Raw genomic sequence first — 56,516 nt, 5'->3', positions numbered from 1 at the left:
CCGATACCGCGCGTGCGGGGCAATTGCTCGGCAAGCTCTCGAACGGCGACAACCGCGCGGTGCCGGGCAGTGACGACGTCATCGTCAAGGACGAAATCTGGCTTTCGGGCAAGACGATCAAGCTCGCGACGAAATCGACGCTGCCGAAGCTCTTCGACGAGCCGGCGAGCTTCGACGGCACGGTCGATTCGCTGCGCATGTTCGCCGATCGCATGTCGCGCCTCGCGCACCTGCCGGCCAAGGTTGCGCCGGGCACGAGCGAAGCGGCCGCGCGCGCGACGCAGACCGCGGTCGATACGGGGGGCGCCGGCGCCTATCCCGGCGTGCCGCCGCTGCCCCCCGGCCTGCTGCAGGGGCCTGCACCGAGCACGAGCGCCGCGACGGTGGTCGCGCGCGTGCCGAGCGTATCCTCGCCCGTGCGCATCGCGTATTCCGGCGGCACGCTGCGCGGGCTGCTCGACACGGCATCGGCTCGCTTCGGCGTCTACTGGAAGTACGAGGACGGCGCGATCGTCTTCTTCTACACGGCCACGCGCGTCTATCAGGTCGTCGCCATTCCGGGCGACTCGAAGCTGGATACGAACGTCGTGAGCGGGGCGAGCAACAGCGGCGGCGCGTCGAGCAACAGCGCGGGGGCGGGCGGATCGGGCGCCGGCGGCGCGGGCATCGGCGGCGGAGGCGGAGGCGGAGGCGGTGGCGGGACGTCCGGTTCGCCCTCCGTGTCGTCGGACAACACCGCGAATATCACGATGAACGCGCAGCTTTCGGTGTACAACGGCTTGCAGACGGCGATCAAGGCGATGCTCTCTCCGGTAGGCTCGGTCATCACCTCGCCCGCCACGGGCTCGATCTCGGTCACCGATACGCCCGACGTGCTCGAGCGGGTGGGCGAGTTCATGGAGCAGCAAAACCGCGTGCTCGCGCGGCAGGTGCTCGTCAACGTGACGGTGCTCTCGGTCACGCTTTCCGCGCAGGACAGCTACGGCATCAACTGGCACGCGGTCTATCAGGCGCTCGGCACGCAGTTCGGTATCACCACCGCGTTCACGAGCATGATCCAGAACCCGAGCGAGCTCTCGGCCACGGTGATCACACCGTCGAGCCGCGCCTCGAGCACGACGGCCATCATCGATGCGCTTTCGACCCAGGGGACGGTGCACCGCAAGACCTCGGCGTCGATCACGACGCTCAACGATCAGCCCGTTCCGGTGCAGGTGGCCGAGCAGCAAGGCTATCTCGCGCAGATCTCGACGACCAACACCGTCAACGTCGGCAGCCAGACGTCGCTCACGCCGGGCACGATCACGACCGGCTTCAACCTCACGGTGCTGCCGCACATCCTCGACGACGGCACGATCATGATGCAGTTCTACAGCAACATTTCGTCGCTCGTGAACCTTGTGCCGTTCGGCCCGGCGAACCAGCAGATCCAGCTGCCGACCGTCGATACGCGCAACTTCCTGCAGCGCATCGCGGTGAAGTCGGGGCAGACGCTCGTCATCAGCGGCTACGAGGGCATCACCGATCTGGATAACCGGCAAGGCGTCGGCCATCCGTCGAACTACGCGATGGGCGGATTCAACGCGTCCGGCACGCGCGAGGTGATCGTCATCCTGCTGTCGCCGATCGCGATCAACGGCGCTTGACGCGCGCTCGGGCACAGGAACCGTCATGGCGACGCAAGTCATCCAGATCGGCCGCCAGCGTTTCATATGCGGCCTTTTCTGGCAATCGCTCTCGCGCCGGCACGCGCTGCGCGCGGAGGCCGTGGAACTCGCCGCGCGCCTGAATTTCGATGCGATGGTGCTGCGTATCGACCGCACGTTCGCGGGCGCGGGTTTCGCGAGCACGCGCGAGGGCGCGCAACTGGGCTTGCCGTCGCTCGGCGCGCTCGTGTCGAAGACGATCGCAGCCGAAGGCGCGTTCTACGACGGACGCCAGCAGCCGGCGCCGAACTGGCTCGGTGCGTTTCATCTGCCCGACGGGCGCTGGGCCTACTTCGCCGTGCGCGACGGCGCGTTTTTGCCGAACGGCGACTGGATCGGTTCCAGCGAGGAAGTGTTCGAGCGGCTGCACGGCGATTACAGCCTCGGCGGCTGGAACGTCGTCATCGGCGATCCGCAGCTGGAAGTGCAGGGGTTCCACAACTTCTACGCGCGGCGCATCGAGGACATGATCCCGCGCCGGGGCGGCAAGCCGCATTTGCCGCGCTGGCTCAATCTGTCGCGTGTCTCGCGACGCGCACCGCGGCGCGAGGTGCTGCTCGCCGCCGCTGCGATCGTGGTGGCGGCCGCGGTGGCGGCCGGCATCGTCGCGTACCGGCGCCACCGCATGGAACTCGAGCGGCAGCAGGCGTTCGAGCGGATGCGCGCGGAGCTCGCGCTGCATCCGCCCAAGCCCGCGGCACCGCCCGAAGCGCCGCACCCGTGGGCCAGCGAGCCACGGCCCGATGCATTCGTTCGCGCGTGCCTCGATCACTTCACGCACCTCGCGCCGGGCGGCTGGGAACTCGACGACTACGTTTGCCGCGCGTCGAACGTCAGCTACAGCTGGTCGCGGGGCGGATCGAACGTGGCGATGTTGATGGCGGCGGAGCCGCGCGCGACGATCGACGGCAACGGCGAGCATGCGAGCTACGTGGAGCCGCTGGCATTGCCCGTGGGGGGAGACGAAGTGCTCGAGGGCGTGCGCGGCGTGCGCTTGCGCATGCTTTCCGCCTTCCAGTTGCTGGGCATCGGCCTGACGTTCACGCTGCAGCCGGCAAGCGCGCCGCAGCGCAGCCTCGCTTCGCAAACGCTGGACCGCCTGCACCCGGGCGGCGAGCCGCCCCCGGCGCCGCGCTGGCAGACCTGGCGCATGTCGGCGCAACTGGACGACGTGCGGCCCGACAGCCTCATCAGGTACCTCGACGAGCCGGGTGTGCGCGTCGAGACGCTTTCATACAAATCCGGGCAGTGGACGCTCGACGGAGTGCTCTATGAGAAATGACGCTGCATTGACCGTACTGGTGCTCGCCTGCTGCGGGGCGTGGCCGTTGGCCGCGTTCGGCGAGGCCGGCGCCGCAACTGCCACGGCCGCCGCGCCCGCTGAAGCGGCGCCGCGCATGAACGTCGTTCCGACGCCGGCCGCCGTGCAGGCAGCCAACGAACTGATGCGGCTACAAGAGGAAACGATGATCCTCAAGGCCCAGCTGAAAAAGCTCGACGCGCAGGCGCAGGTGGCGGAGCGGCAAGAAGCGCTGCATCGGATGGGCAGTACCGTCTCGTCGTATTCGGACGTGTCGCTCGTGGCGACACAAGGGCTCGGCAAGAGGCTCGGCGCAACGGTGGCGACGAGCGACGGCGCGGAGTTCGACGTCGGGCCCGGCGATACGCTGCCCAACGGCATGCGCGTGGCGGCCGTTCGCCCGGGTGCGATCGTCCTCGCATCGCAAGACGGACGGCGCACGACGCTGACCGTCTCCGCGAGCGCGCGGCAGCAGCCCGCGCGCAACGTGGCGTCGACAGGCTCGCCCGGCGTGCCGCCGGTGCCGACGCTGCCTGCTTTGCCGATGTCTGCGAGGTGACGCGATGAGTTCGTCTCCGACACCGCCGGGCAAGACGCCCAAAAGCGTGACGCCGCTGATTCTCTCGCGCGCCGTGAAGCCGATCGAAACCGATCCGTCCGTGACGCAGGTTCAGCCCGCGGCCCCGGCCGCGCCGGCGCTCGCGCCCGTTGCGCGGTCGCGCGAGCCGGTGCTGAGCGCCGTGGCCGCTGCCGCCGCCGCTTCGGTGCAGCCCGCGCAAACGGCGTCGCAAAGCCAGCCGCCGGGGCAGGCGCTGCCGCTCGCCGCCGTGGCGCGCCCGCTTTCCGACAGCGGCGAGTTCGCCGCGAGCGACGAGGAGCGCAAGTTTCTCTGCCTGCTCGACGACGGCACGCTGCTCGTGGCCGAAGGGCACGAAATGAATCCGTTCGTGCTGTCGTACTGCGCGCGGCTCGAACGGCTCAATTGCCGCTATACGACGCGGCTCGTGGCGCTCGATGCGATCAGGCGCAGCTATCAGGGCCCGCGCCGCGACGGCAGCGCCGAGCGCATCGATCACACGCAGATGCAGGTCGTCGCGAAGAACCTGATCGCGCGGGCGTGCGATGCGCGTGCGTCGGATATCCATATCCGTGTGAACCGCTTCAGCACGGAGATTCTGTTTCGCATCCACAACGAACTCGTGCGCATGTCGGAGCAGACGCGCGAGTACGGCGAGCGGCTGCTCGCCACGCTTTATGCGGCGATGTCGAGCGTATCGGACAACACCTACAAGCCGAACGAGCGCCAGGACGCGGCCATCGGCGATCGGGACAAGCTGCCGGACCGGCTTTTCGGCGTGCGGATCGCGACGGCGCCCACGAGCGTCGGCAGTGTCATGGTGCTGCGGCTGCTCTACAACGATGCAGGCGAGGCGACGGCCCTGACCGAGCTCGGCTTCACGGTGGCGCAGGCGAACGCGTTCGAGCTGCTCGCGCAGCAGCCGCACGGCATGAACATCATCAGCGGCCCGACCGGCTCGGGCAAATCCACGACGTTGCAGCGCGTGCTGACGAAGCAACTGCGCGAGATGGCCGGTTCGATCCACGTCATCACCGTGGAAGATCCGGTGGAGTACCCGATCGAGGGCGCGGTGCAGACGCCCGTCGTCAACGCGCCGACGGAAGAGGCGCGCTCGCTCGCGTTCGCCGCCGCGATCGCGAATGCGATGCGGCTCGATCCCGATACGATCATGATCGGCGAGGTGCGCGACCGCGCATCGGCGCAAAGCGCGTTGCGCGCCGCGATGACGGGCCATCAGGTCTGGACGACGGTGCACGCGAACGGCGCGCTCGCGATCGTGGACCGTCTCGTCGATCTCGGCTTGCCGATCGCGATGGTGACGGACGAATCGCTCGTCACGGGGCTCATCAGCCAGCGGCTCGTCAAGCTGCTGTGTCCGCACTGCTCGCGCCCGCTGGCCGAGTCGATGGCGCAGCTCGACATGGGGCTCGTCGCGCGCGTGAAGCGGGCCGTCGGCGCGCGGTTCGACGCGGTGCGCGTGGCCGGGCCCGGTTGCCCGCATTGCAAGAACGGCACGGTCGGCCGGACCGTGGTGGCCGAGGTCGTGCGCACCGACGCGACGTTTTGCGAATTGCTGCGCGCCGGGCGCAAGCCCGATGCGCACGCGTACTGGCTCGGCGAGCTCGCGGGGCAGACGGTCGCGCAGCACGCGCTCGAAAAAGTGGCGGCGGGCCTCGTCGATCCGCGCATGGCGGAGCGCGTGGTCGGCCCGTTCATGCCGGGCAGCGGGGGGCGGCCGCAGCCGCTCGGAAGCGGCTATGGCACTTGAGCTCAACCGGCGCTGGGCGCGCCTGCAGCTCACGACGCAGGCGCGCCTGCGGCTCTATCGCAAGATCGCGAAAATGCTCGCGAACGGTTTGCCGTTGCTCAAGATTCTCGAGGAACTCGAGTTGCGTGCGTCGCACGAGGGCCGCAAGCCGAACGAGCCGCTGGCATTGACGCTCGCGGACTGGCGCAGCGTCGTGCAAAACGGCGGCATGCTGGCCGAGGCAATGGCGTGGTGGGTGCCGCATACCGAACAGATGATCGTCATGGCCGGCGAGCAGTCGGGGCGCCTCGAGGCCGCGCTGCTGAACGTGTGCAACGTCGTGCAGTACAGCCGCCGGATCCGCACGGCCGTCGTCGGCGGATTGACCTACCCGTGCGTGATCGTGGCGATGACGATCGGGTACGTGTACCTCTTCGGCCAGATCGTGATTCCGCGCTTCGCGTCGATCGTGAACCCGGAGCACTGGCACGGCGTGGCGAAGTCGCTCTACGAGCTGTCCCGGTTCGTGCAGGGCGGCATGATCTACTGCCTCGTGGTGCTCGCGATCCTCGTCGCGGCGCTCTTTTACTCGATGCCGCGCTGGTCCGGCAACGTGCGGGTCTGGCTCGACCGCTACCCGCCTTACTCGATCTATCGGCTCATCACGGGCTGCGGTTTTCTCGTCGCGTTTTCGTCGCTGCAGGCGGCGGGCTTCACGGTCGAACGCTCGCTCGCGCGGCTCGCCACCGATGCGAAGCCGTGGCTCAGGCGGCGAATCGACGACATGCTCTTCGGCGTGAAATCGGGGCTCAACGTCGGCGAGGCGATGAAGAACGCCGGCTACCGGTTTCCTTCGGAGGAGATCGTCGACGATCTGTGCGTGTATGCCGAATACAAGGGCTTCGCCGAGGCGCTGCACGCGATCGCCAACGAATGGATGACCGACGGCGTGGAGACGATCGAGGCGCAGATGCGCGTGGTCAACGGCGCGGCGATCGTCGTGCTCGCGCTCGTGCTGTCGTGGCTGATCAGCGGCTTCTTCGGAATTCAGCAGGAAATTGCGGCTTTGGCCCGGAGTCTGCATTGAGCGTGCCGTGTAATGACGTGTAGGCGCAGTGCGAACGAACGGGTGTCGAAAGGAGAGGCACGTCTTTCTTCAGTGCCGATTGAGGAAACCAAGGAGAGCAACATGAATGTCAAGACCGTCGCATCGATTCGCGCCCGGGTGGGCAGCCGCGGGTCGCGGCGCATGCAGCGTGGCGCCACGCTGCTCGAAGCAATCGCCTATCTCGGGATCGCCGCGATCGTCGTCATCGGCGCCATTGCGCTGCTGCGCGGCGCATTCGGCAGTGCTTCGTCGAATCAGACCGCCGAGCAGGTGACGGCCATCCAGACCGGCGTCAAGAAGCTGTATATGGGGCAGACCAACGGCTACAACGGGCTGACGACGACCGTCGCCATTGCCGCCGGCATCATCCCGACGACGCTCGTCATCGACACAGCGGCAAATACCGTTACCGATGCGTGGGGTGGCGCGGTAACCGTGACGGGCACGGGCAGCGGCACCTTCACGATCGAATTCGCTTCTGTGCCGACGGACGTCTGCATCAACGCGGCATCGGCTGGCGGAACGTGGACGGCCGTGTCTATCGGCGGTGCGACGCAAACTGTGCCGGTAACGCCTGCCGCCGCTCAGGCGGCGTGTACCGGCGGTGCGAAGAACATCATCTGGACCTCGGCCTGATCGCGGCCCGAGTATCGGCCTTCGCTCCGATTGACGCCACGAGCCGCCCGCCATGTTCCTGATCTGGATCGTCGCCGCCTTCGCGATGCTGACCGGTGCCTACGCGCTGCTCGGCGCCGAGGCGGCGCCGGCACCGCTCGCGCCGTCGGCGATGGCGCTCGCGGCGAACATGAGCGCCTACCGGCAGGCCGTGGTGGCGTTCGCGCGCGCCAACCCGTCGTTCGCCGGCAGCGTGCCGGCGGCCAGCCTCGCGCCCTCCCTCGGGGCGACCGTTCCCGATCCGATGTGGCGGAACTACGTCCAACCCAATGCCGGCTATGCGGGCAGCCTGGTCGTGGTCTATGCGGCATCCGCGTCGGCCGCGGCCGCGGTCGACGGCATCGAGCAGATTGCGCAGGGCTCGGCGCTGGCCGGCGTGGCGCTCGGCGCCAACCTCGTGTCTCCGGGCAACCCGGCCGTGCCGCTGCCGGCCGCACTGGCGAACGCGATCCCGAACGGCATGCCGGTATGGATGGCGCAAGCGTATGACTGAGCGCACCCGAACCCTTGCCCGCACCGGCATGCGGCGCCGCGGCCCCCGCGCGCGGCCGGCTCGCCGCATGTCCGGCTTCACGATGGTGGAGATGCTGGCCGTGCTTGCACTCGCCGCATTGATGATGGCGGGCCTCGTCACGCTCACGAACTCGTCGCTCGACGATACGCGCGCGCAGCAGGCCGCGCTTTATCAGTCGCAGCTGACGGCGGCGGCCACGCGGCTCATTCGGCAAAACTACACGGCGCTCGCGGCCCAGGCCACGACCACCTCGCCGGTGATCGCGAAAATGACCGGCTCGACGTATCAGCTGTCGACCTACCTTCCGAATGCGTTGGGCGGCACGAACCCCTATGGTCAGGTGCCGTGCCTGCTCGTCTACGCGGCGCCGGGCGGCGCGAACCCGGTGGCGTTGCAGGCGCTGCTCGTCACGGAGGGCGGCCGGACCATTCCCGATCCCGAACTCGGCTACATCGCGGCGAACGCCGGCCCGGGCGGCGGTTCGATCCAGGCGACGAACAATGCGAACGGCGCGGCCACCGGCGCCTTCGGCACCTGGAAAATCGATACGCCGAACCCGGCGAATACATCCTGCACAAACAAGAAAACGGGCACGGGCCATCTCGCGAGCCTCATTTTCTACGACGGCACGCAGGCGCAGAACGTCGACTATCTGTACCGCGTGGCCGTGCCGGGCAATCCGCAGGCGAACACGATGCAAGTGCCGATCGTGCTCGCGCGGCAGATCGACTATGCCGCCTGCACGCAGCCCGGCGCCATCGCGGCCGACGCGTCGGGCAACGTCCTGAATTGCGATCAAACGCAGAACCTCTGGGTGCCGCAGGCGGCCTATCACTGGCGCGAACCGGTGGCCGACGAAGCGGCGCTCGCGGGCGTTGCCGCGCATCAGGGCGACGTGCGGCTCACCACCGCGACGAATCGGGCCTATGCGTACAACGGCGCCGCATGGCAGGCGCTGGCGGTGGACGAAGCGGGCAATCTCGCGCTTGGCAACGCGCACAACGTCGGCGACCCATGCCCGCCCGCGCCGCAGAATTCGGCCATCGCCCCCGCGTCGGCGAGCACGACGCTCGTCTCCACCGATGCGAACGGACGCGTGCTGTCGTGCCGCGGCGGCAGGTGGCAAACGCAAAGCGAAATCGAGCCGGCGTCGTCGCTCACGGGCTGTCAGCTCGTGATGGCCAACCCGAACGGCGCGGGCGATTACTCGGCCTGCACGGGCCAGCCGGCGACGAACTTCCAGTCGGGCGCCTATTCGTACAACGGCAGCAACGGTACGTACTCGTATACGTTCAGGACGACCGTCAACCTCGCCAAGCCGGGGATCATCGTCGCGTCCACCTGGGCGCACCTGAACGACGGCATGTGCAACGGCCCCACCGGCAACCGGGGGCAGCTCTCGCAGAGCATCGACATCACCGACGGCGGCAACCACAACCTCGGGCATACGGAGAGCCAGACGCCGACGCTTCAGGACGATTCGGGCGGGATCAACAACGCGCTGTCCCAGGCGGGCACGCCCGGCACCTACACGATCGTCGTGACGACGAACTGGGCGACGTACGCCGGTATCACGACGCCGTGGATCAGCAGCTTTTGCGGGGAGTCCGGCCAGACGGTCTGGAACACGCCCGTCGCGGCGGGCTGGACGATCAACTCCTACTACTGAGCGCCCGACCGTGAGCCTATCCATACCGCACACCTTCGCAGCACGGCCACGCACGGCGCGACCGGCGAAAGCGGCGCCATTGCGCCGGCACCGCCTTCGCGCGGGCTCAGTGCGGCGCGAGCGTCTGCAGCATTTCGTGCAGCTCGAGCCGGTTGTAGGTCGCGCGCAGCACGTCGCGCGGCAGGCATTGCTGCTTCGATACGAGGCTGAAGAGGTGATCGTTGAGCATGCGCGACATGTTGTCTTCCTTGCGCTTCATGAACTCGGCAAGGTACGGCAGCTTGCCCGGATCGGTCAGCAGGCCGCTGATCTGCTGATTGTTGTTGAAGAGCAGTTCGCTCGCGAGCACGAAGTTCTCGCCATCCTCGGTCGGCACGAGGCATTGGCAGATCACGCCGATGAGGCAGTTCGCAAGCGCGGCCGCATAGCGCTCGCGCTGCTCGGCCGGAAAGAACGACAGCAGCCGCGTGAGCGTGCCGATCGCGCTGCCCGTGTGCATCGTCGCGAGCACGAGGTGGCCCGATTCGCCGGCCTGCAGCGCCGTCTCCGCGGTCTCGGGGTCGCGCACCTCGCCGACCATGATGACGTCGGGTTTCTGCCGCAGCGCCTCGCGCAGGCCGGCCGAGAAGCTCGGCGTGTCGGTCGGCACTTGCCGCTGCGAGACGATCGACGTGCGGCCCTCGAGTTCGTATTCGATCGGCTCCTCGATCGTGACGATGTGGCTGTTGCGCGTGCGGTTGATGTGCTCGAGCAGCGACGCGATCGTCGTCGTCTTTCCCGAGCCGGTCGGGCCCGTCACGAGGATCAGCCCCTTCGCGCTGTCGATCATCGAGCGCACGTAGGCGGGCAGGCCCAGCTTGTCGAGCGCGAGCGGCTGCAGCGGCAGGCGCCGGATCGAGATGACGAGCTTGCGGCCGCCATTGGTGCGGTAGATGTTGCAGCGAAGGCGGCAGCGCGTGAGCACGAACGGGCGATCGATCGCGCCGTGCTGAAGCTGCGCCTCCCAGTCCGGTTCGATCGACGCCAGCGTGGGCAGCATTTCGTCGTGGAGCACGGGCTCCTCGCCGACGGCGAGCCACCCGCGCGGCGCCTTGATCATGATCGGCCGGTCCTGCTCGATATGGATGTCGGTGAAAGTCTGCCGCAGGTCGATCAATTCGAGAATCTCGCGCGTCAGGTCGCGACGTTCGTGACTCGGAGCGTTCATCGTCAATGCCCTTCCTATGAAAGATAGTCGGAACTTACATGAAAACTTTGTCGATGTGTCGGAGAAGCACCGGGCCGCGCTGCGTACGCTTCATCGCGGGCGGCGCGTCATGAACTGGGCTCGCCGACTGGGCACCGTGGCCCTCGCCGCCGCGCTCGCATTCGGGGCGACCGCCCCCGTCGCCGAGGCGGCGGCCGTGCGCTGGAAGTCGTCGAGCGTCGACTACGAAGCGCAGGGCAAGGACATCAAGGACGTGCTGCGCGACTTCGGCGCGAGTCAGGGCGTCCCCACGCGCATCGCCGCCGATGTGAGCGGCACCGTGAGCGGCAAGTTCCATCTGCCGCCGCGGCGTTTTCTCGATACGCTCGCGGCGTCGTTCGGCTTCGTGTGGTACTACGACGGCGAAGTGCTCGACATCACGACGGCCGCCGAACTGCAGAGCACGCTCGTGAAGCTCGATTCGGCCGATACGGGCGCGCTGCGCGATGCGCTCGACCGTCTGCGCATCGCCGACGAGCGCTTTCCGATCGTCTACGACAGCGCGCAGGGCACGGCGCTCGTGAGCGGGCCGCCTCGCTACGTGCAGATGGTGACGAACGTGGCCTCGCGGCTCGACAACAACGCGGCGCATCGAAGCGGCACGCAGGTACGCGTCTTTCCGCTCTATCACGCGTGGGCGCACGACCGCACGGTGCCCATCGACGGCCAGCAGGTCACGCTGCAGGGCGTGGTGGCCGTGCTCAACGGCATCTACCACCCGGGCGCGGCCAAGGCCGCCGACAAACGCGGCGAGGGCGGCCGCGCGGCGAGCGGCGTGAAGCGCACCACGCCGATCAACGACGTGAACGGCAATGCGTACAACGGCCCGTACGTACCGCCGCCGGTGCCGTCGGGCGCGGCCGGCAAGGGCATGTTCGCCGGGCTCACCGGGCAGCCGTCGCCGGCCGTGGCGGCGGCGGTGGGCGAGCCGCCGCCGCCGCAGAACACGAGCACGGCGCCGGCGAGCGACGATCAACTGCCCGTCATCGTCGCGGACCAGCGCACGAACTCCGTCGTGATTCGCGATACGGCCGACCGGATGGATCAGTACGGCAAACTGATCGATCGCCTCGACGTCAAACCGCAACTGATCGAGATCGAGGCGCACATCATCGAGATCGACGACGACGCGCTGCATCAGCTTGGCGTCGACTGGACCGCGCACAACAGCCACGTCGACGTGCAGACCGGTACCGGCACGCTCGCACAGAGCACCTACAACGGCACGCTCTCCCAGAACTTCGGCCAGACGGCGCTGGCGGGCAACATGCTCGCGGCGGCGACGCCCGTGGGCGCATCGGTGGCCGCCGTGCTCGGCGACGCCGGCCGATATCTGATGGCGCGCATCTCGGCACTGCAGCAGACGAAGGCCGCCAAGATCGACGCAAGCCCGAAGGTCGTCACGCTCAACAACATCGAGGCCGTGATGGACAACCAGACGCAGTTTTTCGTGCCGGTGTCGGGATACACGTCGGGCGATCTCTACAGCGTGTCGACCGGCATCTCGCTGCGTGTGCTGCCGATGGTCGTGGAGGAGGACGGGCGCACGCGCATCAAGCTCGACGTGGCGATTCAGGACGGCCAGCTCACCGATCAGACGGTCAGCAACCTGCCGGTGATCCAGAACAGCACGATCAACACGCAGGCGTTCATCGAGGAGGGGCAGGCGCTGCTCATCGCCGGCTATCGCGCGGACAGCGCGACGATGGGCGTGACCGGGGTGCCCGGGCTCTCGAAGATTCCGTTGATCGGCGCGCTCTTCAGGACCGACAACCGCCAGAAGAGCCACATGGAGCGGCTCTTCCTGCTGTCGCCGCGCGTCATCTCGCCGTGATGCACCGCAACCGCCCGCCCCGGGGAATGCAGGAGGCCATGTGAACGAATCCCGTACCCAGCCGCATTCGCTGCCCGACGTGCAGCCCGGGAAGCAGTCCGAGCCGCGGGCCGCCCAATCGGGCTTGCCCGCCGACGCATGCGGCGAGGGCGCCGCCGATCGCCGCCTGTCCGACGACGACGCGCGCCGCCTGCGCGGCACGCTGCGCGGGCTGCCGTGCGGGGTGATCGTGCTCGATCGCGCGGGCGCGGTCGTCCACGCGAACGCGCGCGCGCTCGAGATGCTGGCGATGACGCTGCCCGCGGGCGTCGATTTCAGCGTGGCGCTGAGCGAGCGCTTCGAGATGACGGATGTGCCGCGGTTGCGCGATCTCGAAGCGGGCCGCGAGGTACGCGTGGACGATTCGACCTTCTGGATTCAGGCGGGCCCCGCCGGTGCGTGCGCCGGTGCGGGGGCGGGCGAATCCGTCATCGCCGTGACGGACGTGACGCCGTTCGCTCGCTCGCTCGACGAGCGAGCGATGTCGCTGCGCTTTTTGCTGCACGATCTGCGCTCGCCGCTCAATTCGATCAGCGCGCTCACGCAGCTCGATGCGAGCGACCCCGACGCGTTCGAGCGTTGCGGCGGCATGCAGCAGATCACCGCGCTCGCGCAGTACGTGCTCTCGCTCGGCGAGCAGTTCATCTTCTCGTCGGTGACCGAGCATTTGCAGGCGCGCGACTTCAAACGGTTCGATCTGCGCGCGACGCTGCGCCAGATCATCTCGCAGCTGGAGGTCACCGCCGTCTATTGCGGCGTCGCGCTACACTTGTGGCTGCCCGACAGCGCGCCGCTCTGGGTGAGCGGCATGCGCAACTTCGTGGCGCGCGCGGTCCAGAACGTCATCGACAATGCCGTTCGCGCGTCGCCGCGCGGCGAGGCGGTGACGGTGTCGATCCGGCAGGCGGACGGTTTCGCCGAGGTGGTCGTCGACGATCGCGCGGGCGGGCTGCCGGGTCTCGTCGCGGGAGATCGGCTGACCGACTTCGAGAAGCTCGGCAAGCGGACGGCAACGGGCTTCGGTCTCGGGCTCAAGCTCGCCGTGCAGATCGTCGGCATGCACGGCGGCGTGCTTTACGCCGAGCTCAACGGACAGGGCGGTACCGTGTTCGTGCTGCGTCTGCCGTGCCTGAATCCCGTCGCCGCGAAGCCGCACGCGACGTCGCTCGTCGATGCCGACCGCGCGTTGCGCGCGGCGCGCGGCGAGTGAGGCGCCAGCGCGCGGCCCGTATTCGTTTGACACGCGTTGCGCGGAGTGGGCGCCGGCTCCCGCGCGGCCGTCGGAACCAAGGGGTCTCATGAAATCGCTTGCAGGCAAACCCGTACGCATTCTGTTCGTCGAGGACGACGTCGCGCACCACGCGCTCATTCATTCCTGGCTCAAGAGCGAGGGCTACCACATCGACGCTTTTCACAGCGGGCTCGACGCGCAGCAATTTCTGTCGGAGCAGTGGGCCGATCTCGCGATTCTCGACTGGGATCTGCCGGGCGTTTCCGGCGACAAGCTGCTGCAAAAGATCCGCAGCCGCTCGCAATCGATCATGCCCGTGATTTTTCAGACCGTGCACTCGGCGGAGTCCGACATCGTGCGCATACTCGATGCGGGCGCCGACGACTATCTCGTGAAGCCCTACGACCGGCAGGTGCTGCTCGCGCGCATGCGCGCGCTGCTGCGGCGCTTCGCGCCGATGAACGTGCAGGGCCGCAAGATGTTCGTCGACGGCGAATGCGCGCTCGATCAGCAGGCGCGCTCGCTCGTGGTGGCGGGCGTGGCGCACAAGCTCGGCACCAAGGAGTTCGACATTCTCTGGCATCTCGCCCGGCACACGGGCGCCGTCGTGCTGAGGCAGGACCTGATGAGCGTGGTCTGGGGCTGGGATGCGGCCGTGCAAAGCCGCTCCGTCGACATGTACGTGAGCCGCCTGCGTGCGAGCCTGAAGGCGGCCGGCGTCGGCTGGACCGTGCAATCGGTCTATGCGACCGGTTACCGCCTGACCCTCAAGCCGGATATGGATCAGTCGGGCGCCGATGCGTCGGGCGCCGATGCGTCGGGCGCCGGTGCGTCGCCGGAAGGCGCCGCATGAGCGCGGCACGCATGCGAGCGCTCGCGCGCGGCGCCGTCGCTGCCTTCGTCTGCGCGGCCACCGTGCATGCGCAGGCGGCGAGCATCGCGTGGGCCGGCGGCCCCGGCGCCCGCTTCGTCTACGTGACGAATGGCGCGGGCCTCGCGGAGGTCCTGAATGCCTTCGCGGCGGGGCAGCACGTTGCGCTGCGCATCGACGGTCAAGTGGAGGGCGTCGTGAGCGGCCGTTTCGCGATGCCGCCGCAGCGCTTTCTCGACGTCATGAGCCGTTCGTACGGATTCGTCTGGTACTACGACGGTGCGGTCCTGCATGTGTCGCCCGCGAACGAGCAGGCGCATATCGCCATCCGGCCTCACTTCCTTTCGGCGAATGCGCTGCGTACGTCGCTCGAGCAAGCAGGTCTTGCCGATACGCACTTCCCGTTGGCGGTGGATGCCGTCGCGCAAACGGTGAACGTGCGCGGGCCGGCGACCTACGTGGAGCGTATTCGTGCCGCGGCCGAGCGCTTCGAGCGCGACGCGCGGGAGCGCGTGCGCTTGTCCGTGCGGGTGTTTCGCCTGAGTGCCGCGAATGCCGCCGACGAAACGCGCGTGGTCGATGGCCGCACGCTCGTCGTGCCCGGTGTGGCCACGCTCTTGCGGCGCCGTTTCGAGCGCCCGGCCGTGGCGAATGGGACCGCCGTTGCCGATGCACCGCGGATCGTCGAGTTCGATGCGGCGTTGCCGGCGATCGAAGCGGATGCGACGACGAATTCCATCCTGATACGCGATCGGGCCGAGCGTATCGACGCCGACGGCGCGCTCGTCGCCAGCCTGGACGTGCGTGCGCAGCTCGTATCGGTCCAGACGTGGGTGGTGGATGTCGATGGCGACGCGGTCGACGCGTTGCGGCCCGCGCTGCCGCCGGCCATGGCCGACGGGGCAGCCGCCGAGCAGGCGACGGCGGCCGCGCGCGCGCACCGCGATGCAGGCATCGCGCCCGACGGCGGCCGCGCGCTGCTCGCGCAGCTCAAGGCATTGGCCAGCCGCGGCCGCGCCGAAATCGAGGTGTCGCAAACGGCGCTCACGCACGACCGCTCGCCGGCCGTCATCGACCGCCACGAGGCACGTCTCGCACGCCGCGATGAGGATGACCTGCCCGATGACGGCGCCCGCGATCTCTGGCTCTCGATTGCACCGACGGTCGAAGGCGCCGCGTCGATGCCGCGTATCGGCTTGCGCGTGGAACTGGGGCGTCGCCGCGATGCGCGCCGCTATCGGGCCGTCGACGAAAGCCTGGCGCCGGGCGAGTGCCTCGTCATCGAGGGGCCGGCCCGGCACAGGGGCGATGTCGAGCGTCGCGCGGACGATACCGGTTCCGGCAGTGCGGGAGAGGGCGGCACGCGTCGCCGCTTCGTCTTGCTGATACCGCGCGTGGCGGCATAGCGCCGAGCGGGCGAGCGCCCGCGATGGCGTGAGCGTGAAGCGACGTGCCGTGTACGAACGGTTGCGATGGCCGGCCAGGCATCGATGCCCGCGGATGCGCCCCTTTCCTGCGGTGCGCCCGCGCTCGCCGGGCTTACGCCCGCAGCCACATGAAATTGCCCGACGCAATGCCCTCGAACATTTCGTCGGGCGATTCGAGGATGTTGTTTTGCCAGTAGCGGCCGTGTTCGGCGTAGTGCGAGAAGAGATCGGCGAGATAATCGCCGGTGATCGTCGGGCCCATCGGCAGATGGACGAGCAGCACGACGTTGCCCGTATCGGATTCGAGGCACAGTTGCGCCTGGTCCTGCGCGTAGACGAGCAGGTTGGCCTCGAGCATGAGCCGGAAAACGACGAGCGACCGGCCGGGCGTGACGGCGCCGTAATGAAAGCTGACATAGACCGAATCGGGGTCGGCCTCGTGGTGGTCGAGATGGACGTCGAACCCTTCGATCTCGAGCGTTTGCGTGTCGACGACATACTCGGCGTCGGGCAGCCCGACCACCGCGCAAACCTCGTGAATCAACTCGACGAAACGTTCCCTGCTCATGGGCGGCAATCTCCGGCGAAAATAGGGCGGCCCGGTTGCAAAAAAGCGGGGGCACGGAGCCGGAAAGCCGGGCTTTCCGCTTTCGTGCCCCTCGCGCCAACGGACCGCGGCAACGCGAGTCGCTTACTGGCCCTTCGCGGCGTCGGCGATGTTCTTCGCGCCGTTGTTGCCGACGGAAGCGAGCGCCGACGTTTCCTGCTGCTGCATGTTGATCTGCATGGCGGCCATCGTCATGGCGTTGTTCTGGTTGGCCATGGCCTGCATCTGGCCGACCATGTCGGCGTTTTGCGAACCGGCTTGCGAGACGCCCGAGCTTCCGATCGATGAAGACATGATGTATTCCCCTTATCAAGAAAGTGATGAAAAAAGCACTGCTGTTGGCTGACGCCTGATGCTTCGGTAAAAGGCCGTTGGCCGTGGTGGCCGCCGGTCCGGACCGGCTGACGCGCAGCCGGATGCTGCAACTGCAAACTGTCCAACCTTCTTCCGTATCGCCGCGGATGCCGTCAAAGCGCCGCGCCACGGGCGCTGTGGCGCTCCTGCAGCGTGAGCACGATGCGGCGCGCCGCGATCATCCCGCGATAGAGCTTTTGCAGATCGAGCCGCTCGTGCTCGTCGGCCGCGGACTGCGTGGCCGTACTGATCCGGCGCGCGGTTTCGTCGAAGGCCGCCGCGATGCGCGCGACCCGCTGCGCGCCGTCGGGCGCCGAGAGCGTGGCATCGAGCGCGTTCAGATCCTGCGCGATGGGAAGCAATGCGTCGTACATGTCGGTTCCTTTGGTGGTCGAGGTCAATTGTTTGCTTCGTCCCTGCTGCTCGCGAACAGATGCTTCGTGCCGTCGGGCGTCTCGATGTAGCGCAGCCCGCCCGTAGCGATCACCGACGTGTACTCGACATCGGGCGTGAGCGCCTGTGCCTCCTTGACGTCGACGTCGACGCGCTTGACGTTGTCGCCGAGGTCGGCCCTGATACCTGCTATCAGCGTGCGGAAGGTCGTCATCGACTGCACGTTGCCGCTCACGCGGAAGATGCCGTGGCCTTGGTAACTCACTGCCGCGCCCGTGCCGGCGAGCGATTGCTGGATGTTGTCCACATCTTGCTGCGCGACGTCGTATTCGCGCCGCACCTTGCCGCGCGCGAGACTGTCCATGATCCGCTGCGCCTTCGCGCTTTCGTCGCTGCTCGTCACGATGCCGCGCACCGCCACACTGTCCTTGCGTGCCATTGCCTGCAGATCGCCGAGGCCTTCGCGGTGCAGGGCCTCCTGCAACTGCCGTGCGATCGCGTCGGCGTCGAACCTCACGCTCGCCGCTTCGCTCGACTGCGTGCCCGCGAACATCACGCCGGCCACGGCGATGCCGCCGATCGCAGCGGTGCAGGCGAGCGCCAGCACGGCCGTGCGCCAGCGCACCTGGGGCGACGCGGTCGGCGCACGGCCGGCGCCGGGTTCGTCCGCATGGGCCGGGTCCCGATCCGGCGCGCCGCTATCCGCGTCAGCCGCCGTCGCGGTGTCGGCAGGCGGCTCGGCTGTCTTCCAGAGGCCCGCCAGCAAATCGAGATCGCGCGGCCAGGCTTCGCCATCGGGGCCCACGCAAAACACGACATCGCCGAACGGCACGGCCACGAAGTCCGCCACGAGCACCTCGTCGCCGTTCGCCGAGCGGATCCGCGCCACACCGTCCTCGCCCACGCAAAGCTCGATGTCCTCGACCGTCCAGTCGCTGATGCAGACATCCGCGTGCTCGGCGGCGCCGATCCGGTAGGTGCCGCTCGTGAGCCGGACCTGGGCTCCGGCGTGGGTGCCGGTCAGTACTCGAAGCGCTTTCATGATCGTGGTATCCGTGTATCCGACGTGGGTCATGCGGTTGCTCTTGCGGGTCGCCGCTCCGGCGTGTCGCTGCTTCGCGCATCGGGCCGCCGGGCCTTGACCGTCAAAATCAGTTTAGGGTTTTGCCGTTGGCGCGGCCGGCGCCATGCGAACTTCGAACGTCTTATCCGAAGCGCCGGCCGTTGCCTTGGCCGCCCCTTGCCGCGCGGCGCCGGTTTGACCGCCGATCGCGCCGCCCGTCGCGCCGCCCGTGACGGCGGCACCGGCTGGCGCCTTGCCGGCCGGCAGCGCGGCTTGCGTGTCGAGAATGCATTGCTTCACTGCCGCGATCGATTGATCGTCGTACGAGTATTCGATGCCCGCGCGCTGGCGCGCGAGCGTGTTGTCGAGCGATACGCCGAGCAGCCCGGCCACTGCGGCGGCCTTGCCCGGGGTCGCGGCGCTTTGCATCAGCGCCGCATGGCGGTGCGCGTGAAGCCGGGCAGCATTGCGCCGGAGCGCCATCGGCGAGCGCATGGCGAGCAGCATCGGCACCGCCAGCAAGGGCCCCAGTTCGACCTGCGCGGCAAGCCGCAGCACCTCCTTCGCGCAGGCCGCCGCGAGTTCGGCCGGCAAGTCCGGTGCACCGAGCTTTTGCGTCGCGAGCAGTTGCATCGTCGCCGCGAGCGGCTGGCTGCGCGCGGCGGCCTTGGCCCGGCCCGCCTTGCCGATCGCGAACTTGCGCGGTGTGTCGCGGCCTTCGCCGGACTGACGGCCGTCGCGCCGAGGCTGTCCGTCGCGCGGCGAACGCTGCTGCGGCTGCCCCTGTTCTTCGCCCTGTTGATTCGAGCCGCGATCGTGCCCATGGCCGTTGCGATGCTGTTGCCCCTCGCCGTGTTGCTGATCGCGCTCGCGCTTTTGCTGCTGCCCCTGCTCGTGCTTGCGTTCGCGCTCGTGCGGGTGTTCGTGCTCGTGCCTGGGCTCGAGCGCGTGCGGGTCGTCCGGCCGTTCGTGAGCCGATGCCTCTTTGCCCTGCGCCTTCGCCGAGCCCCCTGGCCGCGGCCGTTGGCCGAGCTGGCGCATCAGCTTTTGCGCGGAAGGGGGCGGCGGCTTGTGCATGCCTTCGGCAAAACGCTTGCCGCGGTAGAAAGCGGCGGCGAGCATCTTGTTGTGCTGCAGGCGCGCGCGCTGCATCTTCGTGTGCTGCACCTTCACGCCCGTGAAGCCGCGCGCCTGGGTCATCTGCCCCGTGTGCTCGGTGCCGGCCTGCGCCTGCTGCGCGAGATCGGCGGCGTGGCGGCCGTGGTTGTTGCGGATCGGCGAATTCACGACGGCACCGCGAGCGTGACGATCTGATTGGCGAAGCGCAGGATCGCGGCGGCGCCCCAGGCGCCGATCATCAGCACGGTGGCCACGACGGCCACCAGCTTCACCGCGTACGAGATGCTTTGGTCCTGCATCGACGTGATGGCCTGCACGAACGAAATCGCGAGGCCGGAGAGCGCGGCGACCACCACCACCGGCATCGAGACGGACAGGCAGAGCAGCAGGCCCTGCGAAGTGATGCGAACGAGCGTATCGGTTTCCATGGTGCGCGCCTCAGCGATAGGTCATGACAAGACCGTGAATCAATGTGGACCAGCCGCTCATGACGACGAACAAGAGCAGCTTGAACGGAATCGCGACGTTCGTCGGCTGGACCTGGTTCAGGCCCATCGCCATCAGCACGTTGGCGATGACGAGATCGACGACGATGAACGCGATGTACAGCAGAAAGCCGATCTTGAAGGCGTCGGCCATCTCGGTCAGCGTGAAGGCCGGGGCGAGGACGATGAGGTCGTCCTCGCGGATCTTCGCCGCCATGTCCTTCGGCCAGACCACGGTTGCCGACCGCACGAAGAACCGCTTTTCGCGCTCGTGCGCGTGCTTCTTCAGAAAGGCGCGAAACGGCTCCTTTGCCGCATCGAAGGCATCGAGCACGACGAGCGACGTGTCGCTGCCGGGCGTGCGGTGCATCGTCTGCATGGTTTGCATGGCCTGCATGCCGATCGGCGCCATCACGTAAGCGGAGACGAGGACCGCGATGCCGTTGAGCACCATGTTCGGCGGCACCTGCTGCACGCCGAGCGCGTTGCGCAACAGCCCGAGCACGACCACGATCTTCGCGTACGAGGTCGCGACCATCGCGACGAACGGGATCAGGCTGATCGCGACGACGGTGATCAGCAGCCCGGTGAGATCGCTAAACTGAACCATGGCCGCGCGACAGCTGAACGAGACGCACGCCGAGATGATCGCCGACGCTCACGAGTTCGCCGAAGCCGATCGTCTGCCCGTAGGTGACGAGCCGCACGCGCGCATCGGGCAGCGCGGTCGGAAGCTCGAGCACGTAGCCCGCGCGCAGCGCCGAGAGCTGGGCGACCGGCATCGAAACCGTGTCGATCTCGAGCTTCAGCGGCAGGTCCAGCTGGCTGATTTCGACGGGCGTGTCGATCGAATCGGTAAGCGGCGCGTTGAACTGCGTCTCATGGCTCATGGTGGGGTCCTCGTTCAAGGTCATCAGATGGTGGGTGACGTCTGCCACGGCGCGCAGTTGCCGCGTCCCGTAGCGGCCCCAGACGACGTGCATCGGGGCGGACGAGCGCTCGCTCGCGAAGAGCGCGCGGGTGGCTTCGGGTACGGCACGCAAGACGACGTCGCCCGCGCGCAGCGAATCGAGCGTCGTCACGTTCATCGTTTTCTCGCCGATCTGCAGCCGGCCCGGTACGGCGATCTCGCTGACGTGGGTGGCGAACGGCGTGCATTGCCGGGCCACGAGCGTTTCGAGCGCGTCGAGCCAGCCGCTGTCGACGTGCTCGACAACCGCATCGAAGCGGGTATCGCCCACGCGCAGCGAGAGCGCGCAGCAAGGCGCGCTCAACGGCTGACGCGCGGCAGGTTCGAGCGAGACGACTTCCACGCCGTCGAAGCCGAGCGTTTGCAGCGCGCGCCGCAGCGGATCGAGCAGGATCGCGCACACGGCATGGCGCAAGCGCGCGTTGACGGGCTCGTCCGACGCGACGATGCTCGCGAGCCCCGTGTGCTGTCCGACGTCGATGCGCACCGCGGCCGTCTCCATGCCCCAGCGCAAGCGCACGACGGCGGCGCGCTCCGGCTCCACGAAATCGTGCGTACCGACGCTGAAGGCCGAGACGCCGAGCGCGTGAGCGAGCAGTGCGCTCAGGCGCTCGTCGACGGCGAGCCGATGCTGGCGCGCGGTGGCGGCCGCAAGCGCGGGCAGCCGCGCGGGATCGAGCAAGACGGCCACCGCCGGCGCTTGCGCGGCCGCCGCAACGTGGTCTGTCAGTAGCGTTCGTGTGGTGTCCATATTCGTTTTACGTGACGATGATCTCGACGCTGCGCGCGCCGTCGAAGCGGCTTTGCATCACTGCCTCGAGGCTGGTGCGCAACGTCGCCGCATGCTGTGAGATTAGTTCGCGCGAGCGTGCGTCCGTGGTGTCGAAGCGAAGCGTCAATTGGAAATGCGAAAGCGCGAGGTTCAACGTGCAGCCTGGCAGCAGCGCCGGATCGATGGGAATCGTGATCTGCCAGTCGCCGCTTGCGAACACGATCGGATTGGCGCAGAAGTCCGACACTTCGGCGACGATCGAATCGACGAACCGGTTCATGTCCTGGCCCGTGCGCGCCGGTGCCCGCACGGCGACCACGGCGTGCGGGCCGGCTGCTTCGGAGCGCTGCGGCTCGCGCGTGGCTTGAACGCGCGGCGTGGCCGGCGCAGCCGTCGATGGCCGGGCGTTGGGCGGCCTCTGCGGTGAAAGTGGCGCCGCGCCGTGCACCGGCATCGGCGTCGGCGTCGGCGTGGGCATCGTCGAATATCCCGGTACATGCATGGGCGCATGCATGGCCGACTGCACCGGCAGGTGCATCGTCGAATGCATGGGCGGATGAATCGTCGCAGGCACCGGAGCCGGCACCGGCACCGGCGCTGCCGATCGAGCGTGCGCGGGAGCGTGATCGCGTTCGTCGCCGGAGCCAGCCTGTGCGTCGTCGTCGCGCTCGCCGCTGCCGGCATCGTCGCGATGGTCGTCCGCGGCGAACCCGGGGACCGGGTAGAACGGTTCGGCTTGCTCGCCGAATGGAGGCTCGGCCGGTGCGGCGCATGGCGGCTCGTCGCCGGGCGTTTCCGATGCGCCGGCGCGCGCGCCTTCGCGCAGGCGCTGAAAAAGCGCGGCCTGGCGGCTCAACTGCGCGGCCGGCATCTCGGGTGCGGGGTCGGTGTGCGCGGCCGGCGCTGCGATGACGCGGGCGCGATGAGGGGGGCAGGTGTGCATGGCGCGGCTCGCTCGATCACATCGCCAGGCGGCCGACGGGCTGGAGATCGACATGCGCGCCGAGCTCCTGGTACGAATACACGGGTAGCCACGGCAGCCGCGCCTCGATCATCCGCTTGATGTAGCGCCGGATGTCCATCGACGCGACGAGCGCCAGCGGCTGCCGTGGCGTATCGCCGACGATGTCGGCGATCTTGCCGACGAGCTGGGCGATTTCGTCGGGCGGCAGCGCGAGGAAGTTGCCCGTGGGCGTCTGTTTGATCGACTGCCGGATGTGCTGCTCGACCTGAATGTCGACGAGTACGACGGGCAAATCCCGCACGCCACCCGTCGCGCGATAGGCGATGAGCCGGCCGAGCTCCATGCGGATGTATTCCGTCAACATCAGCATGTCCTTCTCCTTCGGTCCCCAGACGATCAGGCTTTCGGTGATGCTGCGGATATTGCGCACGGGCACGTCTTCCTCCAGCAGCCGGCGCAGCACGTCCGCCATCTTCTGCAGCGGCAGCGCCTTTTGTACTTCCGCGACGAGGCCCGGGTAGTCCTCGTTGAGCTGATCGAGCATCCACTGTGCTTCCTGGATGCCGAGAAAGAGATGAGCATTGCGCCGCAGCAGGTCGATCGTGTGGCGTGCAATCAATGCTTCCGGGGTCGCCGCGGCGGCAGGCGCGTCCGCGGCGTCGCCGTCGGCCGCCGCGTGTACCGCGCGCGTTTCGGCGAGCGTGGTGCGCCCTTGCGGCACGTCGAAGATGAGCACTTCGTAACTGTCTTCGGGCAGCGTGCCGTCGGTCCACATCATGATGCCGGGGAACGGCAGGCCGACTCCCGATTGCAGCGCGTGGCGCTGGGCGTCGAACGCGCGGTCGAGCGCATCGGCCGCGAGACGCGCGCTGACGTCGGCGGCGAGGCGCACGCCGAGCGGGCAGGTGAACTGCGGCGGGCGTGGCAGGATCGACGGCGCGTCGCCCTTGGCGCCGGCGCGCTGCAGTGCGCCTACGGGCTTGCCGGCGCCTTTGGCCGGACCATCCTGCTTCTTCTGCAGACGGTAGCCGACGAAGCCGAGCAGCCCGGCGAGCAGCGCGAAGAGCGCCGCCGGAAAACCGGGCACGGCGGCGAAGCCGAGCAGCAGCAGCGCGGCGAAGTACAGCGCGCGCGAGCTGCTCGTGAACTGGCGCCTGATGTCTTCGCCGAGGGAGGAATTTCCATGGTCGCCGCCTTCGTCCACGCGCGTGATCATGACGCCCGCGGCCACCGAGATCAGCAGCGACGGAATCTGCGAGACCATGGCGTCGCCGATCGAGAGGACCGAGAAGCGGTTGGCCGCGTCGCCGGCCGACATGCCGTGATAGGCGACGCCCACGGCGATGCCCGCGACGATGTTGATCATCGTGATCATGAGGCCGGCGATCGCATCGCCTTTCACGAATTTCATCGCGCCGTCCATGCCGCCATGCAATTGGCTTTCGATGGCAAGCCTCGCGCGTTTCCTGCGGGCTTCGTCCGGCGTCAGGATGTTCGCGCGCAGGTCGGCGTCGATGCTCATCTGTTTGCCGGGCAGCGCATCGAGCGTGAAGCGGGCCCCCACTTCGGCGACGCGCTCCGAGCCCTTGGCGATTACGATGAACTGCACGACGGAGATGATGACGAACACGACGAGGCCGACGACGAGATTGCCGCCCACGACGAGCTGGCCGAAGCTTTCGATGATTTCGCCGGCATCGGCGTGCAGCAGGATCGACTTCGTCGACGCGATATTCAGCGAGAGCCGGAACAGCGTCGTGAAGAGCAGCACGGACGGGAACGCCGACAGCGTGGCGATATGGCCCACGTACATCGTCACCATGAGCAGCGTGATGCTGATCATGATGTTGATCGCGAGCAGCCCGTCGATGATGGCGGGGGGCAGCGGCAGGATCATCAGCGAGACGATCGCGATCAGCAGGACGGCGATGCCGGCCTCGCCGATGCCGGGCAGTTTCATGGTCTTGAACATGTCCACTACTCCGTGGTGGCGGTTTGAGGCGCGAGGCCGTCCACCCAGCGAAGAATCGCGGCGACGACTTCGAACAGTTCCTCGGGAATCGGCTGATTGAGCGGCACCTTGTGCAGCATGCGCGCGACGGGCGGGTTCGCGACGATGGGCACGCGCGCGTGCATCGCCTGCTGGCGCAGCCGCAGCGCCTGCTCGTCGAGGCCCTTGGCGAGGACGACGGGCAGCGGAAACTCCGCCGGGTCGTAGCGCAGCGCGACCGCGTAGTGAACCGGGTTGACCACGACGACGTTCGCGCGCGCGACGCCGCCTTTCGGACCTTCCTGCGATATCTCCCTGGCCATGCGCTTGCGCTCGCCCTTGAGTTCGGGGTTGCCTTCGCTCTCCTTGTGCTCGCGCTTCACCTCGTCTTTCGACATCCGGTTCTTGCGGATGAAGAGCCACTTCTGAAGCTTGTAGTCGAACGCGCCGATGACGACGAACACGCCGAGCGCGACCACGACCACATGCATGAGCACGGACCACAGCACGCCGATCAACTGCGGTAGCGACTGATCGAGCGCGCTCGCCACCACGGGCATCGCGCTTTTGATCGTCTGCCACATGACGGCGACGAGAATCGCGGCCTTGCCGACCATCTTCGCGAGGTCGATCGCCGAGTTCATCGAAAAGATGCGCTGAAAGCCGGACCCGGGGCTGACCGACGCAAGCTTCGGCATGACGGCTTTCAGCGAAATCTTGAGTCCCGTCTGGGGGGCGAGCGCGATGATGGCGGCGACGAGCGCAACGGCCGCGATCCCGCACAGCAGGCCGAGCGTCTGCAGGCCGATATGAACGAGGATGGTCCAGAGGTCCTGCAACTCGCGCTCGCCGTGGGTGAAATCGACCGCCTCCTTGACGATCGCGCGCAGCGTATCGGCCAGATAGTGCTGGCCCGCCGTCAGCACGAGCACGATCGAGCCGAGCGACGCGACTTCGACCAGGTCGGAACTCTTCGCGACCTGGCCTTCCTCGCGGACTTTGTCCAGCTTCTTGTCTGTGGGCTCTTCGGTTTTCTCGTCGCTCATGACCGCTGTCCTTCGCTTGTCGCAGGCGCGCACCCGGGATGGGGCGCCCCGATGCAACGTTAGCGGCGCCGCGCTATCCGGCGCGACGGCGATGCGAAGCAAGGGCAGGGGCTGCGAAGCGAGGCGGCGCGACGGCGCGTCGCCCGGGCGCAGGCCACGCGAGCAAGGCGACCCGCGCGGCGGCGGGCACGCGCGAAGACGTCCGCGAAAGCGGCACGGACCGCCGCCCGTCGCACGCGGCGCTTCGCAATTCGTTGTGCGACTTCGTGCGCGGCACGTGGCGCGCCGATCGTGTTGCGTAACTTAGCGTCAACGGAAGGCCACGCCTCATCGGGTGCGGCCCATCGGATCGAATCTGATTTCGTTGGGGGAAAGGATGGACGTTCTGAAGGATCGGCCGCAGTGCCCATCGGGAGTCGTCGGCGCGATCGTCGACCTGGTCAGGGTGGCATTGGCCCGCGCAGGCACGCCGGCGCAAGTCGACATCGACGATCTCGAGCACCTCGTCGACGTGCTGCATCTGCTGCGCCCGGAGTCCGCCGAATTCGCGTTTTTCGACGGCTGGCTGCATATGGTGCGCGAGGAATGGAGCGACGCCGAACGGCTCTTTCGCAATCTGGTCGAGCGCTCGGTCTGCCTGCCGGCCAGCAAGGGAATGTTGCTGCAGTGCCTGAAGGCCCGCCAGGAGTTCGGCTGGCAGGAGGAGGCCCGACACCTGCTGGAGGAGGGCGGCAACGAAGAGGTTGAACGGCTCGCGAAGGTTCTGCTTGCGAGCGAGGAGCTGAAGCAGGCGGTCGCGACCGCGAAGCGCACGGGCCGCTTCGTTGCGCCGGATTCCGCGCTCGCGTTCGAAAACGGAGCGCACGCCGAAGACGGCGAAGCGGTCGCGACGCCGTCGTCCTCATCCAGCGACATGCTGCTGACGATGCAGTACATGCGCGTCTGAACCTGTTGCCCCTACCAGGAGAAACGAAATGAGCATCACGACTGCATCGCAACTCCAGTACGAACTGGCCCGCGTCACCGGCACGACGCCCGCGGCGCCGAATGCGGACGCGATATCGCAGCCGCTCGTCGACAAATTCCAGGCGATGATGGCTTCGGCGCCCCAGCATGCGGCAGCCGTCCACCCGACCGAGCGCGCGGACCTCGTGACGAAAGCAGTCGAGGAGCAGGCGGACTATTACCGGCAAGTGCCGAACGACGTGCTCTATATGACTCAGCACATGAGCGCGCTGTCGATGGAGCGCCTTGCCGCCGCCGACATGACCATCCAGCTCGAGATCGCCAGCCTGAACGCCGATCTGCAGGTGAAGATGGCGACCGTGCAGTCGTCGAAGGACGCCGTGCAGACGCTCATGAAGAACCAATAACTTGACTCCCCGTCCTGAAGGACAGGGCTTCTCGGAGCAACTGATGAAACCGAACCTCATGCCTTCGAAGCTGCACTCCGCATGGCGGCTCGTCGCGGTGGCGGCGCTCGTGCTGTCGCTTGCGGCCTGCAAGCAGGAACTCTACGGGCAATTGACCGAAAGCGACTGCAACGAAATGGCGGCCGCGCTGCTGATGTCCGGCGTCGACGCGCAAAAGAGCACGCCCGATGGCGGCAAGACCTGGTCGGTCAGCGTCGACGAAAAGCAGATCGTGCATGCGGTGGAAGTGCTGCGCGCACGCGGCCTGCCGCGCAAGAAATTCGACGACCTCGGCTCGCTGTTCAAGAAGGACGGGCTCGTGTCCACGCCGACCGAGGAGCGCGTGCGCTTCATTTACGGTTTGTCGCAGGAACTCGACGACACGTTGTCGAAGATCGACGGCGTGGTCGTGGCGCGCGTGCAGATCGTGCTGCCGAACAACGACCCGCTCGCACAGTCGGTCAAGCCGTCGTCCGCATCGGTCTTCATCAAGTACCGGCCCGACGCGAATCTCGAGCGGATGACGCCGGCGATCAAGAACCTGGTCGTGCACAGCATAGAGGGGCTGACCTACGATCAGGTCAGCGTGACCAGCGTGCCGGCCGATGCGCTCGATCCGCCCGCCCACCCGCACCGCCAGGACGGCTGGGTCGTCTATGCGGGCGGCGCGCTCGGCTTGCTGCTGTTGACGATCGCCGGCGGCTTCGCGCTGTTGCGCGGCAACCTGCTCAAGGGCGGCGGCGGACTTGCGGGGCTGCTCGCGCGCCGGGCGGGGCGTGCAGCGAAAGCGCCGGCATGACCGTCGATCCGAACGATCGCGTGGCCGGCATGGCAAGCATGGGTGAGCCCATGATGAGCGCATACGACGCAGCCGATGCATACGACGCAGCCGCGGACAGCGTTGCCGCCCCGCACGGCGAGACGCCGGCGGCCGTGGCGGCGAGACTGGCCGCCTACCATCGGCGCCGGCGGACGCTGTTCGACTGGATGCATCCGGCGTGGCTTGCACGCGTGCCCGGTGCGGACCGAATCGGCGCATGCAGCCCCGCGCAGGCCGAGGCGCTTGCCGATGCGCTGCTCGACGAATGGGGCATGCCGGTGCCGCCGCTTGCCGCGTTCAACGCGCCGGAAACGGCGCTTGCGTTGCTGCCGGCGCACGATTGTCTGACCGTATTTCGCTTGCGCGCGCTCGTGGAGCAGGCGGAGCCGTTGCGCGCGTGGATCGACCGGCCGCGTCGCGAGAAGTTGACGGGCTGGATCGGGGCGCGCGGCGTCAATCTGCTCTTCGCGCGCGGGCGCGAGCTTGCCGGCGATGCGCGCTCGCTTGCCGCGCGCGCGCACCACGCGGCAGCGGTCATGCAAGTGCCGCTCGACGCCGCCGATGGCGATGACCTCGCGTGGCTCGGCTTTCGGCTGTTCGCGCGCGACCGCCGATGGGCGCCGGGCGGCCCGCTCGCGATCATGCGGTTGGCCATGCCGGCGCGCGACGACGGGGGGCCGTTGCCGCTCCCTTCGTTGCCGCCGTCGCTACCGTCTCCGGAAGGCTCGAGCCCGAGCCTTTCGATCGTCTCGCAACTGCCCGACTTGTTTCCGGAGGGGTCATGGTGATCTGGTTACGCAATCCGCAGGCCGAAGGCACGGACCTCGGGGTGGGCGTCGAAGGCGACGTCCTGCGTCATGAACGCGTCGCGGCGATCGTCGAGATCGATGCGGCGTACGCCGAGATGCGCCGGCAATGCGACGAGGCGCTGGACGCGGCGCGCGCCCAGGCCCGCATGCTGCTCGACGAAGCCCGCACCCGCGCGGACGAGCTCGTCGAGCGCGCCATGCGCGAGTTCGCGCAAGCGGCCGAGCGGGGCTACGACGACGGTTTGCAGCGGGGGCTGACCGATTGGCACGAACGCGCGGCGGCCGCGCATGCCGAAGCCTGCCGGCTCGCGCCCGGGCAGCATGACCGGCTGGCCGGGCTGGTGACGCTGGCGGTCGAGCAGATCGTCGCGTCAGTGGAGCCCGAAGCGCTTTTCGCCCGCGCGGCCGCGACGGTCGAGCGGATCGTCGCCGACGGCAGCCCCGTTCATCTGCGTGTTCATCCGTCGGATCTGGCCGCGGCGAGCGCGGCCTTCGACGAAGCGGCCGCGGCGTGGCGCGAGGCCGGGCGTTCCGTGCGGCTGTGCGTGGCGGCCGACGCGACGCTTGCGCCCGGCGCATGCGTCGCCGAAACCGACCTGGGCGCGATCGACGCGAGCTTGTCGTTGCACTTGGCGGCGATGCGCGATGCCCTGGCGCGCGCGGTGCGAAGCGTGACGGAGGGCCCATCGCGCGACGCGCCGGATGCGCGGCCCGGGGATGACGCACGAGCCGTCGACGCGCAGACCGGTTTCGCGGGCAACGACGAGGGGCCGATCGGCGAGTACGCCGTCGGAGCCGGCGAGGGCCTGGCGGACCCGGATGCGCGCGCGGACGACGGTGGCGACGGCGACATCAGCGACATCGGCGACGAAGAGGGTTGGCAAGACGATGTCGCGGCCCTGCAAACGGCGGGCGACCTGCGCGACGAGGGTTGGACCGATGCCGCGTATGCCGACGCCGACGCGATGTCCATCTGAACCCGCCTTCGCGCGGCACGGGGAATAAGACATGACAAGGAAAGGAGCGCCATGATCGACAGCGCGGACGGTTTCGAAACCGACGAAGCGAGCGGGGTGCCCATCGCGCAGCTACGGGACGTACGCGGCTTCTCGGCGCTGATGGATGCGATGGAGCGCGAACTGCGCGCCCGCCCACAACCCGCCGCATGCGGCAAGGTCCAGGAAGTGATCGGCACGCTCGTACGCGTATCGGGGCTCGATGCGACGCTCGGCGAGCTATGCGAGCTGCGCTCGCCCGAAGGCGCGTTGCTGCAGCGTGCCGAGGTGGTCGGCTTCTCGCGCGACGTCGCGCTGCTCTCGCCGTTCGGCCGGCTCGGCAGCGTGTCGCGGGCGACACGCGTGGTGGGACTCCGGCGTCCGCTTTCGCTGCGCATCGGCCCCCGCCTGCTCGGCCGCGTGATCGACAGCCTGGGCGAGCCGATCGACGGCAAGGGGCCGCTCGAATGCGACGAGTGGCAGCCCGTCATCGCCGATCCGCCCGATCCGATGTCGCGGCCCGTCGTCGATACCCCGATGCCGACGGGCGTGCGCGTCGTCGACGGCATGATGACGCTGGCCGAGGGCCAGCGCATGGGCATCTTCGCGCCGGCCGGCGTCGGCAAGAGTACGTTGATGGGCATGTTCGCGCGCGGGGCGCGCTGCGACGTCAACGTGATCGCGTTGATCGGGGAGCGCGGCCGCGAAGTGCGCGAATTCTGCGAGCACATTCTCGGGCCCGAGGGAATGGCCCGCTCGGTCGTCGTCTGCGCGACATCGGACCGCTCGTCGATCGAGCGCGCGAAGGCCGCTTATGCGGCAACGGCGGTGGCCGAATACTTCCGCGACCGCGGCATGCGTGTGCTGCTGATGATGGATTCGCTGACGCGCTTTGCGCGCGCACAGCGCGAAATCGGCCTGGCGATGGGCGAGCCGCCGACGCGGCGCGGCTTTCCACCGTCGATCTTCGCGGAGCTGCCGCGGCTGCTGGAGCGCGCGGGCCGCTCGGCGCATGGCTCGATCACCGCCCTTTATACCGTGCTGGCCGAGGACGAATCGGGCGGCGACCCGATCGCCGAGGAAGTACGGGGCATTCTCGACGGCCACATGATTCTTTCGCGCGAGATTGCGGCACAGAACCGCTATCCGGCGATCGACGTGCTCGGCAGTCTTTCTCGCGTGATGACGCAGGTGGTGCCGCGCGAGCACGTGGCGGCGGCGGGACACGTGCGGCGGTTGATGGCCAAGCACAAGGAGGTCGAATTGCTGCTGCAGGTGGGCGAGTATCAGAGCGGCACCGATGCGCTTGCCGACGAAGCCATCGCGAAGATCGACGCGATTCGGGATTTCCTCGGCCAACCGACCGATCTGCTCGTCGACCCGAACGACACGCTCGCGGCCCTCGGCGAGATCGTGCAGTCCTGATGCCGGAGGCAAGCGATGAAAGACCGCCGCGTTGCCGCGTTCGAGCGCGTGCTCTCGCGCCGCCGCCAGCGCGATCGCAAGCTCAATGCGGCGCTCGGCGGCTTGCGCGGCGAGCTGCAGGCGCTCATCGACGCGTTGGAGGAAAGCCGCGCGGCGGTGCGCGCGCATGCGGCCGGGCTCGCCGCGCACGACGGCAAGATCGACGCGATGCTGGGCAGCGTTTCCTTCCGGGCGGACGCGTATCTGAAGCTGCGCGAATTCCGCTCGCACGCGGCCGAGCAGCACGCGATGCTCGAGGCCCGGGCGGCGCAGGCCGGGCAGGCGCTGGCGGCGAAGGAGGCGCAGATCGGTGCGCTGCGCACGGAGATCCTGCGCAACCGTGCCCGCATCGACATCTACGAGAAGCGGCGCGACACGCTCGTCAAGGCGATCGAGCTCGCGATCGAGGACGCGCAGGACGAGGAAACATCGGAGAGCCGCCGGCCCAGCCCGGCGTTTTGAGCCGGCGAGCACGCCCGCAAGCCGCGCATCCATTGAACGACAGGCGACTGAAATGAGCGAGATTACCTTCGCATCGATCGAATCGAGCCATCAACTGGTCAGGTTTCTGATCGTGCTGGGCCTTTGCAGCGAACGATTGATGGTCCTGATGATGATTTTTCCGCCGACTTCCGACAACGTCGTGCAAGGCCGCGTGCGCACCGCGCTGGCGCTGCTGTGGGGCAGCTTCATCGCCTACGGGCAACGCGGCCTGCTCGAGCAGGGGGATGCGACGATGCTCGTGGGCATCGGGTTGAAGGAGGCGCTGATCGGCGTCGGCCTTGGCTTCGCGGCGTCGACGGTGTTCTGGGCCGCCGAGAGCGTCGGCACGTACGTCGACGATCTGACCGGTTTCAATCAACTGCAGATGCAGAACCCGAGCCAGGGGCAGCAGACGTCGCTGACTTCCACGCTCCTGAGCCAGTTCGCGATCGCGGCGTTCTGGTGTCTGGGCGGCATGACGTTCCTGCTCGGCGCGATCTACGAATCGTATTCGTGGTGGCCGCTTGCGAACCTCGCGCCGGCCGGGGGATCGGTACTCGAATCGTTCGTGCTGCTGAAGACCGACTCGCTGATGGAAACGGTGGCGAAGCTGGCCACGCCGATGATGCTGATGCTGCTGCTGATCGATATCGGCTTCGGCTTTACCGGGAAGGTGTCGCAAAAGCTCGATCTGCCGTCGCTGGCGCAACCCGTGAAAGGCGCGCTCACGATTCTGATGCTCGCCCTGATGGCGGCGATTTTCATCGATCAGGTACGCGATCAGCTGTCGCTCGTGGGCATCGCGGCCGAGGCGAGGGCGCTCGCGGGCGGCAAGTGAAACGCGCCGAATGCGCGAGCGGGCGCAAGTATGCGTTCGACGATGGCGATTGACGGAAAAAGCCGGGAGAAGAGCATGATCGAGACGTTGAGCGACAACGCGATCGTTACGGGGATGATGGACGTGCTGTGGGCCGGTGCGGCGCTGGATACGTTTTCGGACGTTCAGGACCTGCTCGATGCGATGGCGGTGCTGCGTCCCGGGAACGGCGAAATGCGCGAGGTGCTGGCCTGGTGGCATGTGCGGGCACGCGCGTGGGGCGAGGCGCTGAGCGAATTGCGCCGGGTCGAGCGCGATGGCGCGCTGTCGTCGCGCGGCATGGCGCTCGCGGCCGTATGTCTTTACGCGCTCGGCGATGCATCGTGGCGTACCTATGCCTACGCGGCGGCGTACCGATCCGACGACCCGATGGCGACGCGCACCGCCCAGGCGCTGCTCGCAGCGCCCGCGATCGGGCGCGGATAGCCGCCCGCGGCTGCGTCAAGCGGGGACCATCGCCCGTTTTTCGCGCCTGCACGGCCAGCGCCGCCAACTGCGTCGACGCTTCTTGCCCGGCAAGGCCCGCACGGCGCCGACCAGCGCGCCGCGAACGCCTGCCTCCGCGCTACCTGTCGATCCGCCCGCTATCGCACCGGGCGCGGCTGCACGGGTGACGTACTCGTACCGGTTGGCGGGGGCGTCCCGAACGCAGGCGGGTCGGTAAGCGCAGTTTTTGTTGAATTTTGGCGGGAAGCTGCACGCCGCGCCGACTCGCCGATTCGGAAAGTCCGGATCGATTCCGGGAAATTTCCTGACCGCAATGAACCGGGCAGATGCGACGATATTTCAACGTCTCGAGGTTGATTCGATCGATTTGTAGTTCGAATAGATGGATCGTTCGAGCCGTATGCCATGACGGCATTCCAGACACTTGAAATCAAGGAGCGCGCATGTCCTGGCTGCTGGCCACACTGCGACAATACCCGGAGATCGCGCTGTTCCTCTCGCTCGGCATCGGGTATTGGATCGGCGAAAAGCGCTACAAGGGATTCAGTCTCGGAACGGTGACGGCAACGCTGCTCGCGGCGGTCGCGATCGGACAAGCCGGCATTACGATTTCAGCCGACGTCAAATCGGTTTTTTTCCTGATGTTCCTGTTCGCGGTCGGTTATGGAGTCGGTCCGCAATTCGTTCGGGGCATCGCCAGGGATGGCTTGCCACAAGCCGTCTTTGCCGCCGTGCAGTGTGCGCTGTGCCTGGCCGCACCGGTCATCGCGGCGCGCATCGCCGGCTTCGATCCCGGTTCGGCCGCCGGACTCTACGCCGGTTCGCAGACGATCTCGGCGTCGATGGGCCTCGCGACCGACGCGATTGCCAAGCTGGGCCTGCCCACCGAGCAGACCCGCCCGCTGCTTGACGCCATGCCGACGGCCTATGCGGTGACCTATGTCTTCGGCACGGCCGGCTCCGCGCTGATCCTTGCCGTGCTCGGGCCCAGACTGCTGGGTATCGATCTGATCAACGCGTGCAAGGAGTATGAGGCGAGCTGCGGCGGCATGACGGACGCAGCTCGAGACGGAACGGCCTGGCACGAATATGAATTGCGCGCGTATCGAATTCCGGTCAACGGCCGGATGGTCGGCATGCGTGTGGGGCAGGTGGAGGGCATGCAGATCGAATCGACACGTCTGTTCGTCGAACGCATCCGGCGCGGCGATGCAATCCATGATGCGACGCTGGATTTCGTGATGCAGGCGAACGACGTGGTCGCGATCGCCGGCCGCCGCAAACAGCTCGTGAACGTCCTTGGGCTTCGCGGGCAGGAGGTCGACGATCCCGATCTGCTGTCGGTTCCGGTGGAAGGCGTCGACGTCTACGTAACCAGCAAGCAGGCTGACGGCAAGACGCTTGCCGAGCTCGCGAAGCTGCCGGCGGCGCGCGGCGTGTATCTGCGGCGCATCAAGCGCGGCCCGGCGGAAACGCAGATCCCGGTGCTCCCGCGTACGAAGTTGCATCGCGGCGACACGATCACGATCGTCGGACGCACGCAGGACACTGCTGCGGCGGCGAATGCGCTCGGCGTGCCGGATCGCGCGACCACGCGGGCGGATATCGCATTCGCGGGCTTCGCGATGACGGTCGGTGCGCTGATCGGGGCAATCGTGATCGAGGTCGGTGCGGTGCCGATCACGCTGTCGACAGCGGGCGGTGTGCTGATTGCCGGCATCGCGTTCGGCTGGCTGCGCGCGATCCACCCGACTTTCGGGCGCATTCCCGAGCCGACGGTATGGTTCATGAATTCGGTCGGCCTGAACGTCTTCATCGCGGTTGTCGGCATCACGGCAGGGCCCGGTTTCGTCGCAGGACTGGAGCAACTCGGCATCAGCCTGTTCCTGTGGGGGATCTTCTCGACCGCGGTTCCGCTGCTTGTCGGCATGTTGATCGCCAAATACGTGTTTCGCTTTCATCCCGCGATCCTGCTCGGTGTCTGCGCCGGTGCGAGGACCACGACCGCCGCGCTTGGCATGATCTGCGATGCGGCCAGGAGCCAGGTGCCGGCGCTCGGATACACGGTGACCTACGCGGTCGGCAATACGTTGCTGACCTTCTGGGGGATCGCCGTGATCATGCTCGTTTCGTGAAGCCAATTTATTTTGCAATCCAAAATCACAGGGAAATGAAAAGGATGAGCGAATTCGAATCCAGGCGAATGCGGCCTGCGGCCGGGGTGCGGCGCCGTATCACGAGGGCCGGTAAGTGCGCCGGCCCGTCGAATGCCGGGCGGCGCGGCTGCCGTCGTCGACATACGGCACGCCACCCCGTATTTTCTCGGAAGACAGGAGTAGAGAATGAATGACCGGAACGACAACATTACGCCCTACGACGAGTTCAACGCGGAGATTCGCGACGACTGCTTTCCCGAGCGCGGCATGTCCGCACGTGCTGCGGCCGCGCTCGTGATCAGCGACGAGTGGACCGATGCCAATCCGATGCTGAACATGTCGTCCTTCGTGACGACCTTCGCGGAACCGGAGGCCGTCGACGTGGCCAGGCGCAACATGTTCAAGAATCATGTCGACCACGACATGTATCCGCAGCTCTTCGAGATGGAAACGCGCATGGTGAAGTGGCTGCACCGGCTCTGGAACGGGCCGAAGGGCGTCGAGCCCTACGGCGCGGCGACCATCGGCTCGTCGGAAGCATGCATGCTCGCGGGTCTCGCTCACAAGTGGAACTGGCGCTGCAAGCGCGAGAAGGAAGGCAAGGACGCCAATCGGCCGAACCTCGTGACGGGCGGCAACGTCCAGATCGTCTGGAAGAAGTTCTTCCGCTATTTCGACGTCGAGCCGCGCGTCGTGCCGCTCCGGCCGGGCAACTATCGGTTGACCGCGGATCAGCTCGACAAGTATGTCGACGAGAACACGATCGCGGTCGTCGCGATCGCGGGTCAGACGTTTACCGGCGAGGACGACGATATCCAGGCGATCCACGCATGGCTCGACGGATATGAACAGCGAACCGGCATTTCGATTCCGCTGCATATCGACGGGGCATCGGGCGGGTTCGTGAATCCGTTCCTGTATCCGGACTATGCATGGGATTTCCGTTTGCCGCGGGTGCAATCGATCAATGCGTCCGGACACAAGTACGGGCTCACGCCGCCGGGGCTCGGCTGGCTTGTATTCCGCGAGCGACGGGTGTTCAACGAGGAACTCGTGTTCTATGTCAACTATCTGGGCGGCGAGATGCCGACGGCGACCCTGAATTTCAGCCGCAACGGTGCACCGATCGCCGTGCAGTACTACCAGTTTCTGCGCCTCGGTTTCGACGGCTACAGAAGAATCCTGCGGCATACGCTCGACAACGCGATCGCCCTGCGCGGGATGCTCGTCGACAGCGGGTATTTCACGGTCATGAATGAAACGCAGCGCATTCCCGTCGTGGCGGTGACGCTCGACGCGAGGATCACGAAATTCAACGAATTCGACGTGTCCGCGAAAGTGCGGGAGAAAGGCTGGGTGCTGTCCGCCTATTCGATGCCGGCCGATGCGGAAGCCGTGACGAGCCTGCGCATCGTCGTGCGGCCGCACATCAATCGCAACGCGGTGCAGTTGCTCGGCCGGGACATCGTCGATGCATGCCGGTTCCTCGACGAGCACGGCGGCCATGCGACGCCGCCGAGGTTTCATGCGCACGCGCAGCGGCAGTCGTCGCCGGCCAAGTGCTGAGCGGATCGCGTATCGACCGACGGCGCCGCGGTGGGCCGGCCGGGTCCGTGGCGCATGTGCGGCACGGGCTCCGGCCGGTCGCGAGCGGGGCGAAGCGCGGCACGCGGGCGCGGGGCGCCGGGTGCGAGGCGCGGTCGCGATCAGAGGAGATGATGTGCCTTTGCGAACGCGGCCAGGTCGATGATGTTCGTCAAGCCGAGTTTGGTCAGGATGTTGGCCTTGTGCGTGCTGATCGTCTTGTTGCTGAGCGAGAGCGTCTCGCCGATTTCCTTGTTGGTGCGTCCTTGTGCGAGATAGCGCAACACGGACTGTTCACGCCTGCTCAGGCGCGCAATCTGAACGTCGTCAGGGTTGTCGGACGTCATTTCGACGGGAAAGCAATTGAAGCCGGCCATGGCCGCCTTGACCCCGCTCAGGATGTGCGACGCGCCGAGGCACTTGCTCACGTAACCGTTCGCTCCCACGACGCGGCATCGTGCCGCGTATTGCTCGGCAGGAAACGACGAAATCACGAGTATTTTCACGGCGGTGTCGACAGCGCGTATGCGCTGGATCAGATCGATCCCGTCCAGTCCGGGCAGGTGAAGATCGATGACAAGCAGGTCGGGTTTGAGATCGCGGTAGAGCGCGAGGCCGGCGGTACCGTCCTGCGCGGTCCCGACCACCTTCAGGAGCGGATCGCGCTCCAGAATGCTCGTCAGTGCCAGGATTATCGCGGGGTGGTCGTCAATCAACGCTACACGATGCATGTCGGTCTCCATTCTGAAGGGAGGGGCGGTCCGCCAAAGCCCGCGCCGCAGACATCGCCAGGAAGGAATTGCGGGAGGGGCCCACTATGGCAAGCGCGAGCCGGAACCGCCGTGCCGTCGTTCCGAGGCGGCCGGCCGGGTGATCTGCAAAACCGCGAAACTGCGAGATGGCGGCGGATACGGATGCTCGAATGCCGGCGGCCGTGCGCATATCGATATTGTGGTGATGGGTGGCGCGCCGCTTCGCACGGAAATGTCGGAAACGGGGTAGGAAACGTCTCGGCCCGTCGAATTGCCGCGGTACGCGTATGCCGCGGCGATACCGCAGCCGGTCTGGGCGTGACGGGAACCGGAGGGCGAAGCCGCGAGTCAATCACGCCGCGATATCGTGCGAGCGAGGGCGCGGAAAACTTGATCGGTAAAAGCACTGAAACGCAGTGAATTTTTTCCCGGCTATAGTGGCAAGACTGAAGGTAGATGCGGCGCGTTTTGCCGGTACCGATCAGGTCATGACTGTAGACGGGTGCTGCATGAAAAATACAATTGAAAAGACCGCCGGACCCATTTGGGGCGTGGCCGCAGGATTGCTTCTCGCGGTGGCAGGATTGAGCCTTGGCATCTTCCCGAAGTCCTTGCACAGCTCGGGAAGCGCGAACGACTTCATGGCGTCCGGCGTGGCGATGCTGGGCATCTTCCTCGTCGTCTATTCCACGCACGAACTGCGAAGAAAGCGCGCGCACTGAGCGTTCCCGCGCGGCCCCACGACATTCGACGCGAGCCGGCCGACGGCTCGGCATGCGCTCGCCGTCGACGCGCTACGCGTTGCGGATTTCGTGGTTGTAGACGAGTTCGACGATGCGTTTCGTCGGGATGCTCGCGCGCAGCGCATCGACGCCGTCGATCGGAAACCACTTGCATTTCTCGATCTCGTTGTTCGGTTGCGGCGTGTGGTCCGGGCCCACTTCCGCGAAGAACACGTGGTGGATCTTCGCGAGCCCGGTGAACTGCATCGAGTACACGAGAGGCTGGCCGGTGATGCCGGTTTCTTCGCGCAACTCGCGATGCGCGGCTTCGAGCGGCGTCTCGCCGCGCTTGATCGTGCCGCCGGGTAGCGCCCAGCGCGACGATGCCCGTGCGACGAGCAGGACTTGCTCGCCGCGGTAGCAGACGACGGTCGCGCGTTCCTTGACAGGGACGGCGCTCGCTTCGGAGGGCTGGTTGGGCGCTGGTGCTTGGGGCATGCCGTGATTCTAACCAGCGTCGCGCATTCGGCCAAGCCGACGCCGGGCGCGGCGTCGCGCCGGTTCGAAACGACAGCCGCGACGGCGCGACCGCGGGCCGCCGGCCGGCAGGCGGCCATGGCCGGGCGGCCAGCCACCCGCCGAAGCGGCCCCTCGTGTCGCTCCGCGCACCGGGAAAGGCGCGATCCCGGTGCGTGCAGTTGCGTGGTTTCATTGGCCGGGCATCCGGGACATGTCCACGTAGATCACTTCCCAGATGTGGCCGTCCGGATCCTCGAAGCTGCGGCCGTACAAGAAGCCGAGATCCTGGCGCGCATTGACGTCCGCCTGTCCGCCGTGCGTACCGGCGGTATCGGTCATCTTGTCCACGGTGTCGCGATCTTCCACGTTCAGCGCGAGCATGACCTCGCTTTCGCGTCGGGAGTCGGCAATGGGCTTTTTCGTGAAATGCGCCCATTTTTCGTGGGGCATCAGCATCACGAAGAGTGTGTCGGTCAATACCATGCACGAACTCGTTTCGTCGCTGAATTGCGGATTCATGCGGGCACCGAGGGCCGTATAGAACTCAGTCGCCTTCGGCAGGTCCTGTACCGGCAGGTTGATGAACAGTTGCGTGGGCATCGCTGTTTTTTCCCTTTTCGTGAAATTTGGCACGGTCGGGCCGGCCGCGGCATCGCCAGAACGGCGGTCGCGCCGCGGATCGTCAGACGAGGTGCAGGCCGCCGTCGCATTCGATCACGCTACCCGTCGTGTAGCCGTTTCCGATCAGGAAGGCGATAGCCTGCGCGACATCGTCCGGCTGACCGACGCGTCCGACCGGCAATTCGCTTGCATGCCGTTCGAAGAATGCCTGCCGGGCCTCGTCGGGCACGCTGTTCCACCACGGCGTCTTCACGACACCGGGGGACACTGCGTTGACCCGCGTGGGCGCCAGTTCGCGCGCCAGCACCGGCACCATCGCTTCGATCGCGGCATTGATCGCGGCGAGGCCGCTGGTGCCCGGGTTGGCGATACGTGCGGAAATCGCGGTCACGAACGTGATGCTGCCGCCGGTCCGTAGTACCGGCAGCACAGCCTGCGCGGCCTGAACGTGGGGCCAGAATTTTGCTTCGAAGCCGCGCCTCAGCGACGCCAGATCGAGGTCCTTGAACGGGCCGGCTCCGTCGCCGCCGCTCAATGCGATCACCAGATGGTCGATGATTCCGACGCTCGCGAAGAAGCGGTCCAACTGCTCGCGCTGCGCGCCATCGAATGCGTCGACGCGCAGCAACCCTTCAGTCGACGCGCGCACGGCCTCGAGCTTGTCCGCGTCACGTCCCGTGGCGATCACTTCGTGGCCGGCGGCGGCCAGGCGCCGGACGGCAGCCAGGCCTATGCCGGATGACCCTCCCAATACCACGACCTTGCCGAACTCATTGTCCATTGCACGCCTCCGATGTTCGCGCTGCGGCGGTTGCAGCGATCGGGGATAGCATGCATGCTAGGGTGACTATCACTCCAATCGTTTAGTGTGATGCCATCCATCATCGAAAATGATCTGCGTCGCTTCGACCTGAATCTGCTGCTCGTCTTCCATGCGCTCATGCAGGAGCGCCATGTCACGCGCGCGGCGCAACGGCTGTTTCTCGGCCAGCCCGCGGTGAGCGGCGCACTGAAGCGGCTTCGCGCGGCGTTTGGCGACGAGTTGTTCGTGCGCGGTCGTTCGGGAATGGAGCCCACCCACCGCGCGCTGGAGCTTTCGCGGCAGATCGATGCGCTGCTGATCGGGCTTCACGAGAGCATGCGGGCCGGTGAGCCGTTCGATGCGCGGAACGCGAGCCGCACGTTCCGGATAGGTGTGTCGGAAGCGATCGCGGTCACGCTGTTTCCGGCCCTGCTGAACATGCTTGCCGCCGAGGCGCCGGGCGTGAAGCTCGTCTCGCTGGATACGGATTGCCACCGGGTTTCCAGCATGTTCGAGCGCAACGAGATCGAGATTGCATTGGGCGTGTTCAACGAATGCGCGCAATGGCAGGAGCAGCGTGCGCTGCTCGACTGGCGTTTTGTCTGCCTCTACAACCCGAAGTTGATCCGGCCACGCGGCGAAGCATTGAGCTTGCGCGAGTTCCTCGCGTATCCGCATGCGCTCACGTCGTTCAAGGGAGAGCTGCGTGGATTCATCGACGAACGGCTGGAGGCGATGGGCAAGCAACGGCGCGTGATATTTTCCAATCCGCACTTTGCCACCCAGCCTTTCATCGCACGCGACAACCCGGTGCTGGTAACGGTGCCGGACTACATCGCCCGTATCTGGAGCCGCAGCCTGGGTTTGCGCATCAGTCCGTTGCCGTTCGATACGCCGATGCATCAGGTCAGCGCGTTGTGGAAGACCGCGCATCACGGAGACAGCGGCCTGCGTTGGCTCATCGGTTTGACCGAACGGGCGGCCCGGATGAGTTGAGCGTGGTGGACACGCGCGAGCCGGTGTCGAATCCCGCGCCGTTGTCCCGCTCGCGGACCGTTCCGTCCCGGGAACATCGTCGATGCCGGCTCGATCGCGGCGCGTCCGCGCATCGCATACCGGCCTGAATCAGCGTGGGAACGATTCGCTTACCGAAAGAAAAACCGCGCCCCCCGGACGCTCCGGAAATGGCGCGGTTTCACCGATCGATGCCGATCCGGCGTGGCGTGAAGGCCTTACTTCCTTTCCGGCAGGAACCAGTTCATCACGAGCGCGCAGATGCCGCCCGTCGCCACGCCCGATTCCAGCACGTTCTTCAGCGCATGCGGCAGGCTGTTCAGAATGTCCGGCACCTGCGACACGCCGAGGCCGAGCGCGAGCGACACCGCGATGATCAGCAGCGCGCGGCGGTCGAGGTGCACGCCCGCGAGGATGTTGATGCCCGACGCGGCCACGGCGCCGAACATCACCATCGCCGCACCTCCGAGCACGGGCTCGGGCACGGCTTGCAGCACGCCGGCGACGACCGGGAACAGGCCGAGCACGACGAGCATCGCCGCGATCCAGATGCCGACGTGACGGCTCGCGACGCCGGTGATCTGGATCACGCCGTTGTTCTGCGCGAATACCGAGCTCGGGAACGTGTTGAACACGCCGGCCAGCAGCGAGTTCGCGCCGTTCACGAGCACGCCGCCCTTGATCCGCTGCATCCACACCGGCCCTTCGACCGGCTCGTTCGAGATCTTGCTGGTGGCCGTCACGTCGCCGATCGCTTCGAGCGACGTGACGAGGTAGATGATCAGCATCGGCACGAACAGCGCCCACGAGAAGCCGATGCCGAAATGCAGCGGCGTCGGCACCTGGAACAGCGCGGCCTGGTGCATGCCGGTGAAATCGAGGCGGCCGAGGAACGCGGCCGCGAGGTAGCCGATCGCGAGCGCGATGACGAGCGCGGTGCTGCGCACCCAGACGACCGGCACGCGGTTCAGCAGGATGATCGTGCCGAGCACGAGGCCCGACAGCGTCAGGTTCTCGGCGCTCGCAAAGGTGCCCTTGGCCATCGCGCCGTAGCCGCCGCCCATGCTGATCAGGCCGACCTTGATCAGCGTGAGGCCGATCAGCAGCACGACGATGCCGGTGACGAGCGGCGTGATCAGGCGCTTCACGAACGGCAGGATGCGCGATACGCCCATCTCGATGAACGACCCGGCGATCACGACGCCGAAGATCGCGGCCATCACGGTCTCGACCGGCGTGCCCTGCTTGACCATCAGGCTGCCGCCGGCGATCAGCGGGCCGACGAAGTTGAAGCTGGTGCCCTGGACAATCAGCAGGCCGGCGCCGAGCGGGCCGAAGCGCTTGCACTGGACGAAGGTCGCGATGCCGGAAATCACCAGCGACATCGACACGATCAGGGTCGTATCGCGGCTGGACACGCCGAGCGCCTGGCAGATCAGCAGGCCGGGCGTGACGATCGGCACGATGATCGCCAGCAGGTGCTGCAGCGCGGCGACGAACGCGACCATCGGCGCCGGCCGGTCGTTCGGGCCGTAGACGAGGTCGCGGGCCGCGTCTGCGGCGTCGGCGCCGTGGGAGGCGGATGGGGCGGAGGAGGCGGGTTGCATGGCGAGCGGGCGGGCGAGGTGGAAAGTGCGGCATTTTAGCCGAAGGGGCTGGCGGCGCCGCCCGGCCGGGCCGCGGTAGTGGGGCGCCGGCGGTGCGTTGCCGGCCGCGCGGCTGGCCGGCAAGCACGCGCGCAAACCGACGTCAGCCGGCCGCGCGGGCTCCCTTGCCGCGCGCCGTCGTGCGTGGCGGACGGGAATCCGGATACGCGCGCTGGCATACGGCGATGACCGTGTCGCGCAGACGGCGATGGACGGGGTCGCCGTGCATGCGCGGATGCCACAGCGCCGACACGAGGATCGCCGGCAGGCGGACCGGGACCTCGAAGCTGCGCAGCCCGAGCGCTTCGATGAGCCCGGGCGAGCACGCGTTGCCGAGGCTCGAGCGCGGCACCAGCGCGATCAGGTCGGTGCTGGCCGCGACACGCATCGCGTCGGGGTAGCCCGGCACGACGACGTGCACCGCAGGGTCCGGGCCGTCATGGCCGGTCGAGTCGTCGGCCGGCCCGCCGAAATCGCCGAGCTGGGCTGCCATCACGTGGCGGCAGGCGGCATAGCGCGCGGCCGTGATCCGGGCCGACGCGAACAGCGGATGCCCGGCGCGCGCCACCGCGACGTGCCAGTCGTGAAAGAGCATGCGCGTATGCAGCTCGGGCGCGTCGTCGCCGCGCTTGCCGATCTCGAGGTCGACGGTGCCGTCGCGCAGCGCCTGCGGATCGCGGTCGAGCTTCGGGACGAAGCGGATCCGTACGTGCGGTGCGACGTCGGCCAGTGCGGCGACGACCGGGCCGGCCAGCATTTCCATGAACGATGCGGCCGCGCGAACGGTGAACGTAGCCGTGAGCGTTGCAAGATCGACGTCGGCCGTCGCCGGCCGGAGCACGGCGCGCGCGTCGCGCGCGACCGCATGGACACGGTCGCGCAGCGCGGCGGCATGAGGCGTCGGCACGAGCTTGCGCCCGGCGCGCACGAGCAATTGATCGCCGGTGGCGAGGCGCAGCCGCGTGAGCGTGCGGCTCATCGCGGACGTGCTCAGGCCCAGCCGGCGTGCGGCGCCGGTCACGCTGCTCTCCGACAGCAGCACGTCGAGCGCGGTGACGAGGTTCAGGTCGATGTCTTCCATGCGGACAGGATACGCCACTGGGAGGTTTGACATGGCGTTCGATGCAATGATGGGTTGCATCCGGTGCGTCTGGCGCCTGGTATGGTGCGCGCCTATAGTGGGCGCATGACGAAACACGGCAAAGGCGAAAAATCATGCAATCGACTGAATCGAATCGACGAAACGCGCCCGCGATCCTCCTCGTCGCGGCGTCGCGCGGCCTCGGACTGGCAATGGCGGAGGCATTCCTGAACAAGGGCTGGAACGTGACGGGCACCGTGCGCGAAGGATCGGGGCGCACCAAGCTGCACGACCTGACCGACCGGTTCGACGGCCGGCTCGAGATCGGCACGCTCGACATCTGCGAGCCCGCGCAACTGGCCGCGCTACGCGAGCGCCTGTCGGGCCGGCGCTTCGACATGCTGTTCGTGAATGCGGGCACGACCAACGATCCGAACGAAACGATCGGCGAAGTGACGACCGACGAATTCGTACGCGTGATGATCACGAATGCGCTGGCGCCGATGCGCGCGATCGAGACGCTGCAGGATCTGGTGACCGACGACGGGCTGATCGGCGCGATGTCGTCGGGGCAGGGCAGCGTCGCGAACAACGTCAGCGGCATGCGCGAGGTCTATCGCGGCAGCAAGGCCGCGCTGAACCAGTTCATGCGTAGCTTCGCGGCGCGTCAGGCCGACACGCGTCGCGCGCTGGCGCTGATGGCGCCCGGCTGGGTCCGCACCGAACTCGGCGGCCCCGACGCACGCCTGACCATCGACGAAAGCGTGCCGAGCCTCGTCGACGTGCTGCTGGCGAAGCGGGCGCGGCCCGGGCTCGAGTATCTCGACTATCTGGGGCGGACGGTGCCGTGGTAGCCGGGGCGGCGGCGCAAGCGCGCGGCGGCCGGCCAGGTTCCGGCTCGCCGTGAACGTGCGGCGCGATTCGGCCTGCCGTTGGCGGCCCGGTCGCGGCACAGCGCAGGCCGTGCCGATTCAATACAATGCGACGACGCGTCAGCGATACGGTGCCGCCTCATCGCGTTTGAATTCATCCGGTTCGTGGCGGATGGGGGGGCGCTCCCGTCGCGACGGGCTTGTGTCCAACATGGAGCGCAGCATGAACGAACCCTATCTGCAGGTCATCGCGCATTTCTTCGCGAAACCCGGCAACGGCGACCGCGTGGTCGAGCTGCTGGCCGAACTCGCGCCGGCCACGCGCACCGAGCCGAAAAACCTCGACTACGCGTACTTCCGGTCCCCGGAGAACCCCGACCACATCGTGATCCTCGAGCGTTACAGCGAGGCCGACGGCCTCGACGTGCATCGGGAAACGCCGCATTTCCAGCGGATCGGTGTCGGCGCGATCATGCCGTTGCTCGAGCGTCGCGACGTGATCCGCTACATGGTGCAGCCGGACACCGGCACGGCGACGCCCCCGGGAGGCGCCCGATGAACCCGTTTCAATTCCGCACCGTTCCGACGCAGATCGTCGAATTCGGCGCCGCGCGCCGGCTCGGCGCGCTGTTGCGCGAACGCTTTCCGGCGCTCGCGCGCCTGTGCGTCGTCACCGATGCGTTCCTGCACCGCAGCGGCGTGCTCGCGCCCGCGCTGGAGAGCCTCGCCGCGCACGGCTGGCAGGTCGCCGTGATCGACGACGTGATCGCCGATCCGCCCGAGCACGTGGTGCTCGAAGCAACCGCGCGAGCCGTCGCGGCCGATGCCGAGATCGTGCTCGGCCTGGGCGGCGGCTCGTCGATGGACGTCGCGAAGCTGATCGCGGTGCTCGCGCCGGGGCAGCAGGCGCTGGCCGACATGTACGGCGTCGACAAGGTCGCGAGCGCGAGGCTGCCGCTCGTGCAGATGCCGACCACGGCCGGCACCGGCTCCGAGGTCACGGCCGTGTCGATCGTCACGGTCGGGGAGGCGCGCAAGATGGGCGTCGTGTCGCCGCACCTGTTCGCGGACGTCGCGATCCTCGACGCGGAACTCACGCTCGGCCTGCCGCGCGCGGCGACGGCCGCCACCGGCATCGACGCGATGGTGCATGCGATCGAGGCGTACACGTCCGCGCGGCTGAAGAATCCGGTATCCGACATGCTGGCGACGCACGCGCTGACGCTGCTGTCGCGCAACCTGCTGGCCGCATGCGACGACGGGCAGAACCGGCACGCGCGCGAAGCGATGCTGGTCGGCGCGATGTTCGCGGGGCAGGCGTTCGCGAATGCGCCGGTCGCGGCCGTGCACGCGCTGGCTTATCCGGTCGGCGGGATCTTCCACGTGCCGCACGGGTTGTCGAATGCGTTGGTGCTGCCGCACGTGCTGCGCTTCAATGCGCCGGCGGCCGCGCCGCTTTACGCGGAACTGGCGGCCATCGTCGCGCCGTCGGCCACGGGCAGCGACGAAGCGAAAACGCATGCGCTGATCGCCGAGATCGACCGGCTGATCGTCGCGACGGGCATTCCGCGCACGCTGCGCGACGTCGGTATCGGCGAGGACGACTTGCCGAGGATGGCGTCGGACGCGATGTTGCAGACGCGTCTGCTCGTGAACAATCCGCGCGAGGTGACCGAGGCCGACGCGCTGGCGATCTACCGGCACGCGTGGTGACGCGGCGGGCGCGATGCCGCCCGCCGGCCGGGTTCCGTTATTTCAGGTCGCGATCCTTGCAGGTCGGCTCGAATTCGCCGTCGAAGTACTGATACAGGTGCACGAGCAACGTGTTGGCGCCGACCTTGCGCCCGAGGTAATGCGTGCCTTCGACCGACGTGCAGGTCGAGAACGCGAGTTGCAAGCCACCGTCGAGCACGGCTTCCGGGTGTGCGCCCTGGCGCACGAAATGCGCGGCGCCGACGACGCCGAAGCCGCGCGTGTCCGCCGGCACCGACTTCGGCAGCGACAGCGCGTACGCGGCGATCGTGCGGTCGTCGTGCAGGCTGTCGAGAATCTGGTTGCCGGGCTTGCCGGCGCGGCCGGTGACCGTCGCGCAGCAGCGCGCGACGCCCTTGTCGTCGTCGGGCAGCACTTGCAGCGACGTACCTGCCGCGAGATGCGTATTCGGCGTGTAGTAGACGCCGTCGGCGACCACGCCGACCTGCTGCGCATGCGCGGCGATGGAGACGGCGAGCGCCGGGGCGATCAGGAGCGGACGAAGCGGTCGGATGGGCATGATGGCGGCGATGATACACGTGGCGCGCAAGCGCCGTGCGAGTCGCGCACCGATCGCGATCAGGCCCGCGACGCGTCGGCGCCGGCCGCGACCACGTACGCCGACGCCTGCTTCGTGCCGTCCGGCTTCGTCTGCAGGTACACGCCCTGGATTTCCGGCTCGAAGCCCGGCAACGCATTGATCCCGGCTTCGAGCGCACGGAAGTAGTCGAGCGCCGGGCCGCCCCACGCTTCGCCGGGCACCACGCAGAAGATGCCGGGCGGATAGGGTAGCGCGCCTTCGGTCGCGATCCGGCCTTCGATGCGCTCGAGCGTGACGAGTTCGACGTTGTTGCGGATCAGCTCGGTATTCGCGGCCTGCGGCAGCATCGCCTGCTTCGGGAACTGCGCACGCCGGAACATCTGTTTCTGCAGATGCTTCATGTCGTGGCTGCGGTAGAAATCGTGCATGCGCTGGCACAGCTGCCGCAGGCGCATCGTGCCGTACAGCTCCGGATACGCTTCGCACAGCGACGGAATCGCTTCGCGCAGCGGCGTGTCCTGGTCGAGATGGCGCTCGAACTGCGCGAGGTGCGCGACCAGATGCTGCAGCTTGCCGGCACTCTCCGACGGCGTGAGCAGGAACAGGATCGTATACAAGTCGGCTTTCTCGGGCACGACGCCGTGCTCGCGCAGGTAGCGCGCGAGGATCGGCGCCGGCGCGCCGAACGGCGCGTATTCGTGCGTGTCGCGATCGATGCCGGGCGTCGTCAGCAGCAGCTTGCACGGATCGACGAAATACTGGTCGTCCGCATAGCCTTCGAAGCCGTGCCACCTGTCGGCCGGATGGAAGCGGAAGAAGCGCAGGTCGTCGACGATCTGCTCGGTCGGGTAGTCGGCCCACGGGCGGCCGTCGATCTGCTGCGGAACGAACGGGCGAATCTGGCGGCAGGTTTTCAGCAGCAGCTTGCGCGCATCGACGCCGTGTGCGACGCAGTCGCGCCACAGGCGCCTGCCGGCCGGGCCCGCATGCATCTGCGCGTTGACGTCGAGCGCCGCGAACATCGGGTAGAACGGGCTCGTCGACGCGTGGATCATGTACGCGTTGTTGAAGCGCCGGTGATCGCAGAAGCGCTTCTGCCCTTCGATGTGGCTGTCCTTCTTGTGGATCTGCGACGTCTGCGAGAAGCCGGCCTGCTGCTTGTGCACCGACTGCGTGACGAAGATGCCGGGATCGTCGGGCCCGAGCGTCAGCATCAGCGGCGAGCAGTCCTGCATCATCGGAATGAACTGCTCGTAGCCGACCCACGCCGAATCGAACAGGATGTAGTCGCACAGATGCCCGATCCGGTCGACGATTTCGCGCGCGTTGTAGATCGTGCCGTCGTAGGTGCCGAGCTGGATCACCGCGAGCCGGAACGGGCGCGGCAGGTCGGCGCGCTCGGGCGCGACGTCGCGGATCGCGTCGCGAATGCGCGCTTCGCCGAGCGCCGCGCTGTCGACGCCGCCGATGAGGCCCCACGCGTTGCGCGCGGTCTCGAGGTAGACCGGCCGCGCGCCGGACAGGACGAGCGCGCCGAGGTGCACCGACTTGTGGTTGTTGCGGTCGAACAGCACGAGATCGCCGGGCGCGAGCAGCGCGCTCGTGACGACCTTGTTCGACGTCGACGTGCCGTTCAGCACAAAATAAGTTTTATCCGCGTTGTAGATGCGCGCGGCGTTGCGCTGGGCTTCCAGCGCGGGCCCTTCGTGAATCAGCAGATCGCCGAGCCGGACGTCCGCGTTGCAGAGATCCGAGCGAAACAGCGTCTCGCCGAAGAAATCGAAGAACATCCGGCCGAGCGGATGGTTCGAGAAGAACTGGCCGCCCTGGTGGCCCGGGCAGTCGAATTCGACGTAGCCGCGCTGCACGTAGTCGCGCATGACCTTGAAGAACGGCGGCAGCAGGTTCTCGCTGTAGAGGTCGGCGGCGGCGGAAATCTGCCGGCCGTGGTAGTGGCGGCCGCCGTGCCGGAGCGGGATCACGCCGCTCGCGTTCGGCAGGACCGACGGCGGCACTTCCTGGTCGGGCTCGACCGCGACGAAGAACGGAATCGCGAAACCGGTTCGCTCGACGGTTTTCAGCACCTTTTCCGCGGCATCGATGCCGACGACGATGGCCGCGATGTTCGTGAAATCGGTCTGGAATACGTCGACCTGTTCGTGCGTGGTGAGAAAGGCGCCGATCAGCGCCGGCTCGACTGCGATTTTCAACAGGCTCACGCGAACTCTCCGGTAAATGACCTGAAACGGGAGCCGCATTCGCGCTGATGCGTGATGTCGATACGACACGCGCTGCAGCCGATTGAAACGTTCCCGCGAATGCCGAACGCCGAATGCGGACTGCACCGAGAAGCATTGAGCAGCGCGGCACGGCCGTGATCGGACAGTGCCCGGCGCTGCCGATCGTAGCAACAAAGGCATGCGAATTCAATCGATCGGAATGGTCAATTTCATTGACGGCTGAGCCTGATCAATTGATCGGGAATTGGCGTGCTGCGGCGCATATAAAAATGATCCAATGATGAAATCCGATTGGAAAGGCGCCGATGATTTCGCCGAACCGTTGGCTTTTCATCGTAAGGCGTTCATGGCATAGTCGGCTCCGAACTGGATGGCGAATCAAGCCGGAATGGCGAGCGTCTCGTGCCGCTGCCCGTGACCTGCCGTCCGCGTGCTCGTGAGACGAACGATACCAATCGAAGCAACGCAACAGCGAGGGCAACAACGTGAACACTTCCACTGGCGGCATGCGTCGTCTCGGCATGCGTGCGTTACTCGTCGACGACGAGATCGCGCAGGAAACGGCAACCGGGCGTGCGGTGCGCACGCTGAGCGCGGAGCTCGCGCAACGCGGTATCGACGTGTTGACGGCGACGTCCGCCGACGATGCCATCGTGCTGATCCGCTCCGATCCGTCGATCCAGTGCGTGCTGCTCGACTGGGATCTCGGCGTGGACGGCCACGGGCCGTCCGAGGCCGTGGTCGATGCGATCCGGCATCGCAATGCCAACGTGCCGATCTTCCTGCTGGCCGACCGCAGCGTCGCGTCGACGGTGCCGGCCGCGGTGATGGGCAAGGTCGACGATTTCGTGTGGCTGCTCGAGGATACGGCCGACTTCATCGGCGGGCGCATCCACGCGGCGATCGAACGCTATCGCTCGACCGTGCTGCCGCCGATGTTCGGCGCGCTCGCGAAGTTCTCGCGCGTCTACGAATACTCGTGGCATACGCCGGGCCACACGGGCGGCACCGGCTTCCTGAAATCGCCGGTCGGCCGCGCGTTCTTCGAATACTTCGGCGAATCGCTGTTCCGCTCGGACCTGTCGATCTCGGTGGGCGAACTCGGTTCGCTGCTCGATCACTCGGGCCCGATCGGCGAAAGCGAACGCTATGCGGCGCGCGTGTTCGGCGCGCATCGCACGTATCACGTGACGAACGGCTCGTCGACGTCGAACCGCATCATCCTGATGGCGAGCGTGAGCCGCGACCAGATCGCGCTGTGCGACCGCAACTGCCACAAGTCGGCCGAGCATGCGATGACGATGTCGGGCGCGATTCCGACCTACCTCGTGCCGACGCGTAACCGCTACGGGATCATCGGGCCGATCGCATCGGAGCGCCTCACGCAAGCGGCGATCCGCGAGGCGATCGCATCGAACCCGCTCGCGGCGGGGCTCGCCGACCGCCAGCCGAAGCATGCGATCGTCACGAACTCGACGTACGACGGCCTCTGCTACAACGTGACGCGCGTCGAGGAACTGCTCGGCGCGAGCGTCGACCGGCTGCACTTCGACGAAGCGTGGTACGGCTACGCGCGTTTCAATCCGATCTACCGCGACCGCCATGCGATGCACGGCGACCCGCGCGACCACCACAAGGACCGGCCGACGGTATTCGCGACGCAGTCGACGCACAAGCTGCTGACCGCGTTGTCGCAGGCGTCGTACATCCACGTGCGCGACGGCCGCAGCCCGATTCCGCATGGTCAGTTCAACGAAACGTTCATGATGCACGCGTCGACGTCGCCGAACTACGCGATCATCGCGTCGAACGACGTCGCGGCCGCGATGATGGACGGCCCCGGCGGCGCCGCGCTGACGCGCGAATCGATCGAGGAGGCCGTCGCGTTCCGGCAGATGATCGCGCGGATGAACGGCGAATTCGGCGCGAAGGGCGACTGGTTCTTCGAATGCTGGCAGCCCGACACCGTGCTCGAGGCGCGCACGGGCCGCACGCTGCCGTTCCACGAAGCGCCGCCCGAGCTGCTCGCGACCGACCCGGCGTGCTGGGTGCTGCGCCCCGGCGCGCAATGGCACGGCTTCGGCAATATCGAGGACGGCTACTGCATGCTCGACCCGATCAAGGTGTCGATCGTCACGCCGGGCGTGGCGCCGGCCGGCGGCCTGATGCCGGTCGGCATCCCGGCGAGCGTCGTCACCGCGTATCTCGATGCGCGCGGGATCGTCGTCGAGAAGACGACCGATTTCACGATCCTGTTCCTGTTCTCGATCGGCATCACGAAGGGCAAGTGGGGCTCGCTCGTCAGCGCGCTGTGCGATTTCAAGCGCGACTACGACGCGAACCTGCCCCTCGACATGGCGATTCCGTCGCTCGCTCAGGAGCATGGTTCGCGCTATGCGGGCATGGGGCTGAAGGATCTGGCCGACACGATGTTCGCGGCGATGGAGCAGCTCGGCACGACGCGCCTGATGTCGGAGGCGTTCTCGATCCTGCCGAAGCCGGAGATGAGCCCGGTGCGCGCGTACGAGCATCTCGTGCAGGGCCGCGTCGAGCAGGTCACGCTCGACGAACTGGCCGGGCGCACGGTGGCGACCGGCGTCGTGCCGTATCCGCCGGGCATTCCGCTGTTGATGCCGGGCGAGAACGCGGGGCCGGCCGGCGGCCCGGTGCTCGGCTACCTGAAGGCGCTCGAAGCATACGACCGGCGTTTTCCCGGCTTCGCGCACGACACGCACGGCGTGGAAGTCGAGGACGGCACGTATCGCGTGTACTGCCTGACGGCCTGAAGCCCCGAAGCCCCGAAGCCTGACCGGGCGAACGGGCGACCGGCCGCGCGGCGGCCTCACATCGAAGGATCGAACACCATGGACAACGCAGCGCACCTGGCCGACGCGGCCCCGGCGGCCGCGCCGAAGAGCCGGATGAACGTCTGGCAGCTCACCATCCTCACCGCGGTCAACATGATGGGCTCCGGCATCATCCTGCTGCCGGCGAAGCTCGCGCAGGTCGGCACGATCTCGCTGCTGTCGTGGATCGTCACGGCCGGCGGCTCGCTCGCGCTGGCCTACGCGTTCGCGCGCTGCGGGATGCTGAGCCGCAAGCCGGGCGGGATGGGCGGCTACGCGGAATACGCGTTCGGCAAGGCCGGCAACTACATGGCGAACTACACGTACGGGCTGTCGCTCGTGATCGCCAACGTCGCGATCGGCGTCACGGCGGTCGGCTACGGCACCGTGCTGTTCGACGCGACGCTGTCGCCGCTGCAGACGGGCCTGTGGACGATCTTCCTGCTCGTGCTGACGACGGTCGCGAACTTCGGCGGCTCGCGCATCACCGGCCGGATCGGCGCGGTGACGGTGTGGGGCGTGATCATTCCGGTCGTCGTCGTATCGCTGATCGGCTGGTTCTGGTTCAGCGGCGCGACCTGGGGCGCCGCGTGGAATCCGCACAACCTGCCGTTCGGGCCGGCCGTCGGCGGCTCGATCGCGGTGACGCTGTGGGCGTTCCTCGGGCTCGAATCGGCGTGCGCGAACGCGGACGCCGTCGAGAATCCGGAGCGCAACGTGCCGATCGCCGTGCTCGGCGGCACGATCGCGTCGGCGATCTTCTATATCGTGTCGACCAACGTGATCGCCGGGATCGTGCCCAACGCGATCCTCGCGGCGTCGAACGCGCCGTTCGGCCTCGCGTTCGCGACGATGTTCACGCCGACCGTCGGCACGATCGTCACCGCGCTGATGGTGATCGCGTGCATCGGCTCGCTGCTCGGCTGGCAGTTCACGGTCGCGCAGGTGTTCAAGAGCTCGGCGGACGTCGGCTATTTCCTGCCGGTGTTCGCCCGCGCGACGCGCACGGGCACGCCGATCGTCGGCATGGTGATCCTGCTGGTCGCGCAGGTCGCGCTGGCGCTGATGACGATCAGCCCGGAGCTGAGCAGCCAGTTCCAGAAGATCGTCGATCTCGCGGTCGTCACGAACCTCGTGCCCTACGTGATGTCGATGGCCGCGCTGATCACGATCCAGAAGGTTGCGAAGGTGCCGCCGGGCAAGGCGCTGGTGACGAACGCGGTCGCGATGGTCGCAACCGCGTACAGCTTCTACGCGCTCTACAGTTCGGGCGAGCAGGCGCTGATGCTCGGCGGCCTGTGCGTGTTCCTCGGCTGGACGCTGTTCGGCTTCGTCAGCGCGCGCTTCTACCAGATGGAAGTCGACGCGCACGTGAAGGAGCCGGGGAAGTCGCTGCAGGCGTGAAGCCCTAGCGGTCGGGCGTCGTCAGCAGCGGCGGCAGGGTGCGTTTCAACAGATCGACGACGGCCCGCACGCGCGGCGGCAGCGGCCGCTGCGCGTGCACTAGCACATTGAGCGCGAAGTCGGGCACGTCGTAGTGCGGCAGCAGGCGAACGAGCCGGCCGCGCGCGAGCGCGTCGGCGCAAGCCGGGTGCTGGACCACGCCGATACCGCCGCCCGCCGCGATCGTGTCGAACATCGGGCGCCAGTGGCTCGCGGTCATGACCGTGCGGATGCGCGCGTATTCGACGGCACCGCCGTCGCGCCGCAGCGGCACCTGCTCGTTCGCGAACACGCCTTTCACCCGGATGAACGGATGGTTCGCGAGATCGTCCTTCGTGTCGAGCGGGCCGTGCCGCTCGAGATACGACGGCGCGGCGACGAGCACGCGGCCGACCGCGCCGAGCGCGTAGGCGACGAAGCCGCCGTCGCGGAGCTGGCCGGCCCGGATCGAAATGTCGACCCCCTCGGTGACGGGATCGACGATCTCGTCGTTCAGCACCAGGTCGATGTGCAGCTTCGGATACGCGGTGCGGATCTGCATCAGCACGGCCGGCAGCACGACCTCGCCGAAACACTGCGGCGCCGCGAGCCGGATCGTGCCGTCGAGCGCGTTGTCCGTCTTCGACACCGACGCCACGGCCAGTTCGGCCGCTTCGAGCAGCGCCTTGCTGCGTTCGTAGAAGAGGCGGCCTTCTTCCGTGCACGCGAGCGTGCGCGCACTGCGCATCAGCAGCCGCGTGCCGAGATGCTTTTCGAGTTTCTCGATGCGTTCGCTGACGGCCGGTTGGCCCATGTCGAGATCCCGCGCCGCGCCGGACATCGTGCCGCGCTCCACGACTCTCACGTAGATGCGCATCGTCGCCAACAGATCCATGAAGTCGCGCCTCGTGTTTTCCGATGTCTTCCGGTTCGATTTTTACCGATCGACGGATGGTACCAAAGCGGCGTCGACGCGATGGTGTGCGTCGGGCCGATACTGACTATCGGCCGGTGCGCTTACGGTGCCGCCAAAGCCGCGTGCGTTCGTCCGCGCCGTGCGCGAAAATCGGCCTTCTTTCGCCCGGCCGACAGGAGACGCGACATGACGCAACGGAACGAAGCGCGACGGACGCATTGCGTCGCATGGCAGATCGTGCAGACGTGGCAGGCGGCCGAATGGTGCCGGCTCGACGAGTCGCCAACGGGCAACGCGCTGGCGGGTGCGGTGGCGGGCGCGATCGACGGCACGCCGTTTCGTATCGACTACGCGGTCGCATGCGGCGCCGACTGGCTCACGCGCTCGGCGCGCGTGACGCATTGGACCGGCACCGCGCCGCCCCGGCAATGGGACATCGCGTGCGACGCGGGGCAGTGGACGATCGACGGTATCGCTGCGCCGGCGCTCGCGGGCGCGACCGATATCGATCTCGGCTTCAGTCCGTCGACCAATACGCTGCCGATTCGCCGGCTGGCGCTCGCCGTCGGCGAGTCGGCGGAGATTCGCACCGCGTGGCTGCGTTTCCCGGATCTCGCCATCGTGCGCGGCGAGCAGCGCTATACGCGCACGGCGCCGTACGTGTACCGCTACGAGAGCGGTACGTATGCGGCCGATATCGGGATCGACGATGCGGGCCTCGTCACCGACTACGACGAATGGCGGCGCATCGGCGGAGTGGCTGCGTCGTGACGCGTCAGCGCGCGCTGGCGACCGACAGCTTGCCCGGAATCAGCTTCAGCGTACTGAACGCGTCGGCAATGCTCTGCTGGTACGCGACCGTCGCGTCGGTGATCGGCTGCACGCCGTAGCCGGCACGCTTGAGCGCGACTTCGAGCGTCGGCGCGTCGAGGCCGACGAGCGGCGACAGTTGCGCGGCGACCTCCGGCACGTGATCGCGCGCCCAGCGATCGACCGCGTCGACTTCGTCGAGCAGCGCGCGCAGCACCTGCGGGTGTGCGGCCGCGTACTTGCGCGCCGCGAGGTAGTACTGCGTGTTGCGCACGAGCCCTTCGCCGTTCGCGACCACGCGCGCGCCGAGCTGTCGTTCGGCGGCGGCCAGGTACGGATCCCAGATCACCCATGCATCGACGCTGCGCTGCACGAACGCGGCGCGCGCGTCGGCGGGCGTCAGGTAGATCGGCTGGATGTCGGCATAGGTGAGGCCCGCATGTTCGAGCGCCTTCACCAGCAGGTAGTGGACGTTCGAACCCTTGTTGAACGCGACCTTCTTGCCGCGCAGTTGCGCGACGGTGCGGATCGGCGAATCGGGCAGCACGACGATCGCCTCGCCCTGCGGCGCGGGCGGCTCGTTGCCGATGTAGACGAACTCGACGCCGCCGGCCTGCGCGAAGATCGGCGGGGTTTCGCCGACCGTGCCGACGTCGATCGCGCCGGCGTTCAGCCCTTCGAGCAGTTGCGGGCCGGCCGGGAATTCGAGCCATTGCACGGTGACGCCCTGGCTCGCGAGACGCTTCTCGAGCGTGCCGCGCGCCTTGAGCACGACGAAGTTGCCGTATTTCTGGAAGCCGACGCGCAGCCGCGTGCCGCTGTCGGCGGCCGCGCGGGCGGGCACGGCCGCGAGCGGGCCGAGCGCGAGCCCGGCCAGTCCGGCGGCCGCGCCATGCAGCCACTGGCGGCGGCGCGGGTTCGCCGGGGTCGTTTCAAGGTCTGCGTGCGGTGTGTCGTTCATTAGGGCGTGTTCACGCTAATAACGGGTTTGCGCTGGCCCCCAGAAGGGCCGAGCGCGAGGATTGCGACGAAGCGAATACTCGACGTATTCGCGAGGAGCATGACGCGGCGATCGGCCCTTCTGGGGGCCAGCCCCGCGAATGAATTTTTCCAAACAGGGGAACGTGCCTTTCCGCCCACATTGCGGCGTCGTGCGTCGCTTGTTTGGCACGGCCAAACGGCGCTCCTTACTCCTTGCACTGC

At 67.5% G+C, this 56,516-nt stretch carries 53 protein-coding genes (1 of these 53 running past the window's edge); 31 read left to right on the top strand and 22 right to left on the bottom strand.

Annotation, left to right across the window (positions count from 1 at the left end):
• The 8 genes from J8I33_RS31270 to pilV all read left to right on the top strand — a co-directional run.
• Nucleotides 1–1,646: the 3' portion of a PilN family type IVB pilus formation outer membrane protein gene (locus J8I33_RS31270; protein ID WP_209939733.1), read on the top strand. The gene continues 100 nt to the left of window position 1, outside the view; only the last 1,646 of its 1,746 coding nucleotides appear in the window; the start codon falls outside the window, past its left edge; the stop codon is at nt 1,644–1,646.
• Nucleotides 1,647–1,671: 25 nt separating this feature from the next.
• Entirely contained in the window at nt 1,672–2,988 is a 1,317-nt protein-coding gene (gene pilO2, locus J8I33_RS31265) for a type 4b pilus protein PilO2 (protein WP_209939732.1), read from the top strand.
• Between the two features lie 46 nt (nt 2,989–3,034).
• On the top strand, nt 3,035–3,565 hold the full coding sequence (pilP, locus tag J8I33_RS31260; protein WP_245172596.1) for a type IV pilus biogenesis protein PilP: 531 nt from the start codon (nt 3,035–3,037) through the stop codon (nt 3,563–3,565).
• A 4-nt stretch (nt 3,566–3,569) separates the two neighbouring features.
• On the top strand, nt 3,570–5,354 hold the full coding sequence (locus J8I33_RS31255) for an ATPase, T2SS/T4P/T4SS family (RefSeq protein WP_124554037.1): 1,785 nt from the start codon (nt 3,570–3,572) through the stop codon (nt 5,352–5,354).
• Nucleotides 5,344–6,420, top strand: coding sequence for a type II secretion system F family protein (locus tag J8I33_RS31250; RefSeq protein ID WP_209939730.1), 1,077 nt, complete (start codon nt 5,344–5,346; stop codon nt 6,418–6,420). The genes J8I33_RS31255 and J8I33_RS31250 overlap by 11 nt, the downstream gene beginning before the upstream one ends.
• 102 nt (nt 6,421–6,522) lie before the next feature.
• Nucleotides 6,523–7,077, top strand: a complete 555-nt coding sequence (locus tag J8I33_RS31245) for a type 4 pilus major pilin (protein ID WP_209939729.1) — start codon at nt 6,523–6,525, stop codon at nt 7,075–7,077.
• Between the two features lie 52 nt (nt 7,078–7,129).
• A complete protein-coding gene (pilM, locus tag J8I33_RS31240) occupies nt 7,130–7,609 on the top strand; it encodes a type IV pilus biogenesis protein PilM (protein WP_050011165.1) in 480 nt (159 codons plus the stop codon).
• Nucleotides 7,602–9,299 carry a shufflon system plasmid conjugative transfer pilus tip adhesin PilV gene (pilV, locus tag J8I33_RS31235; RefSeq protein ID WP_209939728.1) on the top strand — a complete coding sequence of 566 codons (1,698 nt, stop codon included), beginning with the start codon at nt 7,602–7,604 and terminating at the stop codon, nt 9,297–9,299. The genes pilM and pilV overlap by 8 nt, the downstream gene beginning before the upstream one ends.
• A 106-nt stretch (nt 9,300–9,405) precedes the next feature.
• Here the strand turns inward: pilV and J8I33_RS31230 are convergent, their stop codons facing one another.
• A complete protein-coding gene (locus J8I33_RS31230) occupies nt 9,406–10,506 on the bottom strand; it encodes an ATPase, T2SS/T4P/T4SS family (protein ID WP_027782676.1) in 1,101 nt (366 codons plus the stop codon).
• A 109-nt stretch (nt 10,507–10,615) separates the two neighbouring features.
• Between J8I33_RS31230 and sctC the strand changes: the two genes are divergently transcribed.
• From sctC to J8I33_RS31210, 4 genes are all read left to right on the top strand, one after another.
• Complete coding sequence (gene sctC / locus J8I33_RS31225; protein WP_124554039.1) at nt 10,616–12,379, top strand: type III secretion system outer membrane ring subunit SctC; 1,764 nt, start codon at nt 10,616–10,618, stop codon at nt 12,377–12,379.
• Nucleotides 12,380–12,419: 40 nt separating this feature from the next.
• On the top strand, nt 12,420–13,628 hold the full coding sequence (locus J8I33_RS31220; RefSeq protein WP_209939727.1) for a PAS domain-containing sensor histidine kinase: 1,209 nt from the start codon (nt 12,420–12,422) through the stop codon (nt 13,626–13,628).
• A gap of 88 nt (nt 13,629–13,716) precedes the next feature.
• Complete coding sequence (locus J8I33_RS31215) at nt 13,717–14,502, top strand: response regulator transcription factor (protein WP_209939726.1); 786 nt, start codon at nt 13,717–13,719, stop codon at nt 14,500–14,502.
• 62 nt (nt 14,503–14,564) lie between these two features.
• Nucleotides 14,565–15,926, top strand: coding sequence for a type II/III secretion system family protein (locus J8I33_RS31210; RefSeq protein ID WP_348636040.1), 1,362 nt, complete (start codon nt 14,565–14,567; stop codon nt 15,924–15,926).
• Between the two features lie 133 nt (nt 15,927–16,059).
• Here the strand turns inward: J8I33_RS31210 and J8I33_RS31205 are convergent, their stop codons facing one another.
• From J8I33_RS31205 to sctU, 11 genes are all read right to left on the bottom strand, one after another.
• Nucleotides 16,060–16,515 (bottom strand): molecular chaperone Tir, encoded by a 456-nt coding sequence (locus J8I33_RS31205; protein WP_089489224.1) that lies wholly within the window; start codon nt 16,513–16,515, stop codon nt 16,060–16,062.
• A gap of 123 nt (nt 16,516–16,638) precedes the next feature.
• Nucleotides 16,639–16,848 carry a hypothetical protein gene (locus tag J8I33_RS31200; RefSeq protein ID WP_006765597.1) on the bottom strand — a complete coding sequence of 70 codons (210 nt, stop codon included), beginning with the start codon at nt 16,846–16,848 and terminating at the stop codon, nt 16,639–16,641.
• A gap of 173 nt (nt 16,849–17,021) precedes the next feature.
• Nucleotides 17,022–17,282: a type III secretion system protein gene (locus tag J8I33_RS31195; protein WP_209927253.1), complete on the bottom strand. Its 261-nt coding sequence runs from the start codon at nt 17,280–17,282 to the stop codon at nt 17,022–17,024.
• A 23-nt stretch (nt 17,283–17,305) separates the two neighbouring features.
• Nucleotides 17,306–18,343, bottom strand: coding sequence for an HrpD5 family protein (gene hrpD5 / locus J8I33_RS31190; protein ID WP_209927251.1), 1,038 nt, complete (start codon nt 18,341–18,343; stop codon nt 17,306–17,308).
• A gap of 114 nt (nt 18,344–18,457) precedes the next feature.
• Complete coding sequence (locus tag J8I33_RS31185; protein ID WP_209927249.1) at nt 18,458–19,651, bottom strand: helicase; 1,194 nt, start codon at nt 19,649–19,651, stop codon at nt 18,458–18,460.
• A complete protein-coding gene (gene sctS / locus J8I33_RS31180) occupies nt 19,648–19,911 on the bottom strand; it encodes a type III secretion system export apparatus subunit SctS (RefSeq protein ID WP_050011159.1) in 264 nt (87 codons plus the stop codon). The genes J8I33_RS31185 and sctS overlap by 4 nt, the downstream gene beginning before the upstream one ends.
• 10 nt (nt 19,912–19,921) lie before the next feature.
• The gene (sctR, locus tag J8I33_RS31175) at nt 19,922–20,578 is read right to left on the bottom strand and encodes a type III secretion system export apparatus subunit SctR (protein WP_006750699.1); all 657 of its coding nucleotides are present in this window, start codon (nt 20,576–20,578) and stop codon (nt 19,922–19,924) included.
• On the bottom strand, nt 20,565–21,689 hold the full coding sequence (gene sctQ / locus J8I33_RS31170) for a type III secretion system cytoplasmic ring protein SctQ (protein ID WP_209927246.1): 1,125 nt from the start codon (nt 21,687–21,689) through the stop codon (nt 20,565–20,567). The genes sctR and sctQ overlap by 14 nt, the downstream gene beginning before the upstream one ends.
• A 7-nt stretch (nt 21,690–21,696) precedes the next feature.
• Entirely contained in the window at nt 21,697–22,707 is a 1,011-nt protein-coding gene (gene sctP / locus J8I33_RS31165) for a type III secretion system protein SctP (RefSeq protein ID WP_245172594.1), read from the bottom strand.
• Nucleotides 22,670–24,646, bottom strand: coding sequence for an FHIPEP family type III secretion protein (locus tag J8I33_RS31160; protein ID WP_209939724.1), 1,977 nt, complete (start codon nt 24,644–24,646; stop codon nt 22,670–22,672). Before J8I33_RS31160 ends, sctP begins: the two co-directional genes overlap by 38 nt.
• 5 nt (nt 24,647–24,651) lie before the next feature.
• The gene (gene sctU, locus J8I33_RS31155) at nt 24,652–25,710 is read right to left on the bottom strand and encodes a type III secretion system export apparatus subunit SctU (RefSeq protein WP_050011155.1); all 1,059 of its coding nucleotides are present in this window, start codon (nt 25,708–25,710) and stop codon (nt 24,652–24,654) included.
• Between the two features lie 334 nt (nt 25,711–26,044).
• On the opposite strand from sctU, the gene J8I33_RS31150 reads away from it, so the two are divergent.
• From J8I33_RS31150 to J8I33_RS31100, 11 genes are all read left to right on the top strand, one after another.
• A complete protein-coding gene (locus J8I33_RS31150) occupies nt 26,045–26,656 on the top strand; it encodes an HrpB1 family type III secretion system apparatus protein (protein ID WP_348636039.1) in 612 nt (203 codons plus the stop codon).
• Nucleotides 26,657–26,684: 28 nt separating this feature from the next.
• The gene (locus tag J8I33_RS31145) at nt 26,685–27,083 is read left to right on the top strand and encodes a serine kinase (protein ID WP_050011153.1); all 399 of its coding nucleotides are present in this window, start codon (nt 26,685–26,687) and stop codon (nt 27,081–27,083) included.
• 43 nt (nt 27,084–27,126) lie between these two features.
• A complete protein-coding gene (sctJ, locus tag J8I33_RS31140) occupies nt 27,127–27,921 on the top strand; it encodes a type III secretion inner membrane ring lipoprotein SctJ (protein ID WP_209939723.1) in 795 nt (264 codons plus the stop codon).
• Nucleotides 27,918–28,730 (top strand): type III secretion protein HrpB4, encoded by an 813-nt coding sequence (locus tag J8I33_RS31135; protein WP_245172593.1) that lies wholly within the window; start codon nt 27,918–27,920, stop codon nt 28,728–28,730. Before sctJ ends, J8I33_RS31135 begins: the two co-directional genes overlap by 4 nt.
• Nucleotides 28,724–29,728 (top strand): type III secretion system stator protein SctL, encoded by a 1,005-nt coding sequence (gene sctL, locus J8I33_RS31130; RefSeq protein WP_209939722.1) that lies wholly within the window; start codon nt 28,724–28,726, stop codon nt 29,726–29,728. Before J8I33_RS31135 ends, sctL begins: the two co-directional genes overlap by 7 nt.
• Before the next feature lie 51 nt (nt 29,729–29,779).
• The gene (gene sctN / locus J8I33_RS31125) at nt 29,780–31,171 is read left to right on the top strand and encodes a type III secretion system ATPase SctN (RefSeq protein ID WP_209939721.1); all 1,392 of its coding nucleotides are present in this window, start codon (nt 29,780–29,782) and stop codon (nt 31,169–31,171) included.
• 15 nt (nt 31,172–31,186) lie between these two features.
• Nucleotides 31,187–31,672 (top strand): type III secretion system protein, encoded by a 486-nt coding sequence (locus J8I33_RS31120; protein ID WP_124638704.1) that lies wholly within the window; start codon nt 31,187–31,189, stop codon nt 31,670–31,672.
• A gap of 52 nt (nt 31,673–31,724) precedes the next feature.
• On the top strand, nt 31,725–32,531 hold the full coding sequence (gene sctT, locus J8I33_RS31115; protein WP_209939720.1) for a type III secretion system export apparatus subunit SctT: 807 nt from the start codon (nt 31,725–31,727) through the stop codon (nt 32,529–32,531).
• Between the two features lie 75 nt (nt 32,532–32,606).
• The gene (locus J8I33_RS31110; protein WP_050011378.1) at nt 32,607–32,996 is read left to right on the top strand and encodes an HrpB1 family type III secretion system apparatus protein; all 390 of its coding nucleotides are present in this window, start codon (nt 32,607–32,609) and stop codon (nt 32,994–32,996) included.
• Between the two features lie 464 nt (nt 32,997–33,460).
• Nucleotides 33,461–35,152 carry an aspartate-alanine antiporter gene (gene aspT / locus J8I33_RS31105; RefSeq protein WP_209939719.1) on the top strand — a complete coding sequence of 564 codons (1,692 nt, stop codon included), beginning with the start codon at nt 33,461–33,463 and terminating at the stop codon, nt 35,150–35,152.
• Nucleotides 35,153–35,359: 207 nt separating this feature from the next.
• Nucleotides 35,360–36,739: a glutamate decarboxylase gene (locus J8I33_RS31100; RefSeq protein ID WP_209939718.1), complete on the top strand. Its 1,380-nt coding sequence runs from the start codon at nt 35,360–35,362 to the stop codon at nt 36,737–36,739.
• A gap of 140 nt (nt 36,740–36,879) precedes the next feature.
• Here the strand turns inward: J8I33_RS31100 and J8I33_RS31095 are convergent, their stop codons facing one another.
• Nucleotides 36,880–37,488 (bottom strand): response regulator transcription factor, encoded by a 609-nt coding sequence (locus J8I33_RS31095; RefSeq protein WP_209927199.1) that lies wholly within the window; start codon nt 37,486–37,488, stop codon nt 36,880–36,882.
• 530 nt (nt 37,489–38,018) lie between these two features.
• On the opposite strand from J8I33_RS31095, the gene J8I33_RS31090 reads away from it, so the two are divergent.
• Nucleotides 38,019–38,231: a hypothetical protein gene (locus J8I33_RS31090; RefSeq protein ID WP_209927326.1), complete on the top strand. Its 213-nt coding sequence runs from the start codon at nt 38,019–38,021 to the stop codon at nt 38,229–38,231.
• Between the two features lie 72 nt (nt 38,232–38,303).
• Here the strand turns inward: J8I33_RS31090 and J8I33_RS31085 are convergent, their stop codons facing one another.
• From J8I33_RS31085 to J8I33_RS31075, 3 genes are all read right to left on the bottom strand, one after another.
• Nucleotides 38,304–38,729 carry an NUDIX hydrolase gene (locus J8I33_RS31085; RefSeq protein ID WP_209927197.1) on the bottom strand — a complete coding sequence of 142 codons (426 nt, stop codon included), beginning with the start codon at nt 38,727–38,729 and terminating at the stop codon, nt 38,304–38,306.
• Nucleotides 38,730–38,939: 210 nt separating this feature from the next.
• On the bottom strand, nt 38,940–39,350 hold the full coding sequence (locus J8I33_RS31080) for a VOC family protein (RefSeq protein ID WP_209939717.1): 411 nt from the start codon (nt 39,348–39,350) through the stop codon (nt 38,940–38,942).
• 82 nt (nt 39,351–39,432) lie between these two features.
• Nucleotides 39,433–40,152 carry an SDR family oxidoreductase gene (locus J8I33_RS31075; RefSeq protein ID WP_209939716.1) on the bottom strand — a complete coding sequence of 240 codons (720 nt, stop codon included), beginning with the start codon at nt 40,150–40,152 and terminating at the stop codon, nt 39,433–39,435.
• Between the two features lie 90 nt (nt 40,153–40,242).
• Here J8I33_RS31075 and J8I33_RS31070 point away from each other — a divergent pair, with 90 nt between their 5' ends.
• A complete protein-coding gene (locus tag J8I33_RS31070; protein ID WP_209927183.1) occupies nt 40,243–41,169 on the top strand; it encodes a LysR family transcriptional regulator in 927 nt (308 codons plus the stop codon).
• Nucleotides 41,170–41,405: 236 nt separating this feature from the next.
• Here the strand turns inward: J8I33_RS31070 and J8I33_RS31065 are convergent, their stop codons facing one another.
• Nucleotides 41,406–42,794 (bottom strand): nucleobase:cation symporter-2 family protein, encoded by a 1,389-nt coding sequence (locus tag J8I33_RS31065; protein ID WP_124679727.1) that lies wholly within the window; start codon nt 42,792–42,794, stop codon nt 41,406–41,408.
• A 142-nt stretch (nt 42,795–42,936) separates the two neighbouring features.
• Nucleotides 42,937–43,914: a LysR family transcriptional regulator gene (locus tag J8I33_RS31060; RefSeq protein ID WP_124679728.1), complete on the bottom strand. Its 978-nt coding sequence runs from the start codon at nt 43,912–43,914 to the stop codon at nt 42,937–42,939.
• A gap of 134 nt (nt 43,915–44,048) precedes the next feature.
• Between J8I33_RS31060 and J8I33_RS31055 the strand changes: the two genes are divergently transcribed.
• From J8I33_RS31055 to J8I33_RS31045, 3 genes are all read left to right on the top strand, one after another.
• Entirely contained in the window at nt 44,049–44,768 is a 720-nt protein-coding gene (locus J8I33_RS31055) for an SDR family oxidoreductase (protein ID WP_209939715.1), read from the top strand.
• A 241-nt stretch (nt 44,769–45,009) separates the two neighbouring features.
• Nucleotides 45,010–45,345 carry a putative quinol monooxygenase gene (locus tag J8I33_RS31050; protein ID WP_050011141.1) on the top strand — a complete coding sequence of 112 codons (336 nt, stop codon included), beginning with the start codon at nt 45,010–45,012 and terminating at the stop codon, nt 45,343–45,345.
• A complete protein-coding gene (locus J8I33_RS31045) occupies nt 45,342–46,499 on the top strand; it encodes an iron-containing alcohol dehydrogenase (RefSeq protein ID WP_209927165.1) in 1,158 nt (385 codons plus the stop codon). Before J8I33_RS31050 ends, J8I33_RS31045 begins: the two co-directional genes overlap by 4 nt.
• Nucleotides 46,500–46,536: 37 nt before the next feature.
• On the opposite strand, the gene J8I33_RS31040 is transcribed toward J8I33_RS31045, so the two are convergent.
• Nucleotides 46,537–47,058: a hypothetical protein gene (locus tag J8I33_RS31040; protein ID WP_209939714.1), complete on the bottom strand. Its 522-nt coding sequence runs from the start codon at nt 47,056–47,058 to the stop codon at nt 46,537–46,539.
• A gap of 59 nt (nt 47,059–47,117) precedes the next feature.
• Nucleotides 47,118–49,298 (bottom strand): ornithine decarboxylase, encoded by a 2,181-nt coding sequence (locus tag J8I33_RS31035; RefSeq protein ID WP_209939713.1) that lies wholly within the window; start codon nt 49,296–49,298, stop codon nt 47,118–47,120.
• Nucleotides 49,299–49,840: 542 nt separating this feature from the next.
• Here J8I33_RS31035 and J8I33_RS31030 point away from each other — a divergent pair.
• Together J8I33_RS31030 and potE are read left to right on the top strand one after the other, a co-directional pair.
• Nucleotides 49,841–52,105: an Orn/Lys/Arg decarboxylase N-terminal domain-containing protein gene (locus J8I33_RS31030; RefSeq protein ID WP_179233182.1), complete on the top strand. Its 2,265-nt coding sequence runs from the start codon at nt 49,841–49,843 to the stop codon at nt 52,103–52,105.
• A 78-nt stretch (nt 52,106–52,183) separates the two neighbouring features.
• Nucleotides 52,184–53,569 carry a putrescine-ornithine antiporter gene (gene potE / locus J8I33_RS31025; RefSeq protein ID WP_209927148.1) on the top strand — a complete coding sequence of 462 codons (1,386 nt, stop codon included), beginning with the start codon at nt 52,184–52,186 and terminating at the stop codon, nt 53,567–53,569.
• A 4-nt stretch (nt 53,570–53,573) separates the two neighbouring features.
• On the opposite strand, the gene J8I33_RS31020 is transcribed toward potE, so the two are convergent.
• The gene (locus J8I33_RS31020; protein ID WP_209927140.1) at nt 53,574–54,482 is read right to left on the bottom strand and encodes a LysR family transcriptional regulator; all 909 of its coding nucleotides are present in this window, start codon (nt 54,480–54,482) and stop codon (nt 53,574–53,576) included.
• A 207-nt stretch (nt 54,483–54,689) separates the two neighbouring features.
• Here J8I33_RS31020 and J8I33_RS31015 point away from each other — a divergent pair, with 207 nt between their 5' ends.
• Nucleotides 54,690–55,274, top strand: a complete 585-nt coding sequence (locus tag J8I33_RS31015) for a putative glycolipid-binding domain-containing protein (RefSeq protein WP_124554062.1) — start codon at nt 54,690–54,692, stop codon at nt 55,272–55,274.
• A 4-nt stretch (nt 55,275–55,278) separates the two neighbouring features.
• Here J8I33_RS31015 and J8I33_RS31010 read toward each other — a convergent pair whose 3' ends face one another.
• Complete coding sequence (locus tag J8I33_RS31010; RefSeq protein WP_050011135.1) at nt 55,279–56,274, bottom strand: sulfonate ABC transporter substrate-binding protein; 996 nt, start codon at nt 56,272–56,274, stop codon at nt 55,279–55,281.
• Between the last annotated feature and the right edge of the window lie 242 nt (nt 56,275–56,516).

Source organism: Burkholderia sp. AcTa6-5 (assembly GCF_017815075.1).
GTDB lineage: Bacteria > Pseudomonadota > Gammaproteobacteria > Burkholderiales > Burkholderiaceae > Burkholderia > Burkholderia sola.
This window is presented reverse-complemented; position numbering and strand designations above follow the sequence as displayed.

Excerpts from the sequence above, each read along its gene's own strand:
- pilO2 (WP_209939732.1), top strand. The coding sequence starts at position 1,672 with ATGGCGACGCAAGTCATCCAGATCGGCCGCCAGCGTTTCATATGCGGC.
- J8I33_RS31255 (WP_124554037.1), top strand. The coding sequence starts at position 3,570 with ATGAGTTCGTCTCCGACACCGCCGGGCAAGACGCCCAAAAGCGTGACG.
- J8I33_RS31250 (WP_209939730.1), top strand. The coding sequence starts at position 5,344 with ATGGCACTTGAGCTCAACCGGCGCTGGGCGCGCCTGCAGCTCACGACG.
- J8I33_RS31245 (WP_209939729.1), top strand. The coding sequence starts at position 6,523 with ATGAATGTCAAGACCGTCGCATCGATTCGCGCCCGGGTGGGCAGCCGC.
- pilM (WP_050011165.1), top strand. The coding sequence starts at position 7,130 with ATGTTCCTGATCTGGATCGTCGCCGCCTTCGCGATGCTGACCGGTGCC.
- pilV (WP_209939728.1), top strand. The coding sequence starts at position 7,602 with ATGACTGAGCGCACCCGAACCCTTGCCCGCACCGGCATGCGGCGCCGC.
- J8I33_RS31230 (WP_027782676.1), bottom strand. The coding sequence starts at position 10,506 with ATGAACGCTCCGAGTCACGAACGTCGCGACCTGACGCGCGAGATTCTC.
- sctC (WP_124554039.1), top strand. The coding sequence starts at position 10,616 with ATGAACTGGGCTCGCCGACTGGGCACCGTGGCCCTCGCCGCCGCGCTC.
- J8I33_RS31215 (WP_209939726.1), top strand. The coding sequence starts at position 13,717 with ATGAAATCGCTTGCAGGCAAACCCGTACGCATTCTGTTCGTCGAGGAC.
- J8I33_RS31205 (WP_089489224.1), bottom strand. The coding sequence starts at position 16,515 with ATGAGCAGGGAACGTTTCGTCGAGTTGATTCACGAGGTTTGCGCGGTG.
- J8I33_RS31200 (WP_006765597.1), bottom strand. The coding sequence starts at position 16,848 with ATGTCTTCATCGATCGGAAGCTCGGGCGTCTCGCAAGCCGGTTCGCAA.
- J8I33_RS31195 (WP_209927253.1), bottom strand. The coding sequence starts at position 17,282 with ATGTACGACGCATTGCTTCCCATCGCGCAGGATCTGAACGCGCTCGAT.
- hrpD5 (WP_209927251.1), bottom strand. The coding sequence starts at position 18,343 with ATGAAAGCGCTTCGAGTACTGACCGGCACCCACGCCGGAGCCCAGGTC.
- sctS (WP_050011159.1), bottom strand. The coding sequence starts at position 19,911 with ATGGAAACCGATACGCTCGTTCGCATCACTTCGCAGGGCCTGCTGCTC.
- sctR (WP_006750699.1), bottom strand. The coding sequence starts at position 20,578 with ATGGTTCAGTTTAGCGATCTCACCGGGCTGCTGATCACCGTCGTCGCG.
- sctQ (WP_209927246.1), bottom strand. The coding sequence starts at position 21,689 with ATGGACACCACACGAACGCTACTGACAGACCACGTTGCGGCGGCCGCG.
- sctP (WP_245172594.1), bottom strand. The coding sequence starts at position 22,707 with ATGTCGATCTCCAGCCCGTCGGCCGCCTGGCGATGTGATCGAGCGAGC.
- J8I33_RS31160 (WP_209939724.1), bottom strand. The coding sequence starts at position 24,646 with ATGTTCAAGACCATGAAACTGCCCGGCATCGGCGAGGCCGGCATCGCC.
- sctU (WP_050011155.1), bottom strand. The coding sequence starts at position 25,710 with ATGAGCGACGAGAAAACCGAAGAGCCCACAGACAAGAAGCTGGACAAA.
- J8I33_RS31145 (WP_050011153.1), top strand. The coding sequence starts at position 26,685 with ATGAGCATCACGACTGCATCGCAACTCCAGTACGAACTGGCCCGCGTC.
- sctJ (WP_209939723.1), top strand. The coding sequence starts at position 27,127 with ATGAAACCGAACCTCATGCCTTCGAAGCTGCACTCCGCATGGCGGCTC.
- J8I33_RS31135 (WP_245172593.1), top strand. The coding sequence starts at position 27,918 with ATGACCGTCGATCCGAACGATCGCGTGGCCGGCATGGCAAGCATGGGT.
- sctL (WP_209939722.1), top strand. The coding sequence starts at position 28,724 with ATGGTGATCTGGTTACGCAATCCGCAGGCCGAAGGCACGGACCTCGGG.
- sctN (WP_209939721.1), top strand. The coding sequence starts at position 29,780 with ATGATCGACAGCGCGGACGGTTTCGAAACCGACGAAGCGAGCGGGGTG.
- J8I33_RS31120 (WP_124638704.1), top strand. The coding sequence starts at position 31,187 with ATGAAAGACCGCCGCGTTGCCGCGTTCGAGCGCGTGCTCTCGCGCCGC.
- sctT (WP_209939720.1), top strand. The coding sequence starts at position 31,725 with ATGAGCGAGATTACCTTCGCATCGATCGAATCGAGCCATCAACTGGTC.
- J8I33_RS31110 (WP_050011378.1), top strand. The coding sequence starts at position 32,607 with ATGATCGAGACGTTGAGCGACAACGCGATCGTTACGGGGATGATGGAC.
- aspT (WP_209939719.1), top strand. The coding sequence starts at position 33,461 with ATGTCCTGGCTGCTGGCCACACTGCGACAATACCCGGAGATCGCGCTG.
- J8I33_RS31100 (WP_209939718.1), top strand. The coding sequence starts at position 35,360 with ATGAATGACCGGAACGACAACATTACGCCCTACGACGAGTTCAACGCG.
- J8I33_RS31095 (WP_209927199.1), bottom strand. The coding sequence starts at position 37,488 with ATGCATCGTGTAGCGTTGATTGACGACCACCCCGCGATAATCCTGGCA.
- J8I33_RS31090 (WP_209927326.1), top strand. The coding sequence starts at position 38,019 with ATGAAAAATACAATTGAAAAGACCGCCGGACCCATTTGGGGCGTGGCC.
- J8I33_RS31085 (WP_209927197.1), bottom strand. The coding sequence starts at position 38,729 with ATGCCCCAAGCACCAGCGCCCAACCAGCCCTCCGAAGCGAGCGCCGTC.
- J8I33_RS31080 (WP_209939717.1), bottom strand. The coding sequence starts at position 39,350 with ATGCCCACGCAACTGTTCATCAACCTGCCGGTACAGGACCTGCCGAAG.
- J8I33_RS31075 (WP_209939716.1), bottom strand. The coding sequence starts at position 40,152 with ATGGACAATGAGTTCGGCAAGGTCGTGGTATTGGGAGGGTCATCCGGC.
- J8I33_RS31070 (WP_209927183.1), top strand. The coding sequence starts at position 40,243 with ATGCCATCCATCATCGAAAATGATCTGCGTCGCTTCGACCTGAATCTG.
- J8I33_RS31065 (WP_124679727.1), bottom strand. The coding sequence starts at position 42,794 with ATGCAACCCGCCTCCTCCGCCCCATCCGCCTCCCACGGCGCCGACGCC.
- J8I33_RS31060 (WP_124679728.1), bottom strand. The coding sequence starts at position 43,914 with ATGGAAGACATCGACCTGAACCTCGTCACCGCGCTCGACGTGCTGCTG.
- J8I33_RS31055 (WP_209939715.1), top strand. The coding sequence starts at position 44,049 with ATGCAATCGACTGAATCGAATCGACGAAACGCGCCCGCGATCCTCCTC.
- J8I33_RS31050 (WP_050011141.1), top strand. The coding sequence starts at position 45,010 with ATGAACGAACCCTATCTGCAGGTCATCGCGCATTTCTTCGCGAAACCC.
- J8I33_RS31045 (WP_209927165.1), top strand. The coding sequence starts at position 45,342 with ATGAACCCGTTTCAATTCCGCACCGTTCCGACGCAGATCGTCGAATTC.
- J8I33_RS31040 (WP_209939714.1), bottom strand. The coding sequence starts at position 47,058 with ATGCCCATCCGACCGCTTCGTCCGCTCCTGATCGCCCCGGCGCTCGCC.
- J8I33_RS31030 (WP_179233182.1), top strand. The coding sequence starts at position 49,841 with ATGCGTGCGTTACTCGTCGACGACGAGATCGCGCAGGAAACGGCAACC.
- potE (WP_209927148.1), top strand. The coding sequence starts at position 52,184 with ATGGACAACGCAGCGCACCTGGCCGACGCGGCCCCGGCGGCCGCGCCG.
- J8I33_RS31020 (WP_209927140.1), bottom strand. The coding sequence starts at position 54,482 with ATGGATCTGTTGGCGACGATGCGCATCTACGTGAGAGTCGTGGAGCGC.
- J8I33_RS31015 (WP_124554062.1), top strand. The coding sequence starts at position 54,690 with ATGACGCAACGGAACGAAGCGCGACGGACGCATTGCGTCGCATGGCAG.
- J8I33_RS31010 (WP_050011135.1), bottom strand. The coding sequence starts at position 56,274 with ATGAACGACACACCGCACGCAGACCTTGAAACGACCCCGGCGAACCCG.